Origin of the sequence: Sphingomonas hominis (genome assembly GCF_013328205.1) — a bacterium.
In the GTDB taxonomy this organism is placed as follows: domain Bacteria; phylum Pseudomonadota; class Alphaproteobacteria; order Sphingomonadales; family Sphingomonadaceae; genus Sphingomonas; species Sphingomonas hominis.
The window spans coordinates 1-57,671 of sequence record NZ_JABULH010000004.1 but is presented as its reverse complement, the minus strand read 5'-3'; the positions used below and the strand labels follow the sequence as shown (position 1 = coordinate 57,671).

General features: G+C 67.0%; 38 protein-coding genes and 1 pseudogene (1 of these 39 running past the window's edge). 27 read left to right on the top strand and 12 right to left on the bottom strand.

The window, feature by feature from the left end; all coding sequences use genetic code 11:
* The 3 genes from HRV97_RS10355 to HRV97_RS10345 all read right to left on the bottom strand — a co-directional run.
* A protein-coding gene (locus HRV97_RS10355; protein WP_174194448.1) for a cupin domain-containing protein crosses the window boundary here: on the bottom strand, positions 1-337 show its 5' portion. Its footprint begins 134 nt before the window's first position; the window shows 337 of its 471 coding nt (coding positions 1-337); its start codon is at positions 335-337; its stop codon lies off the left edge, out of view.
* Positions 338-492: 155 nt separating this feature from the next.
* Positions 493-1,530, bottom strand: a complete 1,038-nt coding sequence (locus HRV97_RS10350) for a cupin-like domain-containing protein (protein WP_174194206.1) — start codon at positions 1,528-1,530, stop codon at positions 493-495.
* Positions 1,527-2,198 carry a SapC family protein gene (locus HRV97_RS10345; protein WP_174194205.1) on the bottom strand — a complete coding sequence of 224 codons (672 nt, stop codon included), beginning with the start codon at positions 2,196-2,198 and terminating at the stop codon, positions 1,527-1,529. The genes HRV97_RS10350 and HRV97_RS10345 overlap by 4 nt, the downstream gene beginning before the upstream one ends.
* A 228-nt stretch (positions 2,199-2,426) precedes the next feature.
* On the opposite strand from HRV97_RS10345, the gene HRV97_RS10340 reads away from it, so the two are divergent.
* The 5 genes from HRV97_RS10340 to HRV97_RS10320 all read left to right on the top strand — a co-directional run bounded on the left by HRV97_RS10340 (position 2,427) and on the right by HRV97_RS10320 (position 13,688).
* The gene (locus tag HRV97_RS10340) at positions 2,427-5,462 is read left to right on the top strand and encodes a TonB-dependent receptor (protein ID WP_174194204.1); all 3,036 of its coding nucleotides are present in this window, start codon (positions 2,427-2,429) and stop codon (positions 5,460-5,462) included.
* A gap of 63 nt (positions 5,463-5,525) precedes the next feature.
* The gene (locus HRV97_RS10335) at positions 5,526-7,067 is read left to right on the top strand and encodes a tryptophan halogenase family protein (RefSeq protein ID WP_174194203.1); all 1,542 of its coding nucleotides are present in this window, start codon (positions 5,526-5,528) and stop codon (positions 7,065-7,067) included.
* Between the two features lie 20 nt (positions 7,068-7,087).
* The gene (locus HRV97_RS10330) at positions 7,088-9,040 is read left to right on the top strand and encodes a sialate O-acetylesterase (RefSeq protein WP_174194202.1); all 1,953 of its coding nucleotides are present in this window, start codon (positions 7,088-7,090) and stop codon (positions 9,038-9,040) included.
* 47 nt (positions 9,041-9,087) lie between these two features.
* A complete protein-coding gene (locus tag HRV97_RS10325) occupies positions 9,088-11,775 on the top strand; it encodes a glycoside hydrolase family 3 N-terminal domain-containing protein (protein ID WP_174194201.1) in 2,688 nt (895 codons plus the stop codon).
* Complete coding sequence (locus HRV97_RS10320; protein ID WP_174194200.1) at positions 11,772-13,688, top strand: NPCBM/NEW2 domain-containing protein; 1,917 nt, start codon at positions 11,772-11,774, stop codon at positions 13,686-13,688. Before HRV97_RS10325 ends, HRV97_RS10320 begins: the two co-directional genes overlap by 4 nt.
* Positions 13,689-13,812: 124 nt before the next feature.
* Here HRV97_RS10320 and HRV97_RS10315 read toward each other — a convergent pair whose 3' ends face one another.
* From HRV97_RS10315 to HRV97_RS10305, 3 genes are all read right to left on the bottom strand, one after another.
* The gene (locus tag HRV97_RS10315) at positions 13,813-15,414 is read right to left on the bottom strand and encodes an alpha-N-arabinofuranosidase (protein WP_174194199.1); all 1,602 of its coding nucleotides are present in this window, start codon (positions 15,412-15,414) and stop codon (positions 13,813-13,815) included.
* 95 nt (positions 15,415-15,509) lie between these two features.
* Complete coding sequence (locus HRV97_RS10310; protein ID WP_246248675.1) at positions 15,510-16,961, bottom strand: family 43 glycosylhydrolase; 1,452 nt, start codon at positions 16,959-16,961, stop codon at positions 15,510-15,512.
* Positions 16,948-17,679, bottom strand: a complete 732-nt coding sequence (locus HRV97_RS10305; protein ID WP_174194198.1) for an acetylxylan esterase — start codon at positions 17,677-17,679, stop codon at positions 16,948-16,950. The genes HRV97_RS10310 and HRV97_RS10305 overlap by 14 nt, the downstream gene beginning before the upstream one ends.
* 277 nt (positions 17,680-17,956) lie before the next feature.
* Between HRV97_RS10305 and HRV97_RS10300 the strand changes: the two genes are divergently transcribed.
* Together HRV97_RS10300 and HRV97_RS10295 are read left to right on the top strand one after the other, a co-directional pair.
* Complete coding sequence (locus HRV97_RS10300) at positions 17,957-20,500, top strand: glycoside hydrolase family 9 protein (protein WP_174194197.1); 2,544 nt, start codon at positions 17,957-17,959, stop codon at positions 20,498-20,500.
* Positions 20,497-22,143: a glycoside hydrolase family 43 protein gene (locus HRV97_RS10295; RefSeq protein ID WP_425505760.1), complete on the top strand. Its 1,647-nt coding sequence runs from the start codon at positions 20,497-20,499 to the stop codon at positions 22,141-22,143. Before HRV97_RS10300 ends, HRV97_RS10295 begins: the two co-directional genes overlap by 4 nt.
* Positions 22,144-22,198: 55 nt before the next feature.
* Here the strand turns inward: HRV97_RS10295 and HRV97_RS10290 are convergent, their stop codons facing one another.
* Positions 22,199-24,595: a glycoside hydrolase family 3 N-terminal domain-containing protein gene (locus tag HRV97_RS10290; protein ID WP_174194196.1), complete on the bottom strand. Its 2,397-nt coding sequence runs from the start codon at positions 24,593-24,595 to the stop codon at positions 22,199-22,201.
* A 115-nt stretch (positions 24,596-24,710) separates the two neighbouring features.
* Between HRV97_RS10290 and HRV97_RS10285 the strand changes: the two genes are divergently transcribed.
* The gene (locus HRV97_RS10285) at positions 24,711-26,837 is read left to right on the top strand and encodes an alpha-glucuronidase family glycosyl hydrolase (protein ID WP_246248690.1); all 2,127 of its coding nucleotides are present in this window, start codon (positions 24,711-24,713) and stop codon (positions 26,835-26,837) included.
* Between the two features lie 103 nt (positions 26,838-26,940).
* Positions 26,941-28,128 (top strand): endo-1,4-beta-xylanase, encoded by a 1,188-nt coding sequence (locus HRV97_RS10280; protein WP_343044487.1) that lies wholly within the window; start codon positions 26,941-26,943, stop codon positions 28,126-28,128.
* 226 nt (positions 28,129-28,354) lie between these two features.
* On the opposite strand, the gene HRV97_RS10275 is transcribed toward HRV97_RS10280, so the two are convergent.
* Positions 28,355-31,723 carry a TonB-dependent receptor gene (locus HRV97_RS10275; protein WP_174194194.1) on the bottom strand — a complete coding sequence of 1,123 codons (3,369 nt, stop codon included), beginning with the start codon at positions 31,721-31,723 and terminating at the stop codon, positions 28,355-28,357.
* A 181-nt stretch (positions 31,724-31,904) separates the two neighbouring features.
* On the opposite strand from HRV97_RS10275, the gene HRV97_RS10270 reads away from it, so the two are divergent.
* From HRV97_RS10270 to HRV97_RS10255, 4 genes are read left to right on the top strand one after another with little or no spacing between them, the layout of a single operon-like run.
* The gene (locus tag HRV97_RS10270; RefSeq protein ID WP_246248674.1) at positions 31,905-33,389 is read left to right on the top strand and encodes a tryptophan halogenase family protein; all 1,485 of its coding nucleotides are present in this window, start codon (positions 31,905-31,907) and stop codon (positions 33,387-33,389) included.
* Positions 33,386-34,804, top strand: a complete 1,419-nt coding sequence (locus HRV97_RS10265; protein ID WP_223176766.1) for a tryptophan 7-halogenase — start codon at positions 33,386-33,388, stop codon at positions 34,802-34,804. The genes HRV97_RS10270 and HRV97_RS10265 overlap by 4 nt, the downstream gene beginning before the upstream one ends.
* On the top strand, positions 34,801-36,318 hold the full coding sequence (locus tag HRV97_RS10260; RefSeq protein WP_174194191.1) for a tryptophan halogenase family protein: 1,518 nt from the start codon (positions 34,801-34,803) through the stop codon (positions 36,316-36,318). The genes HRV97_RS10265 and HRV97_RS10260 overlap by 4 nt, the downstream gene beginning before the upstream one ends.
* Positions 36,315-37,805, top strand: coding sequence for a tryptophan halogenase family protein (locus tag HRV97_RS10255; protein ID WP_174194190.1), 1,491 nt, complete (start codon positions 36,315-36,317; stop codon positions 37,803-37,805). Before HRV97_RS10260 ends, HRV97_RS10255 begins: the two co-directional genes overlap by 4 nt.
* A gap of 67 nt (positions 37,806-37,872) precedes the next feature.
* Here the strand turns inward: HRV97_RS10255 and HRV97_RS10250 are convergent, their stop codons facing one another.
* The gene (locus HRV97_RS10250) at positions 37,873-38,913 is read right to left on the bottom strand and encodes a cupin-like domain-containing protein (RefSeq protein WP_174194189.1); all 1,041 of its coding nucleotides are present in this window, start codon (positions 38,911-38,913) and stop codon (positions 37,873-37,875) included.
* A 131-nt stretch (positions 38,914-39,044) separates the two neighbouring features.
* Here HRV97_RS10250 and HRV97_RS10245 point away from each other — a divergent pair, with 131 nt between their 5' ends.
* From HRV97_RS10245 to HRV97_RS10230, 4 genes are read left to right on the top strand one after another with little or no spacing between them, the layout of a single operon-like run.
* Positions 39,045-40,430 carry an SGNH/GDSL hydrolase family protein gene (locus HRV97_RS10245; RefSeq protein ID WP_223176765.1) on the top strand — a complete coding sequence of 462 codons (1,386 nt, stop codon included), beginning with the start codon at positions 39,045-39,047 and terminating at the stop codon, positions 40,428-40,430.
* A 19-nt stretch (positions 40,431-40,449) separates the two neighbouring features.
* The gene (locus HRV97_RS10240) at positions 40,450-41,601 is read left to right on the top strand and encodes a fumarylacetoacetate hydrolase family protein (protein WP_343044486.1); all 1,152 of its coding nucleotides are present in this window, start codon (positions 40,450-40,452) and stop codon (positions 41,599-41,601) included.
* Positions 41,602-41,615: 14 nt separating this feature from the next.
* Positions 41,616-42,395 (top strand): D-xylose 1-dehydrogenase, encoded by a 780-nt coding sequence (gene xylB / locus HRV97_RS10235; protein WP_246248673.1) that lies wholly within the window; start codon positions 41,616-41,618, stop codon positions 42,393-42,395.
* On the top strand, positions 42,386-43,267 hold the full coding sequence (locus tag HRV97_RS10230; RefSeq protein ID WP_174194186.1) for an SMP-30/gluconolactonase/LRE family protein: 882 nt from the start codon (positions 42,386-42,388) through the stop codon (positions 43,265-43,267). The genes xylB (HRV97_RS10235) and HRV97_RS10230 overlap by 10 nt, the downstream gene beginning before the upstream one ends.
* Positions 43,268-43,364: 97 nt before the next feature.
* Here the strand turns inward: HRV97_RS10230 and HRV97_RS10225 are convergent, their stop codons facing one another.
* From HRV97_RS10225 to HRV97_RS10215, 3 genes are all read right to left on the bottom strand, one after another.
* A complete protein-coding gene (locus tag HRV97_RS10225) occupies positions 43,365-44,807 on the bottom strand; it encodes a sugar porter family MFS transporter (protein WP_425505759.1) in 1,443 nt (480 codons plus the stop codon).
* Positions 44,808-44,860: 53 nt separating this feature from the next.
* Complete coding sequence (locus tag HRV97_RS10220) at positions 44,861-46,639, bottom strand: dihydroxy-acid dehydratase (protein ID WP_174194185.1); 1,779 nt, start codon at positions 46,637-46,639, stop codon at positions 44,861-44,863.
* A 78-nt stretch (positions 46,640-46,717) separates the two neighbouring features.
* Positions 46,718-47,803, bottom strand: a complete 1,086-nt coding sequence (locus tag HRV97_RS10215) for a LacI family DNA-binding transcriptional regulator (RefSeq protein WP_174194184.1) — start codon at positions 47,801-47,803, stop codon at positions 46,718-46,720.
* Positions 47,804-48,010: 207 nt separating this feature from the next.
* Here HRV97_RS10215 and HRV97_RS10210 point away from each other — a divergent pair, with 207 nt between their 5' ends.
* The 10 genes and pseudogenes from HRV97_RS10210 to HRV97_RS17850 all read left to right on the top strand — a co-directional run bounded on the left by HRV97_RS10210 (position 48,011) and on the right by HRV97_RS17850 (position 57,519).
* Positions 48,011-49,150 carry a glycoside hydrolase family 43 protein gene (locus HRV97_RS10210; RefSeq protein WP_174194442.1) on the top strand — a complete coding sequence of 380 codons (1,140 nt, stop codon included), beginning with the start codon at positions 48,011-48,013 and terminating at the stop codon, positions 49,148-49,150.
* Positions 49,150-50,595 carry a xylulokinase gene (gene xylB, locus HRV97_RS10205; RefSeq protein ID WP_174194183.1) on the top strand — a complete coding sequence of 482 codons (1,446 nt, stop codon included), beginning with the start codon at positions 49,150-49,152 and terminating at the stop codon, positions 50,593-50,595. Before HRV97_RS10210 ends, xylB (HRV97_RS10205) begins: the two co-directional genes overlap by 1 nt.
* Positions 50,596-50,604: 9 nt before the next feature.
* A complete protein-coding gene (xylA, locus tag HRV97_RS10200; RefSeq protein ID WP_174194182.1) occupies positions 50,605-51,912 on the top strand; it encodes a xylose isomerase in 1,308 nt (435 codons plus the stop codon).
* A gap of 171 nt (positions 51,913-52,083) precedes the next feature.
* Positions 52,084-52,563 (top strand): hypothetical protein, encoded by a 480-nt coding sequence (locus HRV97_RS10195; protein ID WP_174194181.1) that lies wholly within the window; start codon positions 52,084-52,086, stop codon positions 52,561-52,563.
* Positions 52,560-53,084 (top strand): alpha/beta hydrolase, encoded by a 525-nt coding sequence (locus HRV97_RS10190; protein ID WP_174194180.1) that lies wholly within the window; start codon positions 52,560-52,562, stop codon positions 53,082-53,084. Before HRV97_RS10195 ends, HRV97_RS10190 begins: the two co-directional genes overlap by 4 nt.
* 165 nt (positions 53,085-53,249) lie before the next feature.
* The gene (locus HRV97_RS10185; protein ID WP_174194179.1) at positions 53,250-54,230 is read left to right on the top strand and encodes a glycoside hydrolase family 43 protein; all 981 of its coding nucleotides are present in this window, start codon (positions 53,250-53,252) and stop codon (positions 54,228-54,230) included.
* A gap of 13 nt (positions 54,231-54,243) precedes the next feature.
* Entirely contained in the window at positions 54,244-55,164 is a 921-nt protein-coding gene (locus HRV97_RS10180) for an alpha/beta hydrolase (RefSeq protein ID WP_174194178.1), read from the top strand.
* Positions 55,165-55,177: 13 nt separating this feature from the next.
* Positions 55,178-56,221, top strand: a complete 1,044-nt coding sequence (locus HRV97_RS10175) for a glycoside hydrolase family 95 protein (protein WP_174194177.1) — start codon at positions 55,178-55,180, stop codon at positions 56,219-56,221.
* Between the two features lie 39 nt (positions 56,222-56,260).
* Positions 56,261-57,182 (top strand): annotated as a pseudogene (locus tag HRV97_RS17855) (glycosyl hydrolase family 95 catalytic domain-containing protein); the annotation flags it as partial.
* Positions 57,172-57,519, top strand: coding sequence for a glycoside hydrolase family 95-like protein (locus HRV97_RS17850; protein ID WP_425505758.1), 348 nt, complete (start codon positions 57,172-57,174; stop codon positions 57,517-57,519). The pseudogene HRV97_RS17855 and the gene HRV97_RS17850, both read left to right, overlap by 11 nt.
* Positions 57,520-57,671: the final 152 nt, after the last annotated feature.

Below are 57,671 nucleotides of genomic sequence, written 5' to 3'. Positions count from 1 at the left end.
TCCCCTCAACCAATCCGGGCCGCGTTTCCTTGGCGTCCGCCATCGTGCCGCCTGACACGAGCATACCCGAGCCTTCGATCACCAGCGCATATTCGGCCTCATCCGGATGAACCGCGGGCTTGCCCGGCGCCTTCCAATATTCGAGCGCCGCGACCCGCCCACCGTCACTGACGAGCGGTTCGTACGCGAAGCTGCTTTTCCCCATACGCGCTGCCATCGCCCGAACCTTCGCGCGGATCTCCGCCGAACTCGCGAAATCCGAGGCGTCGGTCTGCGCGACAGCGGGACCAGCCCCGAGCAACGACGCAGCGAGCATCAGCACGAACAGTCTCGCCATGGTCATGGGCCTCCCTCCACCTATTTATCGGCAGTCAGGAGTGGCGCACTTGTCGGACAGGTTCAATCCGTCCGATGGTCGTAGCGCGCGGCTAGATGGACCCGCCAGATCACGATGTTGAATGAGTTAGTCGAACGCTAACCGCGGCTTCGACATCATCCGGTCGATCGCAACAATCGCATGACAATCGCGCGCAATCGACTGCGATTGGCGGGAGACGAGTCCTCCAGCACGCCATGCTGTTCGGGCGGCAGGAACCCGAGCGGATGGCCGTCGGGGCGAAAGACGTAATGGTCAAACCACGCGCGCCAGGCCTGCCGCTCGGCCGCGGGGCGCTCCGCGATCGCCAGCATCGCGAGCAGCATGGTGGTGTAAGGCTGATCGGGACCCGCTGCGAAGCCGTCCCACCAGTAATTGACCAGCACGTTGACGGGATCGAGCGCCTCTACCTGGTGCCACCACAGTTTGGGCACGTAGATCGCGTCCCCGGGGGATAGCTCGACGACGATGGCGCGCGCGCGCTCGAAACGCGGGTAGCGCGGATCGCCCGGCGCGCTGCTCGCCGCCAAGCTGATCGGCTGACCGGCCAGCGTGCGGTCGATCGGCCCGACGTAGAGATCCGCGATCGCGTCGGGTGGGTAGAGCGTGAAGCGGCGACGTCCGGCCCCGACGCAGGCGACATTGTCCATCACGTCATAGTGACAGGCGACCACAGAAGAGTGACCGATCCATACGCGCGGGCGCACCGCCGCGGGGACGAAGGGCAGAATCATCGCCTGCTCGATGCCGGGCAAATAGGTTTCCGTGGTCAGCGAGCCCATGTACATGCTGGGCCGACCGGGCACGTCAGCGGTCGCGACGATGCGGTCGAGCGCCTCGCCGAAACGCAGCGACACTCGCTCGAAATTGAAGCCGGTGAGCGTCGCGTCATAATGGTAGCGGGCGTCGATCGCGGGCGGTCCGACGAACACTTCGGCCTCGCGCCCGGCATCGAAGGCGCGCAGGACGTCGAGCACGCCTGCCAAGGCTGTGCTGCCCGCATCTTCGGCGGCGCGCCCGTCCGATGCATCGTGCAACATCGCCCAACCGCTCGCGGCACCGCGCAGCAGCGCGGGCTCGCCGCGCTCCATCACCTCGGTCCGGAAGCGCTGCGGATCACGCAGCGCGTCGCCGTCGGGCGCGCGGATTGTCACAGCCGCGCGTTCCTGATCCGGCCCAGCGTGCGCAAGTGCCGCACCGACCCGGTCTGCGCGTAGGCGAGTTGCAGGTCGCCGCTTCGGAACAGGTCCAGCGCGACCTCGTCGGGCAGCGCGTGCAACGCGTCGAGACTGATCGTGTAAAGCCCGTCGAGCCGCAGAGAGCGGCCATCGTCGAACTCCATCTTTACGTCGATGGGCTCGAGCAGCCGATGCGACAGCAACCGCGCAATCAGCGCGTCACTCTCGGACAGTCCGACCTCCAGCGTGTGCAATGCCTGCTGTACGCGCCGCAGCGCCAGCGCGGGCTCGCCGTCGATGCCGAACAATGTCTGCCCCGCAGGATCGGCGAACACGGGATCGTCGCGGTCGATCGCGATCCCGTCCGGCGTCGTGAAGAAGCCGCGACGCTCCAGATCGGCGGGTCGATAATCGGGCAAGGTATCGTCCACCACCAGCAGGTTCTCATCCGGCTCCAGCCCCATCACAACGCCGGCGTAGAAGGCACCGGTGTCGGGGTGTTTGGTGAACAGGATGGCGTAATATGGCGCGGCCTGCAGGAACTCGGCCGGGACGATCTGCGCGAAATGACGCTGCGCGTCGCTTTTGCGCGAAACGCGCAGGCTGCCATGATCCTGACGATTGAGCATTTCCCAAATCGGCATCGCGCGCCCTCCCCTCCAAGTGATTGATTATGGGCCGTGCCGAAACAAGCAGCGGCAAACAACGCCTATCACTCAGACAATTGATTGCAAACCATCATCGCGCTTGGTATGTGAGCGCTAACGCAGACGTTCCGGGGTGCTCACGCGGCCCGCGACCCTGCCGGATCGAAGACCTGCCAATAGCCGCAACAGAAGGCGAGACGCAGGTCGGTAAGAGGGGATGATGAAATGCAGCAATACGTTCGCGCGCGCTCCGGAACCGGTCTTCTGTCGAAGCGACTCGGCCTGCTGGCCGGCGCCACCAGCCTGGCTGCATTGGCCTGGGCGAGCCCGGCGTTGGCGCAGGATCAGTCCAGCCTTCAGAACAGCACCACCAGCCAGCCGAACGCGGCACAGCCGGCAGTGCCCGCGACTGCCAACACCACCTCGGCGCAGGAAGCCGGACAGCCTCAGGATACGGTAACCGCGCCCGATACCTCGCAGGGCAACAGCGTCACCGGCGAGGACATCATCGTCACCGGCCTGCGCGGCTCGCTCCAGCGCAACCTCGACCTGAAGCGATCATCCTCGGGTGTTGTCGACGTCATTTCGGCCGAGGATATCGGCAAGTTCCCCGATTCGAACGTCGCCGCGTCGCTGCAACGCCTGCCCGGCGTGTCGATCCAGCGCTCGGGTTCGCGTGGCGAGCCGACCGGCATCACTGTTCGCGGCTTCGGCAACGACTTCAACACCACCCTGTACGACGGGCGCCGCATCTCGACCGCGACAGGCAACCGGCAAATTGACTTCAGCACGGTCGGCGTCGACTTCATCGGACAGTTGAGCGTGCTCAAGACGCCCGACGTTTCGCTCGCGTCGAGCTCGATCGGTGCCACGGTCAACATCGGCTTTCCTAATCCGTTCGATCACCCCGGCTTCCGCCTGGCGGCGAGCGGTTCGGGATCGATCCAGGACCGTTCGGGCAAGGTTGTGCCGACCGCGGGATTGCTGATCAGCAGCACCAATGCCGACGAAACACTCGGCGTGCTGGCCGACGTGATCTACACGCGGCGTGATACCGATACCAACCGCGTCTACGTCTCGGGTACGCCCGGCGGTTTCTTCGCACCATGTCAGCTGACCGGCAGCACGGCGTCGACCTGTAATCCGCGCGATCCAGGCACCGGCGTACCCGCCAGCGACGCCCGCACCATCACCGGCTTCTTCCCCCAGCAATATGGCGCCGAACAGCAGCGGGTCGAGGACGAGCGCGTCGATGCGCGGATCTCGCTGCAATATCACCCGACCGACGCGCTGATGGTGACGCTCGACAACAATTTCTCGCGCCAGGAAATCACCTCGAACAATTACGCGTTCGGCGTCTGGTTCAACCAGGGCGACCTGCGCAACGTGACACTGGACGAGAATGGTGTTGCGGTCGACTTCACGCAGGCCGGAACGCCGACCGACTTCACCGCCGCGCTCAACAAGCAGTTGCTGCAGACCAACCAGACCGGCCTGAACGTCAAGTATGACGTTAATGACAATCTGACGCTCGAAGCCGACGGTGCTTACGCCAAGAGCTGGCTGAACCCCGGTCGTATTATCGGCAGCCAGAACGGTGATATCGGTTACGGCACGCGGCTCGGCAACAATCTGCGCTTCACGATCGACGGTGACAGCAGCGACGCCTTCCCCTCGATCAGCAATTTCGGACCGGCGGGTAATTCGGCTGCCTGGGCCGATCGCTCGGTGATCGGATCGCACGTCGCGGTCAACCAGACGCAGCACAATACCGACGAGCTGATCCAGTTCCGCGGCAATGCGACGTGGAAGCAGGACGACCTGACGCTGAAGGCCGGCGGCCAATATTATCAGGACACGTTCAATTTCCGCAACGAGAGCACGTTCACCAACAACTTCTGGCAGGCCTATGCCGGGTACGGCGCACCGTCTGGCGGCTCGGCGGGTATCGCACCGCTGCCGGACAGCTTGTATCGCGGATCGATTAGCCTCAACAAGTTCATTCCCGGCTTCGATGGCAGCCTGCCGCCGTCGGTGTTCGTGTTCCGTCCTAGCGACTATCAGAACTTCCTGAGCAGCCAGGGCAATCCGCAGGCGCAGAACGTGCCCGGGTTCAACTACGCCAACGTCAACGGTTTCACCGGCAGTTTCGACGAACAGGTCGATCCGGGCAGCGTGTTGCGCGTACGCGAGCGGACATGGTCGCTCTATCTGGCCGCGAACTTCCGCACCGAGCTTGGCGGGTTGCCGTTCACGCTGAACGCGGGCGTGCGGAACGAATATACCTCGCTGATAGCAACCGGACAGGGTCGTCTTCCGACCGCATTGGTGACCAGCACCGCCGATCGAACCTTGCTGAGCATTCCGACCTACACCGAGGTTCAGCCGGTGCGGAATGACAGCTCCTACTCCTATCTGCTGCCCAGCCTGGATGCGAAGCTGGAGCTGACCGACAATCTGATCGTGCGCTTCGATGCGTCGCGGACCCTGACGCGGCCGACGCTGAGCCTGCTCAATCCGGTTTTGAACGTCGGCAACGGGCAGCGGATCGGCGCGCTGAACGCCAGCGGCGGCAACCCGAACCTGAAACCCCATCTGGCCGACAATTTCGATATCGGCGCGGAATGGTATTACAAGCGCAACTCTTACCTGTCGGTCGGGTTGTTTCTGAAGAACGTCAGCAACTTCGTGGTCGCGGGCGTGACACGGCAGCCGATCAACGGGTTGATCGATCCGACCACGGGCCAGCTCGCCAGCTTCGCGGTGTCGCAGCAGGTGAATGGTCCAGACGCGACCGTGCGCGGCATCGAAGTGGCGTGGCAGCAGGTGTTCGGCGACACCGGTTTTGGCTTCCAGGCCAACGGCACGCTGGTGGACACGAATCGGCCGTATGATCCGACCAACATCAGCCAGTCGGGCTTCGCGGTCACCGGCCTCGCCAACTCAGCCAATTTCGTCGGCTTCTATGACAAGAACGGCTTCCAGTTCCGCACCGCGCTCAACTGGCGTGACGAGTATCTGCTCCAGTTCGGGCAGAACCAGAACACCGGTTCGTTCGGTGCCGAGCCGACCTTCGTCGATCAGAGCTTCCAGATCGACCTGACGTCGAGCTACGACATCAACAAGAACTTCAGCGTCTTCGCCGAAGCGTTGAACATCAACAACAACCAGCAGAGCACGCACGGCCGCTACGGCAACCAGTTGCTCGACGTGTTCGATTACGGTCGCCGTTACTCCGCGGGTGTCCGCTATCGTTTCTGAGGTCTCCTCCCTGGCGGGGCGCGACCTGGTTGCGCTCCGCCGTTTTTTCGAACACGTTTTGCCATGAACGAGATCAAGAACATCGTGATCGTGGGCGGCGGAACCGCCGGCTGGCTGACCGCGGGCATCATCGCCGCGCGGCACCAGGCACGCCGCCCACACGGCTTCACCGTGACGCTGGTGGAATCACCCAATGTGCCGATCATCGGGGTCGGCGAAGGGACCTGGCCGACGCTGCGCAGCACGTTGCGCCAGATGGGCGTATCCGAGACAGATTTCTTTCGTGAGTGCGATGCCGCGTTCAAGCAGGGCGCGCGCTTCAACCGTTGGACCACCGGCGCAGTCGACGACGGCTATTACCATCCGCTGATGCTGCCGCAGCAGTTCGGGCAGGTGAACCTCGCACCGCACTGGCTCGCCGACGACGGCGGCGACACGTTCTGCGACGCGGTAACCTCGCAAGGCCGCATCTGCGACCAGGGTCTGGCGCCAAAGACGATCACGACGCCGGAATATGAGGGGCAGGCGAATTACGCCTACCATCTCGACGCGGGCAAGTTCTCTCACTTCCTGCAACGCCATTGCTGCGAGAAGCTGGGCGTTCGCCACGTGCTGGCCGACGTGACCGAGATTCACCTTGACGAGCAAGGCGACATCGACCGCCTCGACACCGCGCAGGGGCAGACGATCGAGGGCGACCTGTTCGTCGACTGCACCGGCTTCGCCGCACTGTTGATCGGCGGGGCGATGAAGGTCCCGTTCCGCTCGTGCAGCGATACCTTGTTCTGCGACACCGCCCTCGCCGTCCAAGTGCCCTACGATCGCCCCGACGCGCCGATCGCGAGCCATACGATCTCGACCGCGCAAACGGCCGGGTGGATTTGGGACATCGGCCTGCCGACCCGGCGCGGGGTCGGGCACGTTTTCTCCAGCAGCCACGTCGACGTCGAGACCGCCGAGCGCGAGTTGCGCGACTATCTGGGTGCGGCGGCACGTGACTTGCCGATCCGGCGGCTGTCGATCCGCGCCGGCCACCGCGAGCGCTTCTGGGTGCGCAATTGCGTCGCGGTGGGGCTGGCGGCGGGCTTCCTGGAACCGCTCGAAGCGTCGGCGATCGTGCTGATCGAACTGTCGGCAAAGATCATCGCCGAGCAGATGCCGGCGTGCCGCGAGGTGATGGACGTGGTCGCGCGGCGGTTCAACGACACCACCGCCTATCGCTGGGGCCGGATCATCGACTTCCTCAAGCTGCATTATGCGTTGACGCAGCGCACCGACACCGATTTCTGGCGCGACAATGCGCGTGCCGAGACGATGCCCGACCGGCTGCGCGAGCTGATGGCGCTGTGGCGATATCAGTCGCCATGGCTGCACGAGGAGTTCGACCGCGCGGACGAGGTGTTCCCTTCCGCCAGCTACCAATATGTCCTCTACGGCATGGGCGCGCGAACCGCGTTGCCGCCCGGCACGATCGAGCGGGACGCCGCGACCGCGCGCCGCGCGCGGCGCGACAACCAGATCAGCACCGACCGCCTGTTGCGCAGCCTGCCGGCGCACCGCGCGCTGATCGACCGCATCGTCCAGCACGGCATGCAGCCGTTGTGACCCACCGAAAGCCCTTCGCCATGCCGACCACCCTCGCCCGCCTAAGCCTGTGCGCGATGCTGCTCGCGGGTGCGACACCGGTGCTGGCCGCGCCCCGCCTCGACGGCGTGTTGAGCGACCACGCGGTGGTCCAGCGCGGACGCCCGATCGTGCTGAGCGGACAAGCCGCGCCGAACGAGACGGTAATGATCGCGCTGGCGGGTCGAAGCGTCACCACGCGCACCGACAAGGCCGGCCGGTTCGACGCGCGCCTGCCCGCGATGGCGGCCGGCGGTCCCTACGACCTGACGATTGCGGCGCCGAGCGGGGCGGTGGCGCTGCACGACATCCTGATCGGCGACGTGTTCCTGTGCTCGGGCCAGAGCAACATGGAATTGCAGGTGTCGCAGGCGCAGGACCTGATCCCCGACGCGCATCCGGAACGCGACGAGCAGCTGCGGTTGCTGACGGTCGCCAAGGTTTCCGCCGCCACGCCGGCGGCACGGTTCGACACGCAACCCGCGTGGGTGGTCGCGGATGCAGCGAGCGTTCCAACGTTCTCCGCCGCATGCTTCTACATGGTGCAGTCGCTGCGGCGCACCGCCAAGGTGCCGATCGGCGCGATCCACTCGAGCTGGGGCGGTTCGCGGATCAGCGCGTGGATGAGCGATCCGGCATTGCGCCAGGCCGGCATGGGCGCGCCTGCCGACCTGCTGCGGCTCTACGCGCGCGATCCTGCGGCAGCGAACCGCCAGGCCTCGTCGATCTGGGAAGAATGGTGGCGCGCGGGCTCGGGCGACGCGGCGGGCCGCGAACCGTGGCAACCGGACGCGGCGCTCGACTGGCGCCCGGTGCCGGTCATGAGCAATGTCGAGACGTGGGGCGTGCCCGAACTTGCCGACTATAACGGCATGCTGTGGTATCAGCGCACGGTCGACGTGACGGCCGAGCAGGCGCGCGGCGCAGCCACGTTGGTGCTCGGCCGCGTCGACGATGCCGATCGGACCTGGGTCAACGGTGTCGGCGTCGGCGGCAGCAGCCTCGCCCCCGCCTCGCGCGTTTACGCGCTACTAGCGGGTACGTTGAAGGCCGGTCGCAACGTTATTACCGTCAACGACGACGACGTGTACGCGTACGGCGGGATGACCGGCCCGGCGGAGACGATGCGGCTGTCGTTCGCCGACGGCAGCAGCGTCGCGATCGGCGACGGCTGGCGCTATGCGATCGCAAAGCGACTGGCCGGTGCCGCGCCGCGGGTGCCGTGGGACGACATCAACGGCGCGGGCACGCTCTACAATGCGATGATCGCGCCGCTCGGCCCGACGCAGCTCGCGGGGGTCGCCTGGTATCAGGGCGAGTCGGATACCGGTATCCCGGGCTACGACCGGCGGATGACAGCGCTGATCGCCGACTGGCGGAAACGGTTCGGCACACCGGAGACGGGCTTCGCGATCGTTCAGCTCGCAAACTACGGCGCGCCTTCGACCCGGCCGGGCGAGAGCGGATGGGGCGACGTGCGCGACGCGCAGCGCCGCGTCGCCGCCGCGGACGCGCACGCGGGCATCGCGGTCGCGCTCGACTTGGGCGACGCGCTCGACATTCATCCGGGCGAGAAGCACGAGGTGGGGCAGCGGCTAGCCCGCGTGATGCGCGCCGCGGTGTACCGCGAGCCGATCGCGCCGTCCGGACCGGCGATCGCCGCCGCGAGCGCGAGTGGCGACAGCGGCGTCACGCTGCGCTTTTCCGGCGTTACCGGTGCGCTGCACGCGCGCAGTGCCGCGCGCGCGATCGGGTTCGAATTGTGCGGCGCGGGTGCCGGAACGTGCCGATACGCGATGGGTGTCGTGACCGGCAGTGAGGTGACGCTGCCGGGCGACGGACGGCCGGTGACCCGCGTCCGCTACGCCTGGGCCGACGCGCCGGTCACCAACCTCGCCGACGAGGCGGGGCTGCCTGTCGGTACATTCGAGGTGCCGGTGACGAGCGCGCCGTAACAGACATTGTCGGCGCACAAGGCGCACCAAAGGGGGAGAAGACGATCATGCGCGCAACCATCGGCGCGGTGCTGCTGACAACGGCAGCGGCGATCCCGGCCCTGACCGGAGCGGCACCGATCGCGGCTCCGACAGCGGGTAGCAAGGCCCCGCTCCCCGCCACGCAGGCCGCCGACGAGGCCGAGACGCTGGCCCGTGCGATGGTCGCGCGCATGACGCGCGAGGAGAAGCTGTCGCAGATGCTGAATGTCGCGCCGGCGATCCCGCGGCTCGGCGTGCCGGCACATAATTGGTGGACCGAGTCGCTTCACGGCGCGCTGGGGCCGCTCCCCGCCACGAACTTTCCCGAGCCGATCGGGCTTGCCGCGACGTTCGACGCGCCGCTGGTCCACGACGTCGCGGGCGCGATCGGCACGGAGGTGCGCGGCCTGCACACGCTGGGACGACAGACCGGCCGCAACGGGCGGATCGGCACCGGGCTCGACACCTGGTCACCCAACATCAACATCTTTCGCGATCCGCGCTGGGGGCGCGGCCAGGAAACCTACGGTGAGGACCCGTATCTGACCGCCGCGATGGGCGTCGCGTTCGTGACCGGCATGCAGGGACCGAACCCGGATCGACCGCAGGTGATCGCGACGCCCAAGCATTTCGCGGTGCACAGCGGTCCCGAAGGCACGCGGCATCAGGCCAACGTCTTCGTCTCCGCGCACGATCTGGAGGATACCTATTTGCCCGCGTTCCGCGCCGCGCTGATCGAGGCACGCGCGGGTTCGGTGATGTGCGCCTACAACCGGATCGACGGTCAGCCCGCCTGCGCGAGCGACCTGTTGCTCAAGGATCATCTGCGCGGCGCGTGGGGGTTCACCGGCTACGTCGTGTCCGACTGCGATGCGGTGAAGGACATCGCCGACAACCACAAATATGCGCCGGACGGCGCGACCGCTGTTGCTGCGGCATTACGCGCGGGCGTCGACAATGAGTGCAACACCGAGACGCTGAACGACACCGCCGGGCTGGAGGACCGCTACCGCGAGGCGCTGCGCCGCGGTCTGATTACCGAAGCGGATCTCGACCGCAGCCTCGTGCGCCTGTTCGCCGCGCGCTACCGCGTCGGCGACCTGCCCGGTCTGGCCGGCGCGCGCGCGGCGGTGCCCGTCAGCATGGTCGGCGTGCCCGAGCATCGGCGCCTGGCGCTGACGGCGGCCGAGCGGTCGATGGTGCTGCTTAAGAACGACGGCGTTCTCCCCTTCAAACCCGGTGTGAAGGTCGCGGTGATCGGGCCGCTGGGTGACGCGACGCGCGTGCTGCGCGGCATTTACTCGTCGCCTTTGTCCGGGCATCCGGTGTCGGTGCTGGAGGGATTGCAGGGCGCGATGGGCAGCGCGCAGGTGTCGCTGGTGCCGTTCGGGGAGTCGGTGACCGACGGTGACCGCGTGCCGACCGCCGCGCTGATGACCCCCGACGGCAAGCCCGGCCTGCTCGCGCGCTACTTCAACCCGGTCACGCCGATGCCGACGCGTTTCGCGCCCGGCACGCGCGAGAAGCTGATCGCCGCGGCCAAGTACCAGAGCACGCCCGTCGCCACGCGGATCGAGCCCGATGTCGGCGACCGCAATCTCGACCTTCCGAAGGTTGCCGACGTGCATCGCACCGAGTGGACCGGCTTTCTGGTGCCGCCCGAGAGCGGCACCTACCGCGTGGGTCTGTCGGGTGCGGGCGGAACGATGACGCTTGACGGCAAGCTGGTTTCGGATCGGCGCGAGGCGCGCTGGAACGACCTGCCCGGCATGACCACGCTCGATCTGCAAGGCGGTCGACGCTACGCGATCCGGGTCGAGGGAAGCGGCGTCGATCTGGTGTGGAAACGCGTGTCGCGCACGCCCGCCGCCGACCTGCGGCGGGCAGCCGCGGCGGCGGACGTACTGGTCGCGGTCGTCGGACTGACATCCGACCTGGAGGCGGAGGAAACGGGCGTGTCGGTGCCGGGCTTCGCAGGCGGCGACAAGACGACGCTCGACCTGCCGGCGGACCAGCTCGCGATGCTGGAGGTCGCGCGCGCCACCGGCAAGCCGATCGTCCTCGTCGCGATGAACGGCAGCCCGATCAATCTTAGCTGGGCGCAGGACCATGCCGCCGCCATCCTGGAGGCCTGGTATCCGGGCGAGACGGGCGGCACCGCGGCGGCCAACATCCTGACCGGGCGCACCAACCCGTCCGGGCGTCTGCCGCTCACCTTCTACCGCAGCGTTGCCGACCTGCCGCCGTTCGGCGATTATGCGATGACCGGACGAACCTATCGCTACTTTACCGGAACGCCCGTGTACCCGTTCGGTCATGGGCTCAGCTACACGCGGTTTGACTATGCGCCGCTCACTGTAACACCGGCGCGCGGTGGCGCGGAGGCAGGCGTGCGGGTGACCACGCGCGTGACCAACCGCGGCAGCCGCGCGGGCGAGGAAGTGGCGCAATTGTACCTCACCTTCCCCGATCGGCCGGGCGTGCCACGAATCGCCTTGCGCGGCTTCCAGCGCGTCGCGCTACGCCCCGGTGAGACGCGCGAGATCGCATTCGCGCTCTCGCCGCGCGACCTGAGTTCGGTGACGCCGGACGGTGTGCGCTCGGTCGCCGCCGGCGGCTACCACGTCACGGTGGGCGCAGGGCAGCCGGGTACCGGCGTGCCGTTCCAGTCGGCGCAGTTCACCGCGCGTCAATCGGCGGCGTTGCCCAAGTGAGCGCGCGCTCGACCCGCCGTGCGCTCGCGTCCCTGCTGCTGGCAGGGCTGTGCGCCTCATCCATCGCGACCGCGCAGGTCGCCGATCCGCTCGCCGCGACCGGTCGCTGGAGCGCGAACACCGACGGCAGCGCCCCCTTGCCGCCGATGGGTTGGAACTCGTGGAATGCGTTCAACAGCGACGTCGACGAGGAAAAGGTGCTCGCGTCCGCGCGCGCGCTGGTCGATACCAAGCTTGCGGCGCTCGGCTATCGCTACGTCGTGATCGACGACGGTTGGTGGCTCAAACGACGTCAGCCGGACGGGCGGATGCTGATCCGCACCAGTCACTTTCCCTCCGCCGCGACCGGCTCCGATACGAGCTTCCGCCCCCTCACCGATCGCCTGCACGCGATGGGGCTGAAGGCCGGCATTTACTCCGACATCGGCCGCAACAGCTGCGGACAAATCTACACGCCCGATTTCAAGAACCAGCCCGAAGGCAGCGTCGCGGAGCGCGAGGTCGGCTTGTACGGCCACGTCGACCAGGACATCCGCCTGTATTTCGCTGATTGGAACTTTGACTTCATCAAGGTCGACGGTTGCGGTGCACGCGGCCTGCCCGCCGACGCGCCGCGCGTGCGCTCCGGATTGTACCGCGCGCTGCCGCCGCTGGTCGACATGCAGTCGCTCGGCGGATCGGACGTGGCGGGCATCCGCGCGCTCTATGAGCAGGTGCACACGGCGCTGCGTACCCACGCGGCGGGGCGCGATTACGTCTATGCCTTGTGCCTGTGGGGTGCGGGCGACGTGCGTGCATGGGGCAAGGACGTCGGCAACATGTCGCGCACCAGCGACGACATCCAGCCGGTGTGGGCACGGATGCTGACCAACTTCGACACGGTCACGCACCGCGCGCTCTACGCGCATCCCGGCTCGTGGAACGATCCGGACATGCTGTTCGTCGGCACCGGCGATTTCGACGCGGCGCACCTCACCGAAGCGCGATCGCACTTCGCCTTATGGGCGATGGTCAACGCGCCGCTGATCATCGGCTACGACCTGCGCGCGCTGACCCCGAAATTGCAGGCGATCTTCGGCAATGCCGAGATCGTCGCGCTGAACCAGGACGCGGCGGGCAACCAGGCCGTGCTCGCCTACGATTCGGACGAGGTCCAGATCCTGGTCAAGACGCTGGCCGACGGCGAAAAGGCCGTGGCGGTGTTCAACCGCACGGCCGCGCCGGCCAAGGCGGTGATGACCGCCGCGCAGTTGAAGCTGAACCCGGCGGCGGACGTCCGGCTGCGCGACCTGTGGAGCAAGGCGACGCAGACGTTTCGCGGCGAACTGCTACTGGCGCTCGCGCCGCACGAGACCCGCATCTTCCGGGTGTCGGGCACGCGACGCATGCCGAACGGGCGCTACCTGTCGGAGCTGACCGGCCGCGTCAATGCCGCGGTGGACGGCGTCGTGGTGCCCGAACCCGATCCGACCATCCATCATTCGATCACGCCGTGGATTGGTACGCGCGGCGCGGGCGAGCATCCGCAATATGGCGGTTGGGGCGGCGCGGAGGTCGACAGGGCACCGTATGGCAAGCTGATGCGTGTCGCGGGCAAGGAGTATGATACCGGCATTGGCGTCTTGTCGAACTCGCGGCTGGAAGTGCGCAACGCCGGTTACGCGACGTTCACCGCGTCGGTCGGGGTCAACGACTCAGGGCAGCCCGGCTCTGGCACGACCACGTTCGAGGTGTGGGGCGACGGCCGGCTGCTCGCACGATCGCGCGCGATGGCGTTCGGCGATCCGGCCGCGCCGCTCACCGCCAACGTCCGCGGCGTCAGGATCGTGGAACTGGTAGCGCGCGCGAGCGGTGCACCGGTCGGCGCACGTCCCGCGCCCGCGATCTGGGCGGACGCCGCGCTGCTGCGGTAGTCCCGCCAGCGGGTGGGCGGTGATGCGACCCGCCTCACCCGGCTGCCGGGATGCGATCGTTAGCCGATGAGGCATCGAAAACTGGGCGGTACCCTTCGGCACCGCCCAGTCTCCGATAGCCAGATCAGCGCAAATCTAGCACCAGCACCGATTTTGCCGGCACCGTCGTGCTCAGCGTGCCGTTCGCCACCTGCGCGGCGTTGAACGGCTGCGGAGTCACGGTGTCGGGCGCGGCGAAGCTGTTGTGCGCGTCCATCGTGGTGCCGGTGACGATCCGGCCGCTCGCCTGCGTCGCCTGCAATCCGGCGAGCGACAGCGTGACCGGCATCGCGCGATTTGGATCGAGATTGACGAGGGCGACGTGAACTTGCCCGCTCGTGTCGCGCACCGCCGACGCGCTGACCGCGGGCAGTGCGAACTCATCCTTGTGGTAGTAAGGCGTGGTCAGCGTGACCGGCAGCGTCGTCGCGCCCTGCCATGGCTTGTACAGGTCGAATACCCAATAGGTCGGCGTCTTCACCATGCGCGCGCCGTCGGTCAGCAGCATCGCCTGCAGCACGTTCACCATCTGCGCGATCGCCGCCATCCGCACGCGGTCGGCATGATGCGCGAAAATGTTGAGGTTGAGCCCCGCCACCACCGCGTCGCGGATCGAGTTCTGCTGCTCCAGGAAACCGGGGTTGCTGCCCGGCGTCGGGTCGTACCACGTGCCCCATTCGTCGACGGCGAGCATCACGCGCTTGGCCGCGTCATACTTGTCCATGATCGCCGAATGCTTGGTGATGAACTCGTCCATCAGCAGTGTGTGCGCCATCGTCGAGGCCCACTCGCGCTCGGGAAAGCCGAGCGCCGCGCCCTTGTCGTTCCAGTCCTTATCGCGCGGACGGGTGTAATAATGCAGCGCCAGTCCGTCGATGTTCTTGCCCGCGATCCGCATCATCGCGTCGGTCCAGTCGTAGTTCGAGTCGCTCGGCCCGCTCGCGATCTTGAGCATCGGGCCGTTGGCGGATTTCGCGAACTGCGCATATTGGTTGGTCAGGTCGGCCGCGTACTCGGCGCGCATGTTGCCGCCGCAGCCCCACAATTCGTTGCCAATCCCGAGGTAGCGGACCTTCCACGGCGCGGCGTGGCCGTTGCGCTCGCGCTCCTTCGCCAACATCGTCGTGCCCTTGGGCGCCGTCATATACTCGACCCATTGCGAGGTCTCGGCCGGCGTGCCGCTGCCGACGTTCGCGGACACGTAGGTGCTGCCGCCCAGCCGGTCCATCAGCCCGAAATACTCGTGCGTGCCGAAGGCATTGTCTTCGTTGACGCCGCCCCAGTTGGTGTTGACCTTGGTCGGGCGCTTGCCCGCCTGCCCAATGCCGTCGCGCCAGTGATATTCGTCGGCGAAACAGCCGCCGGGCCAGCGTACCATCGGCACGTTGATCGCCTTCAACGCCGCCAGCACGTCGCTGCGATAGCCGGCGTCGTTGGGAATACGCGATCCGCGGCCGACCCAGATACCGCCGTAGATGCCATGGCCGAGATGCTCGGCGAACTGGCCGAACACGTCCGGGTGCATGACCGGGCCGGGCTTGTCCGCGTTGAGCGTCGCGGTCGTGATGGCGACCGGCTCCTGCGCCACTGCCGCGACTGGCACCGTGCCTGCTAACAGCAGCGCGAGCGATGCCAGTCGGCGGCTGGCGCGAGTGGACCGACCGGTGACGTGGTGATGCGAAGTCATACTCTCCCTTTCGGCCGCTTCGATCCGCATACGGGCACGACCCTCCTGATTTGTCCGACTAGTTTAACGCCTCGACCCACTTGGCGCGAGTATTATCACGGGCGCTGGAACGACCACCGACCTGCCGGGCTGGCGGGATCAAAGGGTACGAGGCTCGGCGTGCTGGCGCCGATAGCGACGAGCGCGAGCCTGGTGCGGCCGGGCGTTCCCTTGGGCATGATGCGGTAGCTACCGTCGGTCAGCTGATCCACCTGCCACAATTGCTCATCCGCGCCGGTGAAGGCGGGTATTGTCTTCACCTCGCCGCGCGCGTTTGCTGCCAGCGCGCGGTCGGTCTTAGCGATGGTGATCTTGTAGAACGGCGCGCCGAAATAGCCGCCTGCGCCGGCGACCGGCGTGATCGTCCAGCGCTGATGCGGGCGATTCATGTAATCCGCGAGATCGACGCGGATGCGACCCTTTGGCCATACGGCCGAGTCCTCGGCAAGCGTCTGGTCGGGCAAAGGCGCGACCGGGTCGGTCGGTTTCGCCATAAAGCTGCGCCGCGGATCGAACGGCACGCGCACCACGTCGGTGGCGAGCCCAAGCGCGTAGCCGCTGCGCTCGGACATGATTTCGTAAGTGCCGGGCACGACGTTCTCGCCCGCGGCCGGCCAGCCGTTCGTCCAGCGCAGCGGCGCGATCGCGAGCACGCTGCGTCCGCTACGATCGAGGTCGGCCTCATAATGCATCGAGAACTTCTCGACGCCGCCGTCCAGCTGGATCAGCCCGAAGTGACCGGGGCCGAAATTGCGGCCGCGCGCGCTCACCACCATCTTGCCACCGCCGCGCAGCAGCGGCGTACCCATGTGGTCGAGATAGGGCCCGAGCGGACTGCGCGCGCGGCCGACGCGGATGTGGTAAGTCGAGTTCGGCCCGTCGCAGCACGTGCCGTGCGTGCCGAGTAGATAGTACCAGCCGTCGCGGAACATCATCGCGGTGGCTTCCATGTCGATCGCGACATCGACCGGCTGGTTGCCTGCCACACGCAAGCCCGTTTTCGGATCGAGCTCGACGATGCGGATCGGCCCGAAATAGGTGCCGTACGTCAGCCAAAGCCGCCCATCCTGGTACAGGAATGCCGGGTCGATCGCGTCGACGGTTTCCACCCCGTCGCTCGACGCCACGACGCCGACGTCGTGGTACTTGAACTCGGGCGACTTGGGATCGAGCGACAGCGTCCACATGATCTTGACCAGGCTGGCATGCCCGCCCGACATCCCGCCACCGCCGATTGCATAGGCGACATAGTAGCGCTCGCCGATCTTGATCACGTCGGGCGCGACGCCGCCGCCGGGGCGTTCCGGTCCGCTACGCCATGTCCAGCCGTCACGCGACACCAGCCCGCCGCCACGCGTGCCGAACGTGTAGTAGCTGCCATCCGACTCGGTGACGGTCGACGGATCGTGGATGAAAACGTCGCCGGCGAGTTGCGCCGCGGCGGGAACCGCGCCCGCCGTCAGGCCGAGCGCGAGCGCGATGATGGTCGTGAGCTTAGCGGACATCATTCTTGATCCCGGTGATCGGTCGCCCTTGGGCGTCGAGGAAGCGGATGCAGAAGTCGCTGAGCCCGGGCCCGTTGATCACCGCGCCGCGAATGACGTTGCGACCCTTTTTCAGCGTGATGCGGTCGGACAGCACGTCGTCCATCACCATGCGGCGGTCGTTGAACAGTCCGACCGCTTCCTGACCGTTCAGCCACCACATCGATGCGGAATTCGACCCCACCGCCATGCGCACGTCGCGCATCTCACGCGGGGAGTCGACGATCGTGACCACCCAGAAGATGACGCCGTAGGTCGGCTTGCCGAGCGCCTTGGCGAAGTCGAACAAGCGGACGTTGAACGCGGTCGATTCGAGCGCGTGCCACGCGAGCGGCTGCGCACCGGCGCGCACCACCTGCCCGTCGCGCGGCATGGCCGTCAGCTGACCCGGAAAGTAAGGCGTGGTCAGCGCCTGGCGAACGTAGCTGCCGGTGAAGCCGGCGTTGCTGCGATTGGGCTTGTTGATCGGCTCCAGCAGCAGCCAGCGGCGCAGGAAGCCGTCACGGTCGGGCGTCGTCGCGCCCGGCGTGACCCGCTGAAAGCCGGGTGGCACGATCGACTGAGCACCACCAACCGCTTGCGCCCTGGCCTGCTGCCCCGATACGCCGGGTGCCGCGAGCGCCACCCCTGCCAGCAACACCAGTCCGGCGAGGCGGCGTGCACGTCGTTGCGGGTTCGTCATGCGCGTGACACGCCCGATTGATGAGAAGGTGAGCCGTATCGGTCGCTGTATCGCCTGGTCATCCCTGCTCCCTTGCCGATCGGGTCCGTCGTTCGCGAACCTACTGCCATCGCCGGCGTGTGGCTGGCACGATGATACCGCTACCCAGTTAGGTCAACGGTAAAACAAACCTCGTGGAGCTTTGCCCGACTTGCACTGGCGAGATACAATGGTAGCGCTATAGTGAAGCGAGATGAAGCGGTGGTGTACACGCCGCGCGAACACGAGGGGATCGCACATGAAGGCCACGAAACATGTCGCGCGGTTGATCACGGTGCTGCTGGCGGGCGCCTCCCCGGCACTCGCGCAGACCGGCACCGGGCGCGCCGCATCCGCGCCGGAACTGACGCTCAACGCACAAGGGTATTACGAAGCGCCCGCGGCCAACGTGCTCGTCTTCTCCAATTGGTACGATGGCCTGTTCGCCGATTCGAAGATCAGCGGTGTCGAGATCATCCAGCAGGGCGAGCGGATCGCCACGAACGGCGACGTGCGGCTGTCCGCGACGCCCGGGCAGTGGGACGCGATCGGCCGGCTGATCGATCGCCAGGTCGATGCCGCCACCGGCGCGATCACCGTGACCCTCGAATATCCCGATTATCAGTGGCGCTATCGTATTCGGTCGGAGAAGCGCGGCGGCGCGGTGGCGATCGCGGTGATCCTCGACCAGCCGGTGCCGGCGGCGCTCGCGGGCAAGGCGGGGTTCAACCTCGAACTCCTGCCCGCCGCTTATTTCCATCACAGCTTCATGGCGGACGGCGCGGGCGGCACCTTTCCGCTCTATCCCGCCGACGCGATGACGCGCACGCCCGAGCGCAACGCTGCTAGCGGACGCGCGGAAGGACTGGGTGCCGAGCCGATCGCGATCGCGCACGGCACGCGCTTCGTGCTGGCGCCGGAGGACCCCGCGCGGCGGGTGACGATCCGCTCCACCGCCGACGTGCAATTGTTCGATGGACGCAATCAGGCGCAGAACGGCTGGTTCGTGCTGCGCTCGCTATTGCCCGCGGGGAAGACCGGACGCGTGCTCGAATGGGTGGTGCAGCCGAACGCCGTGCCCGGCTGGCTGCGCGCGCCGGTGATCGCGCACTCGCAACTTGGCTACACGCCCCAGGCGCGCAAGATCGCGACGATCGAGCTCGACCGCGGTGACACGCGTGCCCTCCCCGCGCGGTTGCTGCGCGTCGGCGAGGATGGCGCGATGACGCCGGTCGCGACCGGGCCGACGACGCGCTGGGGCAATTACTTGCGCTACAGCTATCGCCAGCTCGATTTCAGCGCGGTGCGCACGCCGGGTACCTACGTGCTGGAATACGGCCAAACGCGGACCGCGCCGTTCCGCATCGCCGCGGACGTCTACGCCGGTGCGTGGCATCCGACGCTCGACGTCTATTTTCCGGTCGCGATGGACCATATGTTCGTCAACGAAGGCTACCGCGTCTGGCACGGCGACGCACACCGCGACGATGCTCGCCAAGCGCCGGTCAGCCACGAGCATATCGACCTCTACGCACAGGGGCCGACCACCGACACCCGGTTCAAGCCGGGCGAGCATATCCCCGGCCTCGCGGTCGGCGGCTGGTTCGACGCGGGCGATTTCGACATCCGCACCCAGTCGCAATATCAGGTGATCCGATCACTGGTGGATAGCTGGGAACGCTGGCACCCCACGCGCGACACCACCGCGATCGACTGGACCCGTCGCCGCACCGAGATCCACGTGCCCGACGGCACCCCCGATCTCCTTCAGCAGATCCGCCACGGCACGCTGCAACTGATCGCGCAGTTCGACGCGGTCGGCCACGCGATCCACGGCATCGTCGAGCCCGACGTGGCGCAATACACCCATCTGGGCGACGCTTCGACCAAGACCGACGGGCTGATCTACGATCCTGCGCTCAAACTGGGCGAAGAGCGCGGTGGGCGCAGCGGCACGCCCGACGATCGCTGGGCCTTTACCACCAAGGCATCTGCCCTGAACTACGGGTCGATCGCCGGCCTCGCCGCCGCATCGCGTGCGCTGGCCGAGGTCGATCCGGCGCTGTCGAAGAAAGCCCGCGATCTCGCGGTCAGGACCTGGGCCGAGGAGCAGTCGCACGCGCCCGATCTCTACCAGCACGGCAACACCACCGGCGGCCCGCTGGAGGCGGAGAAGTTCTCCGCCGCGGTGGAATTGCTGCGCACGACGCGCGATCCCGCCTACGCTGCGGCGGTGCAGGCGTCGTGGCCGGCGATGGAGAAGAGCTTCGCCTTCACGCTGCGCGACGCGGTGGCGGCGATCCCGCGGATGCCGGCGAGCTACCGCGCGGCGATGATCCCGGCGGTCAGGGCTTACGCGGCGAAGATGGAAGAAGCGACCAAGGCCAACCCGTTCGGCGTGACGATCACCACCGGCGGCTGGGCGGGCAGCGGCACCGTGCTGGGTCAGGCACTCAACGCCTACGTGCTGCACAAGGCTTTTCCCGAGATCGTGTCCACCGACGCGGTGTTCCGCGGCGCGGAGTTCCTGCTCGGCCATCATCCCGGATCGGACCTGTCGTTCGTGTCGGCGGTCGGCACCCGGTCGAAGGAGGTCGCCTACGGCAACAACCGCGCCGATTTCTCCTTCATCGCGGGCGGCGTCGTACCCGGCGTGCTGGTGATCAAGCCCGACTTTCCGGAGAACCACGAGGATTGGCCGTTCTTCTGGGGCGAGAACGAATATGTCATCCCCGAAGGCGCGATGTGGATCGAGCTGGCGCAGGCAATCAACGAACTCTCCGCCACGAAGGTCGCCAAGTGAGCGCCGCGATCCGGCCGCTGCTAGCACTGCTGCTCACCGGTACCGGCACGCTCGCCGCCGCGAGCGAAGCACCGCGGTTCAGCCGCTTCAGTTACGACGGCCGCGCGCAGCAGCGCGTGACAGTCGGGCCCGATCAGTACCGCAACCCGATCCTGTCCGGCTATTATCCCGATCCCTCGATCACCCGCGTCGGTGACGATTACTATCTGGTCCTCTCATCATTCGCGCACTTTCCCGGACTGCCGATCTTCCACTCAAAGGACCTCGTTGCCTGGACGCAGATCGGCAACGCGATCGACCGGCCGGACCAGCTCGACTTCACCAACATGCGCACGTCGCAGGCGGTATTCGCGCCCGACATCTCATTCCACGATGGGCTGTTCTACATCGTCAACACCTGCGTCGAGTGTGGCGGAAACTACGTCATCACGGCGAAGAGCCCGGCGGGGCCGTGGTCGAACCCGACGTGGCTGCCGTTCGAGGGGATCGATCCGTCGATCCTGTGGGAGGGTGACCGCGCCTATATCGTCAACAATCGCGCACCGAGCGAGCCGGCCCGCTACGACGGCCACCGCGCGATCTGGATACAGGAGTTCGACTGGCGCGCACGCAAGATGACGGGCCCCAGTACGCAATTGATCAATGGCGGCGTCGACTTGTCGAAGAAGCCGGTGTGGATCGAAGGGCCGCACATCCTGCGCAAGGATGGCTATTACTATCTGACTGCGGCCGAAGGCGGGACCAGCGTCAACCATTCGCAGGTCGTGTTCCGCTCCAAGACCCTGCTCGGGCCATATCTGCCTGGTCCCCGCAACCCGATTCTGACGCAGCGCGACCTTGATCCGGCGCGTCCCGATCCGATCACCTCGACGGGGCACGCCAAGTTCGTCCAGACGCCCAAGGGCGACTGGTACGCGACCTTTCTCGGCACGCGTCCGTACGCGGGCGATTACTATAACATCGGGCGAGAGACGTTCCTGCTGCCGGTGACGTGGACAGACGGGTGGCCGGTGATCCTGCCACACGGCACGCCGGTGCCGCTGGTCGCGCCGCGTCCAAACCTGCCGCGCAGCCCCGCCCCCGCGCTGCCGACCAGCGGTGCGTTCGCCTACGTCGATGAATTCGACGGTCGCACGCTCGCCTTACCCTGGATCGGCGTGCGGACGCCCAGGGCGCCGCTCTACACGCTCAGCGACGGCAATCTGGTGCTAGGGCGCGCGACCCGGATCGGCGACCGCTCGGGCGCACCCGCCTTCGTCGCGCGGCGACAGCAGCACCACCGCGCGACGATCTCTACCACCCTGCGCTTCGCACCCGATCGGGATGGCGAGCGCGCCGGCCTGGTCGCCATGCAGAGCGACGACAATTACCTGTTCTTCGGCGTGACGTGGCTGGCCGGCAAACGCGTGGTGGCGCTCTATACCGGCGATGCGGGCAAGGAACGGCTCGTCGCCTCCGCCCCGGTCCGAACCGGGCCGGTCACGCTGACGATGGAGGCGAACGGCGGGCAGATGTCCTTCACCGTTGCCACGGGCGCTGCCACGCGCAGCCTTGCGCGCGACGTGGATGTCCGCTTTCTCAGCACCAACGTCGCGGGCGGTTTCGTGGGAACGCTGATCGGGCCATACGCCTGGTACCGGTGACCGGGCGGCACCCGGGGAACCGCTCCCCGACGCACCGGCGCTACCCTCGCCCGCCTCAAACGATCTCGAGCACGGCCGTCTTCAACTGCGCGGAGCTGGGGCCGGCCATGATGTGGAATTGACCTGGCTCGACCACCTCGCGCATCGTGTCGTCCCACAGGGCGAACGCGTCCGGGCTTAGCGTGAAACGCACCATACGGCGTTCGCCCGGTGCGAGAGTCACGCGCTCGAACCCTTTCAGCTCCAGCACCGGCCGCGCGACCGACGCGACCAGGTCGTGGACGTAGAGCTGCACCACCTCGTCCCCGGCGCGCGTGCCGGTGTTGGCGACCTCGACCAATACGGTAACCGAGCCCGCCCGCGCGATACGCGCTGCCGACAGTTGCGGCGCGCCGACATCGAACGTCGTGTAGCTGAGCCCGTGTCCGAAGGGGAACAAGGGCGCGGTGTCGGCGAAGAGATAACCGCGCTGCGTCGACGGCTTGCGGTTATAGTAAAACGGCACCTGTCCGACCTCGCGAACGACCGTGACGGGCAGTTTGGCGCCGGGATTGATGCGCCCGAATAGCGCCTCGGCCATCGCGGTTCCGCCCTCCTGCCCCGGATACCAGCATTCGAGGATTGCGTTCGCGTGCGCCACGACGCCCGGCCAACTCGTCGGGCGTCCGTTGATCGCCGCGACGACGATCGGCTTGCCGAGCGCGTGCAGCGCGTCGAACAAGGCATTCTGCTCGCCCACCAGGTCGAGCGTCGTGCGGTCGCCCAGATGCGTGCTGGCAAACCCCTCACGGCTGGTCTGCTCGGTGTCGCCGATCGCGAGGACGATCGCGTCGGCGCCGCGCGCCAGCTCCACCGCTTCGGCGATCAGTGCGCGGTTCGCCGCCGGGTCGGCGAGCAGCACCGCGTCGGCGGAGCGGTCCTCGCTTCTGGTGATGAACACACCCTGCGCGTGGACCACCTCAGCCGCGTTGCCGACCAGCGCGCGAACGCCGTCGAGCAGCGACACGGCCTGGCGCGGCGGCGCGGAATAGCCGCCTAGCCGCGCGACCGCCGCGTTGGGTCCGATGACGGCAATCCGTCCCGCAGGGCGGAGCGGCAGCGTGCCGTCGTTGGTCAACAGGCACAGCGACTTGCGCGCGGCCTCCAGCGCCAGCGCGCGCGCCGGCGCATTGCCGGTCAGCCGCTCGGCCGCGCCTGCGTCGACGAACGGCTGCTCGAACAGACCGGCGTGAAACTTCATCGCCAGGATACGCGCGCACGCGGTGTCGACATCGGCGATCGCCACGGTTCCCGCCCGCACCTGCGCCGCCAGCGTGCGATAGGCGAGCCCATCGGGCAGCGCGCTGTCGACGCCCGCGCGCAGTGCGGCGCGTGCCGCCGCCTCGCGAGTTGGCGCCACGTGATGGATCGTTTCCAGCTCCTCGATCGCGCCATAATCGCTGACCACGGCACCCTTGAACCCCCATTCACCGCGCAGCACGTTGCCGAGCAACCAGCGGTTGGCGTGACTCGGGACGCCGTCGATCTCGTTGTATGACGGCATCACCGCGCCGATCCCGGTGCGCGTCACCACCGCGCGGAACGGCGGAAAGAAGCTCTCGCGCAGCTCGCGCTCACCCAGCGGCGCGGGGCCGATGTTATTGCCCGCCTGCGGCTGTCCGTGCCCGGTCATGTGCTTCAGCGTCGCGAACACCTTCCCCGGCGCGAGCGTCTCGCCTTCCCCTTGCAGGCCCTGAACCGCCGCGACACCCATCTCGCCGCACAGATACGGGTCCTCGCCGAACGTTTCCTCGATACGCCCCCAGCGCGGGTCGCGCGCGATGTCGACGACGGGCGACAGGGCCAGGTGGCTGCCGTGCGCGCGCACCTCGCCGCCGATCACGCCCTGCACGCGGCGCATCAAATCGCGATCGAACGTACCTGCCAGCGCAATCGCTTGCGGGAACATGGTCGCGCCCGCCGCCATGTAGCCGTGCAGCGCTTCCTCGTGGAAGATGACCGGGATGCCGAGACGCGTCTCCTCGCGTGCCCAGCGCTGCACCGCGTTGACGAAGGCGATCGTCGACGCCGATCCGCGGAAGCGTGCACCGGTGCCCCCCGCCACTGCCGCGATCTCCGGCCCGCCGCGCAGGTCGGACGGACGCGTCACCTGACCGAAGCCGGCCGGGTAGGCTGCGCTCGCGCGCGCAGGATCGAACGCCAGCCCGCCCGGCTGCATCACCTCCGACTTGGTTCCCCACAGCGCGATCAGCTGCGCGACCTTCTCCTCCAGCGTCATGCGCCCGAGCAGGTCACGCACGCGTAGATCGGTCGGCGCGCGAGGGTCGCGGTAGATCGCGCGCGGCTCGGCCGCGGCGAGCACGCCCGACGTGAGCGCGACGAGCGCCGTGGACCCAGTCCAGCGCAGCAGGCTACGCCGCGACAGCGTCGCTGAATTGTTGGTGCCCGACATGCGATCCTCCCGTGTGCGACGTGGGCGTCATTGCTAATGCGCCGGTCGCCGTGATAGCGATACCATGCTGAATCGGACCGAGCATTGCAATGCATCGGTGGTCGGCGGGAGGATGATGATCACGCTCGCTTCACGAATGCTGATGATCGCCGCGGCGTGCCTCTCTGCCGGCTACGCGCGCGCCGAGGACGGTTACGACCTGTGGCTGCGCTACCGAACATCTGTGTCCTCGTCCGGCGCGCCTCGCGTCTCACCCCGGATCGACACGCGATCGAGCTCCCGAATGATGGTCGCCGCCGCCGATGAGTTGCGTCGCGCACTGGCGGGGCTGAGTACCGCGCAGGTGGCGATGCTTGGTCCCATAGTCGTCGCCACCGCTGGCGACCCGGACGTGCGGGCCCTCGACCTGCCGCTCGCACTGCTGGGTGACGAGGGTTACCTGGTCCGAACCGTAACACTTGCCCGCGCGCGCGTCACCTTGGTCACCGCCAACACCGAGCGCGGGGCCTTGTACGGCAGCTTCGCGCTGTTGCGCCACCTGTACACCGGCGGCGATCCGCGTCGCATCGCGCTGTCGTCAGCCCCGCGCGTTCACCTGCGCATCCTTGACCATTGGGACAATCTCGATGGCAGCGTGGAGCGCGGCTACGCTGGTCAGTCGCTGTGGGACTGGTGGACGCTGCCCGACTATCGTGATCCGCGCTACACCGATTACGCGCGGGCCAATGCCTCGATCGGCATCAACGGCGTGGTGCTCAACAACGTCAACGCGAGCGCCGACACCCTCACCGCGCGCTACATCGCGAAGGCGGCGGCGCTCGCCGACATATTTCGCCCGTACGGCATCAAGGTTTATCTCTCCGCACGCTTCTCCGCGCCGATCGAGCTGGGCGGACTGGCGAGCGCCGACCCGCTCGACCCACGCGTCGCCGCCTGGTGGCGCGCCAAGGCGGACGAGATATACCGGGCCATTCCCGACTTCGGCGGCTTCCTGGTCAAGGCCAACAGCGAGGGACAGCCGGGTCCGCGCGACTATCACCGCAGCCACGCCGATGGCGCGAACATGTTGGCCGCCGCGGTCCGCCCACACGGTGGCGTCATCATGTGGCGCGCCTTCGTTTACGCCGACACCGACCCCGACGATCGCGCAAAGCAGGCGTGGACCGAATTCAAGCCGCTCGACGGGCAGTTCGCCGACAACGTGATCGTTCAGGTCAAGAACGGCGCGATCGATTTTCAGCCGCGTGAGCCCTTCCATCCCCTGTTCGGTGCGATGCCGCGCACCGCGCTGATGCCCGAATTTCAGATCACCAAGGAATATCTCGGGCAAGCGACGCATCTGGCGTATCTCGGCCCCTTGTTCGCCGAAACGTTGCGCGCGGACACGATGGCGCATGGCTCGGGATCGACCGTGGCCCGGATCATCGATGGATCGATCGAGCATCATCGGCTGACCGGGATCGCCGGGGTCGCCAACGTCGGACGCGATCGCGACTGGAGCGGATCGACCTTCAACCAGGCAAACTGGTACGCGTTCGGCCGGCTGGCGTGGGATCCCGCGCTCGATCCGCGCGCGATCGCGCGCGAGTGGGCGGCGATGACCTTCGCGCCCGCGATCGCCAAGCGGGTCGCCACGATGATGATGCCTTCGCGCGAGGCAGTGGTCGACTACATGACCCCGCTCGGGCTCGCGCACCTGATGGCGACCGGGCATCATTATGGGCCGGAGCCGTGGGTGTCCGGCCTGAAACGGCCCGAGTGGAACCCGGTCTATTATCACCGCGCCGACCGCAACGGCATCGGCTTCGACCGGACCGCGAGCGGCAGCAACGCGGTCGCGCAATATGCCCCGGCGCTCGCGCGACAGCTGTCCAACCCGGCGACGACACCGCCGAGCGAGCTGCTGTGGTTTCACCATCTGCGCTGGGATCATCCGATGCCCTCTGGCCGGACATTGTGGACCGAGCTCGTGCAGCGCTACGACGCCGGTGTCGCGCAGGTGGGCGACATGCGCCGACAATGGAACGGCTTGCGCCCGCAAGTCGACGCCGAACGCTGGGAAAAGACCGCGACGTTTCTGGACATCCAGGCGCGCGAAGCCGCGTGGTGGCGCGATGCCAGCATCGCTTACTGGTCGTCGATCAACGGCTTGCCCCTGCCCGCCGGTACGCGCCCGCCCGCGCACGATGTGCGCTGGTACGAGGCGCAGCGCTTTCCCCACGCACCTGGCAATCCGCAGTGACGGAGCGGCAGCGGCTCGCTCACCAGGCCGGCAGCGCGGCCACCTTACCCGATGGTCGCGGCACCGCGCGCGGTCTCACGCCAGCAATTACAGGAGCATGACCATGGCGATCACCCGACGCGAAGGATTGTACACGCTAGCCGGTCTGGCCGCCGCGGCGCAGCCAGGACCCCGGACGGAAGCGTTCGCGCGCGCGATGCTGGCTGACGACGCTTCGACCGGCTCCCCGCCGGCTGGCGGACTACAGGCACTCGCCGCCGCCCGCGGCCTGCGCATCGGGTCATGCTTCGCCTGGGGCCGACCGGGCGCGGACCGCGGATCGTTCGCCAACCCAGCTTACGCGGCGCTGCTCCGCCGCGACTGCGGCATCCTGGTGCCCGAGAATGAGATGAAGTGGCAGGCGATCCGGCCGAGCGCGACGCGGTTCGACTTCACCCGCCTCGATGCAATGATCGGCTGGGCGGAAAAGGTCGGGCTTCCGGTGCGTGGCCACAATCTGCTGTGGCATCAACCCAAATGGATGCCGGCGTGGGAGGAAGCGCACGATTTCGGCGCCAATCCGTCGCGGGCGGCGCACGATCTGCTCGTCGGCCACATCGACACGGTGTGCAAGCGCTACAATGCCCGCATCCGCAGCTACGATGTCGTCAACGAGGCGGTGAACCCCGCGGACGGCACGCTCTACGATACGGCATTGTCGCGCGCGCTGGGCAGCCCACAGGAAACGCTCGACCTGACGTTCCGCGCTGCGCGCGCCGCCGCGCCGAACGCGCAACTGGTCTACAACGATTACATGAGCTGGGAGCCGGGTAACGCCACGCACCGCGCCGGCGTGCTCAGGCTGCTCGAAGGCTTCAAGGCACGCGGCGTCCCCGTCGACGCGCTGGGCGTGCAATCGCATATCGTCACGCAGGGCGTCGATGCGCGTGTCAGCGTCGCTTCACTCGAGGGCGAGTGGCACCGCTTCCTCGATGCGGTGACGGCCATGGGTTACGACCTCGTCATTACCGAACTCGACGTGCGCGACAATGCGCTGCCCGCCGACATCGCCGTGCGCGACCACGCCGTTGCGGATTTCACGAGAGGCTATCTCGACGTCATGCTGTCCTATCCGTCGCTGCGCGACATTCTGCTGTGGGGCATGACCGATCGCTACAGCTGGATCGAAGGGTTCGAGCCGCGCAAGGACAAGGCCGCGCGCCGCCCTTGCCCCTACGACGCAAACTTCAAGGCCAAGCCGATGCGTTCCGCGATCGCGGCTGCGATCACCGCAGCGCCGCCGAGAGCCTGACGTACCCGCAACGACGGGGACTATGCGGACCACCGGTGTTGTGGATGGGAATTGGCTGACAGGTGCTGACGAGCTCTTCGATCGCTCGCGCCACGCCGGATCGGCGCTTCGGCGCTGGCTCGTACTAGCCCCGCAAATCTAGCAGGCTTCCGACAGCACGAACGCGGGGCATCCGGCATGCACCGAATACCCCGCGTCCGCTCACGGAGGCGCCCCCCGCTTCCGCTTACTTGAACGACGCGCGTACCGAGAAGGTGATGCGGCGATCAGCGATGAACCAGTTGCGTGGCCTGGTCAGAAGATCGTCGTTGATCACGTAGGACGTGCGCGTAATCGAGTTGGTCAAATTTACGCCTTGAATGCCCAGCCGCACTTCCGGCGTCACCGCGACGAAGGCCGACGCGTCGAACTGGCCGTAGGATTCGGCGTAGACCGGCGCGTTGGGCGTAATCACGTCGCGGATCGTCAGCAAATTGCGTGACCGCCAGTTATACGCCGCGCGTAGCTCCAGCCCGTTGCGCTGGTAGAACGGCCCGATGTTGAACTGGTGCTTGGACAAGCCCTGTAGCGGCAATCGGCTGGTATCGACGTTCGAGATGATCCCAGCGGCCACGTTCGGGTCATTCGGATCGAGCTGCTGCTGCGACACGCCCGATGAATGAACAAAGGTGTAGTTGGCCGATAAGCCCAGTCCACCAAGCACCGATGGCAGAAAGCCGTAGGTCTGCTGGTACCCAACTTCGAAGCCGCGCACCTTGCCGGTTTCCTCCGAGTTGAGCGGCGTCGTCACGATCGCGTCGAACGTCGCACCGTTGTTGGTGAAGCTTAATCGCTGCGTGCCGACCGACTGCACGCCGTACAGATTCTTGGCAAATGCGGAGAAGGTCAGCTGGCCGACGCTGGAGAAATACCATTCGGCGGTCAGGTCGTAATTATCACCGCGCACCGGCTTCAGGTTCGGGTTGCCGACATCGAAGATCGCGACCGGTGCACCGTTAAACAGGATCGTCTGGTCGCTGGTGTTCAACCCGATGTTGTAGAACGAGCGCGTGAGACCGAAGTCAGGCGGCGCGACGCTCTTGTTGAACGCGGCGCGGAACTGCAACCCGCCGCCCACCGCCAGCTTCACGTTGAAGCTCGGGAGGAAGTAATCGTAGGTGACGCGCGCGTTGTTGAGCACCAATGTACCGTTCTGGAACGCGGCGGCGGCGGCCCTTGTTGCGTCCGGCAGTGCGCAGAAGCGTGAGATCGCACTGCCGTCAGTCGGCGCGACACAGTTGAATGCCTGATTGTTGAACGAGAAGAACCCCGACGAGATACGCCGAGTTTTGGTATAGCGCACGCCGACGTTGCCGCTCAGGTTCCAGCCGTTCGACAGGTCGTTGCCGAACCGCACCAGGAAATAGGCCGCGTTGTTGCGCTCGCTGACGGGGTTGACCTCGCCCGGACGGAACGGCGTTCCCGCGATCACGCCCGAGCGCGCGGCGAGCGGTACCCAGCCGTCGGCACCCGAGTTGGTCGAGGTGAAGCCACGCCATTCCGACGCAATCTGGCTGACCTGCTGCACCGCGGAGCCATAGTCTTGCAGCAGCTGGCCCGGGTAGAACAGGCGTCCGCCGTTCGACGGATCATTCGCCTTGCCGCGGAAGAAATTGTCGTAGAGAAATGCCTCCTGCGGCGCGGTACTGCCCGCCGTTCGCGTCGCCGGATTGCCATCGACTGGTCGGTCGAACCATACCGGGCCGCCCGCGCCGACCGACGCGCCGCTCGCGTCGGTGCCGCCGCCCCAGATCTCGCTCAGCACGCCCCAATTGTACGCGGTCGAGCGCGCTTCGTTCTGGCGATCGGAGAAGCGGTAGCCGGCTCGAATCGAGTTGATCCAGCTCTCTTCCGGGAAGGAATAATCGAGGTCGATCCTAGCTGAATCCTCGTTGCCCGCGCTGTCCTCAATGTGGTCCATCGCCGAGCGGTAGAAGCTGTTGTACGGGTCGAGGTAGCTCGGATGCGCGGCGTTCTGGTAATTGTTCGGCTCGTTGGTGACGGGCACGAAGTTGACGAACGCCGGCTTCGTGCCGTCCAGGCGAATGTCCGCATTCTGATAGGTCGTGCCCCAGACCGTCAGGTCCGTGACCTTCACCTTTGACCAGACGTGCTGGTAGTCGACCGTCACGCCCAGCCGCTCGGTCGGCTGCCATTTGACGTTGAAGCTGGCATCGTTGGTCACGAAGCGCGACCGGTTGCCGCGTGCAATGTTGTTGCTCTGCAGGCCGTTCGTCGGCGTGCGCAGGTCGCCGCCGTTCGCCGGGTCCTGATCGGCGCGGTAGCCGTTCGGACCGGTGATCAGCCCGCTGGTGAACGCATTGTCGTCGTCGAAGGTGAAGCTGGTGCCGGGGAACGGCTGCGAATCGCCCGCCGCCAGCACGTTATCGGTCGCGACCTCGATCGAGTTCTCGGTCCATGCCTCGCGCGAGTCGGACCGCAGGAACTGCGCGGTCGCGGTCAGCCTTTCGTCGTTGCTGCGGAACTGCCCGGCGGCCGAGTAGCCGTAGCGGGTGCGGTTGAACTCCTGACTGCGCGTTGCGGCGCCGCGCGGCACGTACACGGTCGTGCCGAGGTTCGGATTGTTGTTGGCGTCGAGCGGCTGGAGCAACGCGCCGGTCGAAGTCAGGACCCGCTCACCCCAGTTGGAGATCTGCACACTGTCGGCGCGCGAGCGGATTTGCGACCGCACGAAGCTGCCCAGCAGGCCGAACTGACCAATCCCGGTCTGCCAGCGATCGCTCAGCAGGACCGACACCGTCGGCGCGGACTTCTTGACGAAATCGCCGTAGTTATTTTCCAGCGTGCCGCCGGCGGTGAAGCCGGTCGAATCGAATGGCAGCCGCGTACGCAGGTTGACCGTGCCGGCGATGCCGCCCTCGATCATGTCGGCGGACGGGCTCTTGAACACGTCGACGCCGCCCAGCAATTCGGCGGGCACATCCGCGAACGAGAGGCCGCGACCGTTGTTGGCGCTGAACGAATCGCGGCCGTTGATCTCCGAGCGGGTGTAGGTCAGGCCGCGCACCACCACGCCCGAGCCCTCAGTCGAGAAATGGTCCGGGTCAACGCCGGCGGAGAAGCGGCTGATCGACACGCCGGGGACGCGCTGCAACGCTTCGGTAACCGATCGGTCAGGCAGCGCGCCGATGTCCTCCGACGAGATCGAATCGACGACGACGTCCGAGTTCTTCTTGATCGCCTGCGCGCTCTGCAAGCTGCGGCGAATGCCGGTGACGACGACGTCCTCGTTCGCGGCCGCCTCCTGCGGGGTCGCGGTCGCTTCTTCGACCGGCGTCACCTCCGCGCCACCCGACGGCACCTGCGCGTTAGCGGACGGTTGCGACTGTAGCTGTCCCTGCCCCTGCATCGAGGCGGCCGCGTCAGAAGATACGGTACGGCTCGCGCTCTGCGCAGCAGCGTCTTCCTGCACGATGGCGGGTCGGGCAACCGCGACGACCGGCACGGCGGCGAGGCACAGCGCGGTGATCGACGCACCGCCTTTCAGCATCGCCATCCGACCGAATGTCCGCGACTTGATGGAATTAACCTGCATGCTCAAACATCCCCCCAAAGCCTGATAGCGCTATCATTACCGATTGCAGCGCCTTTAGCCCAACCTCGCTACTCACCAAGAGAGCTTTTTTCCAGCCCTAATTTGCATTAGATCGACAATGTATTCCGTTTGTTTGTAACGGTAACATCCTGGTGAGGAGAGGCAGATGGAGCCGGCGCGGATGCGCATCGTCGTCGTCGGCGGCGGAACCGCGGGATGGATGACCGCTGCCACGCTCGGCTGGAGCGTCGCCGGTCGTCTGGCCGACGTGGTCCTGATCGAGTCGGAAGAGATCGGTACGGTTGGCGTCGGCGAGGCGACGGTCCCACACATCCGCTTCTTCAATAAACGATTGGGTATCGACGAAGCCGACTTCATCCGGCGCACCCACGCGACCTTCAAACTCGGCATTGAGTTCCGCGACTGGGGTCGGATCGGCGACAGTTACATCCACCCGTTCGGTGACTTCGGGCACGACATCAACGGCCTGCCTTTCCATCATTATTGGCTGCACGCCGCTAGCGCGGGCGGCGGCGTTCCAGCGCTCGAGGAATGTTCGTTGCCGATCATCGCGGCGCGCGCCAACCGCTTCGCGCTGCCATCCGATGATCAGCGCGCGATCGGCTCGACCTTCTCTTACGCTTATCAGTTCGATGCATCGCTCTACGCGGCCTACCTCCGCCGCTACGCCGAGGCGCGGGCAGTTGAGCGCGTCGAGGGCCGCGTTGTTCGCGTCGAAGCGGATGCAGAGCGTATCGCGGCGGTGGAGCTGGCCGATGGCCGCCGCGTCAACGGCGACCTGTTCATCGACTGCTCCGGCTTCCGCGGCCTGTTAATCGAGGGCGCACTGGCGGCCGGATACGACGATTGGTCGCCCTGGTTGCCGTGCGATGCCGCCTGGGCGATGCCGTCGGAGAGCGTCGGCCCGCTCACCCCCTACACTCGTGCGACCGCGCGCGAGGCGGGGTGGCAGTGGCGTATCCCGCTTCAGCATCGCACCGGCAACGGGCACGTCTTCTCGACCCGCTTCACCGATATCGAGCGCGCGCGCGCACTGCTGCTGGCGAATGTGGAAGGCGAGATGCTCGCCGACCCGCGCCTGCTGCGCTTCCACACCGGGCGGCGTCGCCGCCAGTGGATCGGTAATTGTGTCGCGATCGGCTTGTCGGCTGGCTTCCTCGAACCGCTCGAATCCACGAGCATCCACCTGATTCAGCTCGCAATCGGCAAGCTGCTGGAGCTGTTCCCGACCAATGGCATCGTCGATCCTGCCGATGTCGCTGAGTTCAATCGGGCGATGGCGCTCGAATACGAACGCGTGCGCGACTTCCTCGTGCTTCATTATTGCGCCACCACGCGCGACGACACGCCCTTCTGGCGTCACATGCGCGCGCTGGAGCTGCCGCCGTCGCTGGTCGAGAAGATGGATGAGTTCCGCGATTGCGGCATCGTGGCGCAATACCGCGAGGGCATGTTTCTGCCTGCCAGCTGGCTTGCGGTCTATCACGGACAAGGGATCACGCCCGCGCGCGTCCACCCGCTGGTCGCCGACGCCTCCGCTGCCACTGCCCGCGGGCACGTCGCAGCAATTGCTGCCGCCTGTCGTCACGCGGCCGCAGCAATGCCGTTGCACGAAGATCACTTGGCGCGCTTGAAAGCGGCATGATGCAGACGATCGCCATCGTTGGTGAAACCCTGTGTGGCTGGTTAACCGCGGCGGCACTGGCGCATCGATTGCCGCGTGATCGCTACCGCATCCTCGTCGTCGCCACTGACACCGCCGAGAGTGAACACGTCCACGACGGCTTCGGCGATTTCGCGCCCGTGATCGCGATCCCGCCGCAGGCGGCGCGCTTTCACGCCGAGGTGGGGCTGGATGAGCACGCCTTGCTTCGCGCGACGGGCGGTGGCCAAGCGCTCGGCGTCGCATTCGGCGGTTGGCGAAACGATGGTGCGGCGGCGTTCCTGCCTTACGGCGAGACAGGTGCGCCGCGCGAAGGCATCGCCTTTCATCAACTCGTTGCGCGCGCGCGGGCGGCGAACCATCCAGTGCGCTTGGCCGATTACAGTGCCGCCGCGCTCGCCGCGCAGGCCGGACGGTGTGCGGACACGTCAATCCCGCACGCGCTGCATCTGCCGACGGCGCGCTACCTCGCACTGATCCGTGCCGCGGCGGTGAACGCGGGCGTGCAGCAACTACCCGCCCCGCTCGCAACCTCTGCGGTCGAGGCCGCCGGCATCGTGACGCAATTGCTGCTCAGCGACGGCAGCACCATCGCGCCGCTGCTGGTGCTCGACTGCTCAGGCGTCGCCGCGAGCGTCGCCGGGCAGTTCGAAGCGGCGTTCGAGGACTGGTCGCACTGGCTGCCGTGTGACCACCGGCACGTGGAGGTGATCGCGGCCGAAGGCGCGCCGCCGCCCTATTCGCAGGTCGACGCGCACAACGCTGGCTGGACCGCGACATGGCCGCTGAACGGCGTCGACGTCCGGCTGACGTGCAGCGTCCAAGGCAGTGGCGAGCGGTTCCGCTCCGGACGCCGCGTCGACACATGGCGAGGCAATTGCATCGCGCTCGGTGCCGCGGCGGGCATCCTTGAACCGCTGCATCCTACTGCGCTGACGCTGCTCCTGAGCTCGCTCGCGCGATTGATCCAGCTATGGCCCGCTGACCCTGTCGCCCCGATCGAGGCCGCCGCTTTCAACCGGGCGACTGCGGAGGCGTGGGAGGGCGCGCGCGACTTCGTCATCGCGCATTATGCCGTGGCGAGCCGTGCGGGAGCGTTCTGGGATCAGCGGCGACCCATGCCGGTGCCAGAACGATTGAGCGCGAAGCGTGATCTCTTCGCCGCGCGCGGACGCTTGCCGATGTTCGACGAGGAACCATTCGACGAGGCCGACTGGGCCGCGATGTTCGACGCCCTGGGCCTCATGCCACGCCGCTACGATGCCCGTGCCGACCTGATCCCGCTGACCGACATCGAGCAGCATTTGGTCGAGCAGCGCACCCGCGCCATCGCGCAGGTCCGTGCCCTGCCCCGATACGTCGACGCCATGGCACCGCTGTGGCGAGCGGCGGCATGACGATCGGCGCGCCGATCCGCCGCGTCGTCATCGTCGGCGGCGGCACCGCCGGCTGGATGGCCGCCGCCGCGCTCGCGCGGTTGATCCCGCTGGGCACGGACGTGACGCTGATCGAATCGGACGCGATCGGCACCGTTGGTGTCGGCGAAGCGACGATCCCGCCGATCCGTAGCTTCAACGCGATGCTCGGCATCGACGAGAACGCGTTCCTGGCGGCGACCGCCGGCAGCTTCAAACTCGGGATCGAGTTCGTCGACTGGGGTGCGCTAGGCGAGCGTTACCTGCACCCCTTCGGCGGCTTCGGCTTCGACATCGAAGGCGTGCGCTTTCACCATTACTGGCGACGTCGCATGGCGGCGGGAGTGGACGAGCCGATCGAGCGTTACTCCTTGTGCGCGGTGGCGGCGCGCGCCGGGCGCTTCCTGCCGCCCTCGCCCGACCCCGCCTCGGTGCTGTCGCAGATGGCGCATGCTTATCACTTCGATGCCGGCCTCTACGCCCGCTTTCTGCGCAGTCGGGCGGAGCGCGACGGCGTGTCGCGGGTCGAGGGTGAAGTGGTCGACGCCTCGCTCGATGGCGAGACCGGGCATGTGCAGCACGTGACGCTTGCCGGCGGGCATCGGATCGAGGGCGATCTGTTCATCGACTGCTCGGGCTTTCGCGGCCTGTTGATCGAGCAAGCGCTGCACGCAGGCTACGAGGATTGGTCGCGGTGGCTGCCGTGCGACCGCGCGGTGGCGATGCCGACCGCCAACATCGGCACCGCCATTCCACCCTTCACGCGTGCCACTGCTCGCGCGGCGGGATGGCAGTGGCGCATCCCGCTGCAGCACCGCACGGGGAACGGTTACGTCTACAGCAGCGCGCATTGTTCGGACGATGAGGCAGCCGCGACGCTCAACGCCGGGGTCGATGGCGCGCCGCTCGCCGACCCGCGCGTGCTTCGCTTCACCGCGGGTCGCCGTCGCAAGCAGTGGATCGGCAACGTCGTCGCGCTGGGTCTCGCGTCTGGCTTCGCCGAGCCGCTGGAATCGATCAGCATCCATCTGGTGCAGAGCGGTATATCCAAGCTGCTCGCGCTCTTCCCCGACCAGGGTTTCTCACCCGTCGAGATCGACGCCTACAACCGGCTAGCCGAGACGCAATTCGATCAAGTCCGCGACTTTCTTGTCCTGCACTATTACGCGACACGGCGCGACGACTCACCATTCTGGCGTGAGGCGCGCACGCGCGGCATCCCCGACAGCCTGCGCGAGAAGATCGCGTTGTGGCGGCGGCGCGGCCGGCTGTTCCGCTGGGAGGACGACCTGTTCGCCGAAGCGAGCTGGGTCGCGGTGCTGCTGGGGCAAGGTGTCGTCCCTGACGGATGGGACCGGCTGGCGGACACGGTCCCGAGCCGCGAGATAGACGCGAGGTTCGAGCGCCTGCGCGGCCTCTTCGCCGATGCCGCACGACGCATGCCGCGGCACGAGGAGTATCTCGCAAGCAACTGCCCCGCTCAAGTCCCACGATGACCGCGCCACGATCAATCGTCATCGTCGGCGGCGGCACCGCGGGCTGGATGGCGGCCGCCGCGCTCGGCCGGCTGTGCGTGCCGGCGGAGGGCAAAGTGACGTTGGTGGAGTCGGACGAGATCCCGACCGTCGGCGTCGGTGAGGCAACGATCCCGCCGATCCGCACCTTTCATGCGATGCTCGGCATCGACGAGGACGCGTTCCTGCGCGCGACCGGCGGCAGCTACAAGATGGGGATCCGGTTTGAAGGGTGGACGCGCGCAGGCGAAACCTACGTTCATCCTTTCGGACAGATCGGCACCGAAATCGCGGGCACGCCGTTCGCCGCGCAGTGGCTGCGCGCGCGCCTGCACGGCGGAGCCGAGCCGCTCGATCATTACTCGCTGGAGGCGCGCGCGGGCGAAGCCGGGCGCTTCTCGCGCCCGATCGCCAACGGCAACTCACCGCTGTCGCGCATCGCTTACGCGTATCACTTCGATGCCGCGCGCTACGCCGCCTTCCTGCGCGCCCATGCCGAGCAGCACGGGGTCGTTCGCCGTGAGGGAACGGTCGAGCATGTCGAGCCCGGCCCGCACGGCGTCGCCGCGATCCATCTGGCCGATGGCGCGCGGATTTCGGGTGACCTGTTCATCGACTGCTCGGGATTTCGCGCGCTGTTGATCGAAGGGGCGCTCGGTGCCGGATGGTACGATTGGTCGCGGTGGTTGCCGTGCGACCGCGCGGTCGCGGTGCCTTCGCCGCCCGATGCCGCGCCCCTGCCGCTCACCCGCGCGATCGCGCACGAGGCGGGCTGGCGCTGGCGTATTCCGCTCGCGCATCGCACCGGCAACGGCCTGGTTTATTCGAGCGCGCATCTCGACGACGATGCGGCGCAGCGCGCGCTACTCGACGCAATCGACGGCGAACCGCTCGCCGAGCCGCGCTTGATCCGGTTCGCGACCGGGCACCGCCGCCGCTTCTGGAGCGGCAATTGCATCGCGCTCGGGCTCGCCGCCGGCTTCATGGAACCGCTGGAATCGACCAGCATCCATCTGGTGCAGAGCGGCATTCAGCATCTCGTCCGCATGATGCCGCCCGCCACTCCGACCGCGCCCGCGATCGTTGAGCGCTACAATCGCATCATGGCGGGCGAGTTCGCGCGCATCCGCGACTTCCTGGTCGCGCATTATCACCTGAACGACCGCCCCGAACCGTTCTGGCGCGAGCGCGCGAACGCGCCGATCCCGGACGGGATGGCCGAGAAGCTGGCGCTGTTCCGCGCCGGTGGCCGTATCTTTCGCGAGCCCGACGAACTGTTCAACGAAACAAGCTGGCTCGCGCTGTTCGCGGGCCAGCGAGCACTCATCGACGCGCACGATCCCATCTGCGATGCGATTTCCGCCGATCTGGTGTCGCACCGACTGCAACAGATCGAGCGCGTGGTCAGCGCCTCGCTGGCGCACATGCCATACCATGTCGAGGCGCTGCGCCGGCTCGCGCCGGAATGAACGAACTGACCTCGGCGTCACCCGCGCTGATGGTCAAGAGCGTCGCATGGCCCCTGCCCGTCATCGCTCAGCGCCGTTGCAGCACCCGCAGCAGGTAGGCGCGGAGTCGCTCGGTCCGCTCCGGACTGGCCGCACCCAGCACCCCCCGCGCGGGGGCGGGCAGATGGTCGCCCGCCGCCGCGGCGTCTTCATTGAACACGAAGTGATCGAACCAGGCACGCCATCCCGCCTTCTCCGCCGCCGGGCGGTCGCGCACCGCCATCAACGCGTGCACCACCGCGTTGAATGCCGAGGCAGTGGGATCGAACGCCCACCAGTAATTGCACAACACGTTGAGCGTCCCGAACGCCTGCACGTGATGCCACCAGATCGCGGGCATGAACAACGCGTCGCCCGGTCCCAGATCGGCCACCATCGCGTGCTGAAGCGCGTCGGCGTAGCGCGGGTAACGCGCGAGATCGGGCGCGAGCGGATCGACCATGCTGGCGGGCGGCCCGGCGAGCGTACGGTCGAGCGGCCCGACATACAGATTGCCGACCTGATCGGGCGGAAACAGCGTAAAGCGACGCTGCCCCGCGACCACGCAGGCGAGATTAGTCGACCCGTCGTAATGCGTTGCGGTCTGCGAACCGTTGCCGATCCACAACCGCGGCTGCGCACCGCCCAGCGGCAGATCGAGCGGGTTCGCACTCGCCCATCCCGGCAGATGCTCGGGCGCGAGCGCCGCATTCGCGTACAGGATGTGCCGCTCGCGCTCGGGCACGGTTGCGAGCCGCAGCAATTCGCTAAGCAGCAGTTCCAGCGGCGCCTGCTCGCGGTGAAAGTTGAAGCCTTCCAGATTGTCGCCGCGATAGAAGAAGCGACCGCGGTATTCCGGCCCACCGACCAGCACGTCGAGCGGCCGGCCTCCGCTCCCCAGGCTCGCCAAATACGCGGCGATCGCGCGATCACCGCCGCTTGCTGCCTGCACGCTCGCCCAATGCGCCACCTGCCCGCGCAGGATGATCGGTGTCGCGCGCGGATCGATCTCGGCTGCGAAGGTCGCCGCGTCGACGGCCGCGCGCTCCTCGACACGAACGTCGGTGGCGGCAGGATGGTCGATCTTCATGGCCGGCACGTTACCGCAACCGCGCGCGCTGCGCCATACGACCAGACCGATCGCCCCGGCGCGCGTAAACGCTTGCGGAGCATGGATGCGCGGCGTTAATGGTAACGCTAACGGATGTAGACGGGGGTGGGATGATCGGTTGGCGGGCGGCGCTGCTGCTGGGCTCGGTGGCAACGGCGAGCATGGCCGGCGCGCGCGATGCCTCGCCGCAGGCCGACCACGCGCGGTGGATCGCCTCATGGGGTTCGGCGCAGATGGTGGCGGACGGCGACAACGCGCTGTCGCCGGAACGCGCGACGTCGTTCACGCTGCGCCAGGTCGTGCGCCTGTCGGCCGGCGGCGACCGCGTGCGCGTGCGCTTGTCGAACGCGCACGGATCGGAGCCGCTAAGGATCGAGGCGGCGCACCTGGCGCTCAGCGCGGCGCCGGGCAGTGCGCGCATCACGGGCGGACAGCGGCTGACCTTCACCGGCCGCGCCACCGCAATCATCCCGCCGGGCGCTGAAATATTCTCCGACCCCGTTGCGTTTACCGCCGCCGCCGGCGCCGATGTCGCCATCAGCCTGTTCATTCCCGCCATGGCCGGACCGCAAACTGGGCACCCCGGCGCGCGCGCGACGAGTTTCATCCTATCTGGGGATCACGTCGCCGATCCGGTGCTGGCAGGTGCGGAGCACGCGACGCACTGGTACGTGCTGTCCGACGTCGAGGTCGCGCGCGGCGCGGCGACGTTCGTCGCGATCGGCGATTCGATTACCGATGGTTACGGCGTGGCACCGGATCGCAACACGCGCTGGCCCGACATCCTGGCCGAACGGCTGCGTGCCCGACCGGCGCTGCGCGGCGTCGGTGTGATCAATGCCGGGATCGGAGGGAATCGCGTGCTGCTCGACGGGCTCGGTCCCAACCTGCTCGCGCGGTTCGACCGCGATGTGGTGGCGCGCAGTGGTGTGCGCTGGGCAATCGTGCTCGCAGGGATCAACGATTTGGGCGTCCTGACGCGCGACGCTCCCGCGACGCCGGCGCAGCACGCCGCGATCGTCGCGCAGGTGACCGCGGCCTACGCACAGGTCGTCCAGCGCGCGCACGCCCACGGCATCAAGGTGATCGGCGGCACGCTGATGCCGTTCGGCGGCAACGAATATTATCATCCCGGTGCCGAGACCGAGGTCGATCGCCAGGCGATCAACCAGTTCATTCGCCGCTCCGGCACGTTCGACGCAGTGGTGGATTTCGACCGCGCGATGCGCGATCCCGCGCGTGCCGACCGACTGGCGCCGGCGTACGACTCAAGCGATCACCTGCACCCGTCCGAGGCAGGCTATCGCGCGATGGGTGAAGCGGTGCCGCTCGCATTGTTCGACGACGCACGACCCGCCCGCGCGGTTCGGGTACGCGCTCGTCGTATCGACCGGATTGCCGCCCGCCGCCGCTTGAACGCTGCCGTGCCGCTGCGGCGCAGCGCCCCACTGTCGCCGATCAGAAGCCTGATCCTTGCTACCCCAGTTGATCGCTGATCCCACCTCGGAGATGCCCGTGAGCACCAACACCTTCATTTTCGACCCCGCCGACGCACTCGGCCCCGACTGGCGCGAGGGTCGATGGCTCGGCCGGATCGATCGCGGTGACGGGCCGACCCCCGTGATCGTCGCGGGCGGCATCGTCCACGATATGGCGATGGTCGCACCTACGGTCGCCGAGCTCGTCGCGCGCGGCGCGCTCGATCCAGCCGCGGGCGAGCCGATCGGCGCGCTCGACGCGCTCGGCCTGTCTGTCGATTCGACACCGCGCCTACTCAGCTCGATCGATCTGCAATGCGTCAAGGCAGCGGGCGTGACCTTCGCCGTGTCCGCACTGGAACGCGTGATCGAGGAGCGCGCGCGCGGTGACGCGGGCGCGGCGTCGGCGGTACGCGCGCGGATCGAGGAGCGGATCGGCGGCGGCATGGCGCAGGTGGTGCCCGGTACCGACGAGGCCGCTGCGCTCAAGGCCGCGCTGATCGAGGAAGATTTGTGGTCGCAATATCTCGAGGTCGCGATCGGCCCCGACGCGGAGATCTTCACCAAGGCGCCCACGCTGTCGACGGTCGGCTGGGGCGCCGAGATCGGCATCCGGTCGGACTCGACCTGGAACAACCCTGAGCCGGAGATCGTGCTGCTGGTCGCGCCGGACGGCCACGCGGTCGGCGCGACGATCGGCAACGACGTCAATCTGCGCGATTTCGAGGGCCGCTCGGCGCTGCTGCTGGGCAAGGCGAAGGACAATAATGCGTCGTGCTCGCTCGGCGCGTTCATTCGACTGTTCGACGACCGATATACGATGGATGACGTCCGCCGCGCCGAGGTGGCGTTGCGGATCGAGGGGCGCGACGGCTACGTGCTAGACGGCGCCAGCTCGATGAGCCAGATCAGCCGCGATCCACTGGAGCTGGTGCGCCAGGCATTGAGCGAGCATCAATATCCCGACGGCTTCGTGCTGTTCCTCGGCACGCTGTTCGCGCCGACCAAGGACCGCGACGAGCCCCAGCGCGGCTTCACCCACAAGGTCGGCGACACCGTCTCGATCAGCGCGCCCGGCCTCGGTCGGCTCGTCAACACGGTGACCACGTCGAAGGCCGCCGCGCCGTGGACGTTCGGTGTCATGGCCCTTTTCCGCAACCTCGCGCAACGCGGGCTGCTGTCCGCATGACTCAGGAGCTTTCCTTGCCCAGCACCGACGAACAAACCGGCGCGCGTTATCCCTCGTTGCGCGACCGGCGCATCATTGTCACCGGCGGCGGCTCCGGGATCGGTGCCGGGATCGTCGAAGCCTTTGTCGCGCAGGGCGCACGCGTCGCCTTCGTCGACGTGGCCGAGGCCGACAGCCGCGCGCTTGTCGATCGGCTGTCGCCCGATGCGGCGCACGCGCCGATCTTCCTGCCGCTCGACCTGACCGACCTCGACGCGTTGCGCAGCACCTTCGCGACGATGACCGACCGGCTGGGCGGGGTCGACGTGCTGATCAACAATGCCGCCAACGACGATCGGCACGAGATCGCCGAGGTCACGCCCGCTTACTGGGACGAGCGGATGAACGTGAACCTGCGTCACCTGTTCTTCGCCGCGCAGGCGGTCATCCCGGCGATGAAGGATGCAGGGCGCGGCGCGATCGTCAACTTCGGATCGATCAGCTGGCACCTCGCGCTGTCCGACCTGATCCTCTATCAGACCGCCAAGGCGGCCATCGAAGGGATGACCCGCAGCCTGGCGCGCGACCTCGGCCGCGACAACATCCGCGTCAACGCGATCATCCCGGGCAACGTGCAGACCCCGCGGCAGGAGAAATGGTACACACCCGAGGGCGAAGCGGAGATCGTTGCGGCGCAATGCCTGAACGGCCGCATCCAACCATCGGACATCGCCGCAATGGCGCTGTTCCTCGCTTCCGACGACGCGCGGATGTGCACCGGGCATAATTATTGGGTCGATGCCGGATGGCGCTGACCTACTCAGCCGAGCCGGTGCTGTGCATCGGCGCGACCTTGGGAGAAGGACCGATCTGGTTCGATGACGCCTTGTGGTTCGTCGACATCAAGCAGCACCGCGTCCACCGCTTCGATCCCGCGAGCAGCGACCACGTGGCGTGGAGCGCGCCGGGACAGGTCGGCTGGGTGCAGCCGCTCGCCGACGGTGGCATGCTGGCGGGGTTGCAGAGTGGGCTCCACCGCTTCGATCCCGAGAGCGGGGCGTTCACTTTTCTGGTCGCGCATGAGGCGCATCTGCCGGGCAATCGGTTGAACGACTCGACCGTCGACGCGCGCGGGCGGTTGTGGTTCGGCTCGATGGACGACGCCGAGCAGGCGCCGAGCGGCCGCATCTACCGCGCCGATGCTGCCGCAGTCGTGCCGGTAATTGACGGCATCGTCATCACCAACGGCCCGGCGGTCACGCCCGACGGACGCACGCTCTACCATTGCGACACGCTGGGCGGGGTCGTCCACGCCTGCGTGCTGGAAGACGACGGTCGTGTCGCGGCGACGCGGCCCTTCGTGCAAGTTGACGTCGAAAGCGATGGGTATCCAGACGGTCCCGTCGTCGACGCGGAAGGTTACGTCTGGGTGTCGTTCTTCGGCGGCTGGTGCGTGCGGCGCTACGCGCCCGACGGGCGTCTCGATGCCGAGGTGCGCCTGCCGGCGTCCAACGTCACCAAGATCGTGATCGGCGGTCCTGACGGGCGAACCGCCTACGCGACGACAGCTACCAAGGGCCTGTCGCCCGAGAAGCGCGCACGTCAGCCGCACGCGGGCGATATCTTCGCGTTCGACGCGCAGGTGGCGGGTCAACCGACGTACCGGATCGCCATCCTGCCCGCCTAACGCGCGAACGGAGCAGTGATTAAAAAAGGGGCGCCGCGACTATTCGCGGCGCCCCTTTTTTGCTTGCCAGCCGGGCAATCGCCCGGCCGGCGCGCGATCAGCCGGCCATATCCTCCAGTTCGCGCCCGCGGGTCTCGTTGACCAGCGCCCGCACGAAGAAGAACGACACCGCGGCGAAGAAGGCGTAGCCGGTGTAGGTCACCGCCAGCCCCGGCGATACGGCGAGCGCTGGGAAGCTGACCGAGATCGCGGCATTGGCGATCCACTGCGCGAAGCCCGACACCGCCAGCCCCGATCCGCGGATCTGGTTGGGGAACATCTCGCCCAGCATGACCCACATCACCGGGCCCCAGCTGGCGTTAAAGAAGATCACGTAGAGGTTCGCCGAGACCAGCGCGAGCAGCCCGTTGTTGCCCGGCAGCGACACTGCACCCGCGGCATCGGTCACCGCGGTCGAAAAAGCGTAGGCGACGATCGCCAGCGTCACCGCCATGCCGGCCGAGCCGACCAGCAGCAGCGGCTTGCGCCCGATCCGGTCAACGGTCGCGATCGTGAACAAGCACGCCGCGATCGACAGCACACCCGACAGGATGTTGATCTGCAACGCATTGTCCTCAGTGAAGCCCACTGCCTCCCACAGCACGGCACCGTAGTAGAAGACGACGTTGATGCCGACGAGCTGCTGGAACACCGCCAGACCGATGCCTGCCCATAGGATCGGGCGGATATTGCCCGTAGTCTTGTCGATCAGGTCGCTGAGCTTCGGCTTGTGGTGGTCGGCGGCGAGCGAGTTGCGGATGTCGACGACCTTGCGATCGGCCTCCGCCGCACCGAACAATCGCGTCAGCACCGCGTGCGCCTGCTGCTCGCGTCCCTTTGCCACCAGGAAGCGCGGGCTCTCGGGGATGACCAGCAGCGCGAGGAAATAGATTGCCGCCGGGATCGCCTGCAGCCAGAACATCCAACGCCACGCCGCATAGCCGAGCCAGAACGGCGCGGTCGAGCCACCGGCGTAGCGCGCGAGTACGAAATTGGCGACGAACGCGCCGGTCAGGCCGGAGATGATCATCACCTGCTGCACGCTCGACAACCGACCGCGGATCGAGGCGGGGGTCACTTCGGAGATGTAGACCGGCGAGATGACGCTCGCCGCGCCGACACCCAGTCCGCCGATGATGCGCGCGACGATAAAGATCGCCGATCCGGTCGCCGCACCCGCCAGCAACGCGCTGAACAGGAACAAGGCGGCTGACACCATCATCACGTTGCGCCGCCCGATCGCGTCGGCCATCCGCCCCGCGCCGAACGCACCCACCGCTGAGCCGACCAGGATCGCGCCGACGTTGACGCCGATTCCCAGCCGGCCAAGCCCGAAGGCTGCCTCAAGCCCCTTCTGCGTGCCGTTGATCACACCCGAATCGTAACCGAACATGAAGCCGCCGATCGTCGCCACCGCGACGATCGCGGCGATGAAGCCGTGATTGACCGTGGCCTCCCCTCCCCGCGGTGTATCCGCTCCCATCATGCGCGTGTCGGTCATTATCCCTCTCCCCAGTGGCATTGTTGTCGGCTGTATCGCCCGATTTTTAACCCTCAATGATTGTGCCGGGGCGTGCGCGCCGCGATCCCGCGGTACGGCACCGCGAACTCAAGCACCGCACCGTCGCCGAGCTGCCCGGTCTTCTCGCGGTACAATTCCTCCCACGGCGTGTTGCTCGACGGGATCGGCGGCGGCGGCCCGCCGCGGCGGGCTGCGATCTCCGCTTCGTCGACCAGCGCGTCGCAGCGGCCAGCCCTCAGGTCGATGCGGATCGTGTCGCCGGTTCGCAACCACGACAAACCGCCGCCGACTGCGCTCTCCGGGCTCGCATTGAGGATCGACGGGCTGTCCGATGTGCCCGACTGCCGCCCGTCGCCCAGAGTCGGCAGCGCGGTGATGCCGCGCTGGATCAGGTAATCGGGCGGCTGCATGTTGACCACCTCGGCCGAGCCGGGCCAGCCGATCGGTCCGGCGCCGCGGATCACCAGAATGCAGCCCTCGTCGATGGCGAGCGCGGGATCGTTGATGCGGCCGTGGTAGTCGTCCGACCCCTCGAACACGATCGCGCGCGCCTCGAACACGTCCTCCGACCCCGGTCGGCGCAGGTAGCGGTCGCGAAAGGCAGGCGAGATGACGCTGGTCTTCATGATCGCGACGTCGAACAGATTTCCCGACAGCACCAGAAAACCTGCCTGCTCCATCAACGGCGCATCGAAGGCGCGGATCACTTCGCGATCGCGCGCGGCACGGCCCGCAATATTCTGCGCGAGCGTCTGCCCAGTGACGGTCAGGCAATCGCCGTCGAGCTTGCCCGCGTCGAGCAATTCGGCGAGCACCGCCGGCACGCCGCCCGCGCGGTGGAACCGCTCGCCCAGAAACCGCCCGGCCGGCTGCACGTCCACCAGCAGCGGCAGGTCGTAGCCGACCTCCGACCAATCCGCCGCGGTGATCTCCACACCGGCGTGGCGCGCCATGGCGTGGATGTGCGGTTGCGCGTTCGACGATCCGCCGATCGCGGTGACTACGCGGATCGCGTTCAGGAAGCTCTCGCGCGTCAGAACCTTGGATGGACGCAGATCCTCATACGCCATGTCCACGATGCGCCGGCCGGTCTCGTACGCGTACTGCCCGCGCTCGCGGTACGGCGCGGGGATCGCGGCGCATCCGGTCAGCGACAGGCCCAGCGTTTCCGCCACCGCGTTCATCGTCGACGCGGTGCCCATGGTGTTGCAATGCCCCGCCGACGGCGCGCTGTCGGTCGCGCGTTGCAGGAACTCCTCCTCGTCGATCTCGCCCGACGCCAGCTTGCGCCGCGATCGCCAGATCACCGTGCCCGATCCGACCAGCTCGCCGTCGTGCCAGCCATCGAGCATCGGCCCGCCCGACAACACGATCGCGGGGATGTCGACGGTGGACGCAGCCATGATCCCCGACGGCGTCGTCTTGTCGCATCCGGTGGTCAGCACGACCGCGTCGATCGGGTAGCCGTACAGCGTCTCGACCAACCCCAGATATGCCAGGTTGCGGTCGAGCGCGGCGGTCGGGCGACGACAATTCTCGAAGATCGGGTGGACCGGAAACTCCATCGCGATCCCGCCCGAGTCGCGGATGCCGTCGCGCACGCGCCGGGCGAGGTCCAGGTGGATGCGGTTGCACGGTGACAGGTCGCTGCCGGTCTGCGCGATGCCGATGATCGGCCGTCCCGACCTGAGCTCCGCCGGCGTCAGCCCGTAGTTCATGAAGCGTTCGAGATAGAGTGCGGTCATGTCCGACCGCGACGGGTCGGCGAACCAGTCGCGAGAGCGGAAGGGACGAACCGGTTGGCGCTGCACGCGAGAACTCTCCTGCCGGGGTTGTCGCTGCTGGTCGCCTCCCCTAAGCTGTTATCGCTACCATCAAAAAACCGTTCGTCAAGCTCGATGGTGCCTGGGCCGCTGGCGCGGTGCCGCATCGGACTGGCGGCGGATCAGCGTGTAATCGAGCCAGCGATGACGCAGCGACGGGTCGAGCCCGCGAGCGCCTCGAATTTCGGATAACAGCAATTCAAGCGCGGCGCGCGACATGTCGGCGATCGGCTGGTGAACCGTCGTCAGCTCGGGCCAGATCGTCGTCGACAAGGTGGTGTCGTCGAACCCGCACACCGTCAGGTCACCGGGCACGTCGAGCCCGCGGCGATGCGCCACCGCGACCGTGGCCGCTGCCATGTCGTCGTTGGACGAGAAGATCGCCGATGGCGGCTCCGCCAGCCCGAGCAGCTCCTCCGCCGCATCGAGCCCGGATCGATAGGTATAAAGGCCGTGCGCGATCAGCGACTGATCGAGCTCGATCCCCGCCTCCTCCAGCGCGGCGGCATAACCCTCCAGACGACGCTCGCTGGCCGACAGATTGGGGTTGCCGGTGATGAAACCGATGCGACGATGCCCAAGCGCCATGATGTGCCGCGTCATCGTCAGCGCGGCCTCGCGGTCGTCGATCCGTACCGCCAGCACGTCGTCCGACGGCACGCCGCTCGCCACCGATACGGTCGGTATCTTCGCCTCGGCCAGCAGGTCCAGCACGGCGCGCGCCTCGCACAACGGTGGCGGCAGGACGATGCCGTCGATCCGACCCGCGATCAGATGCTTGGTCACCTCGATCTCGTGTTCGCCGAGCTCGCATTTCTCCACCACGATCTGCACGTCACTGCGCGCCGCCTGATCGAGACTGCCGAGCAGAAATTCGCTCAGGAACCCGGCGCTAGGATTGCTGTACAACAACCCAATCCTGATCTGTCCCGCGCCTGCCAAGCTACGCGCCGCGGAATTGGGCGCGTAGTTGAGCGTGGTAATCGCGGCGTTGACCTGATCGCGCGTCGTCGGGCGCACGTTGCTCTCACCATTGATGACACGCGACACGGTCATCGGCGACACGCCGGCGAGGCGGGCAACGTCGCTGATCGTGGGTGCACCACCTGCGCGCCGCGATATCTTGCCAGCAGGAGGTGAAGGAGGTTGCATCGGGTATCGGTAACGCAAACGCGATCGGTGGCAAAGGTTTGTTGCACATCCGCGGCTGGCCCTTTTCGGCACTCTCCGACTCTGCGCCGAGCCCAGTGGATTGTGCCTTGCGACGAGCGCGCGATCAGTTATGATAGCGCTATCTAACGCCCCGACGCGGACAGGTCTCGTCAGAAGATCGCTTCACCAGAGAGGATTCACAACTTGATGCGTTCCCGCTTGCTGCTCCTATGCGCGGCCACTGCCATCGTATCCGCTTCCGCCGCCGTGATCGCGCAGACGCCTGCCAAGCACGGGTCCAAAGAGGCAAAGCTCAACTACGGCCCCAACGCGCGCAGCCCCGAAGGCAAGCGGTACCGGTCACAACCGCTCGTCACCAGCATTTACACCGCCGATCCGTCCGCGCACGTGTTCAACGGCAATATCTACGTTTATCCCAGCCACGACATCGAGGTCGCGACGCCCGACGACGATCTCGGCAACCAATATGCGATGCGCGACTATCGCGTCCTGTCGATGGACCGCGTTGGTGGCCCTGTCACGGTCGGTCCGATCGCACTCGACGTAAAGGACGTACCCTGGGCGTCGCAGCAGATGTGGGCGCCTGATGCGGCCTACAAGAGCGGCACTTATTACCTATATTTCCCGGCGCGCGATAAGCAGCTCGACAAGAATGGCCTCGGAACGTTCCGCATCGGAGTCGCCACCTCCAAGAGCCCGACCGGCCCGTTCAAGGCCGATCCCAAGCCGATCGCCGGCAGCTACTCGATGGACCCGGCGGTGTTCACCGACGCCGACGGCAAGAGCTACATGTACTTCGGCGGCATCTGGGGCGGCCAGCTGCAACGGTGGAAGGACGGTACGTTCGACCCGAACGGGTCCGACACCGACCTGATGCAGGACGACAAGCCAGCGATATCGGGCAGGATCGCCCGGCTCAACGCGGACATGAAGAGCTTCGCCGAGACGCCGCGCGACGTGCAGATCCTGGACGAGAGCGGCAAGCCCGTGCTCGGCGGCGATCACGAGCGACGCTTCTTTGAAGCCTCATGGGTGTTCAAGCGCGGCAATACCTATTATTACACCTACTCGACCGGCGACACGCACTTCCTGAACTACGCCACCGGCAACAACCCGTACGGCCCGTTCACCTACCGCGGCCACATCCTCAAGCCGGTGCAGGGCTGGACCAGCCACCATTCGATCATCGAGCATGGCGGCAAGTGGTGGCTGTTCTACGCCGACACGCAGCTCAGCAACAAGAACCACCTGCGCAACGTTAAGGTCACCGAGCTCAAGTTCGCGCCCGACGGCTCGATCCCCACCATCGATCCGTTCCTGAACTGATGTTCCTCGGCATCGACATCGGCACCTCGGGCGTTAAGGCCGTGGTGCTCGACGAGGCGGGCAGCGTCGCGGCACAGGGCGTGGCGGCCCTGACCGTCCAGCGTCCGCATCCCTTGTGGTCCGAGCAGGATCCGGCTGCGTGGTGGAACGCGACCGAGGCGGCGGTGCGCGCGATCGACCCGGCGATCCGGCGTTCGGTGCGCGGCATCGGGCTTGCCGGACAGATGCACGGCGCGACGCTCCTGGGTGCCGACGACCAGCCGCTGCGCCCCGCGATCCTGTGGAACGACGGGCGCAGCGCCGATGAATGCATCGAACTGGAGCGCGCGGTGCCCGACCTGCGCCAGATCGCGGGCAACATCGCGATGCCCGGCTTCACCGCGCCCAAGCTCGCCTGGGTCCGCCGCCACGAGCCCGAGGTGTTCGCGCAGATCGCCACGGTGCTGCTGCCCAAGGACTACGTCCGGCTGCGGATGACCGGCGATAAGGCGTCCGACCTGTCCGACAGCGCGGGTACGCTGTGGCTCGACGTCGCGAAGCGCGCGTGGAGCGACGAGCTGCTCGCCGCCTGCGGACTGACGCGCGCGCAGATGCCCGCTTTGTTCGAGGGGTCGCAGATCACGGGCACGCTGCTGGCCGACGTGGCGGAACGCTGGGGCATGCCGTGCGTGCCGGTCGCGGCGGGCGGCGGCGACAATGCGGCGGGCGCGGTCGGCGTCGGCGTGGTGTCGCACGGCGACGCGCTGCTGTCGCTCGGCACCTCGGGCGTGATCTTCGTCGCGACCAACGATTTCCGACCCAATCCGGCGCGCGCCGTCCATGCCTTCTGCCACGCATTGCCGAACCTGTGGCACCAGATGTCAGTGCACCTGTCCGCCGCGTCGTGCATCGACTGGGTTGCGCGGATCACCGGTGTGGCGGGCGCGGCCGAACTGTTCGCGCGCGCCGAGGCGGCCGGGCCGGCGAGCGGACCCGAATTGTTCCTGCCCTACCTCTCGGGTGAGCGGACGCCGCACAACGATCCGGCGGTGCGCGGCGCCTTTCTGCGGCTCGACCACGACAGCGACGCCGGACGCCTGTCGCAGGCGGTGCTCGAAGGCGTCGCCTTCGCACTGGCCGACGGGCTCGCCGTGCTGCGCGAGGCAGGCACCGTCGTGGAGCGCTTGTCGGTCATCGGCGGCGGCGCCCGGTCGCGCTATTGGGGACAGGTGCTCGCCGCCGCGGTGGAGGTGGAGCTCGTCTACCTTCAAGGCGGCGAAGTCGGTCCCGCGCTCGGCGCCGCGCGGCTGGCGCAACTCGGCGTCGACGGCGGCGACCCCGCCACCGTCTGCGCCGCACCGCCCGTGTCGCACAGCATCATGCCCGACCCTGCTCTCGTCGCGGCACTGGCCGAGAAGAAGGCCGCGTTCCGCGACGCATATCCTCGCATCACATCCAAGTCCTAGGAAGATTCCATGTCCGATTTCTTCGCCGACATTCCGCAGATCACGTTCGAAGGTCCCGACAGCTCCAACGAACTCGCCTATCGTTACTACGACAAGAACCGCGTGGTCATGGGCAAGACGATGGAGCAGCACCTGCGCTTCGCCGCCTGCTTCTGGCACACCTTCTGCTGGCCGGGCTCCGACGTGTTCGGCGGCGGCACGTTCAACCGCCCGTGGCACGCCGGCGCCAACGACAGCGCGGCCGCAGCGTCTAAGCGCGAGGTGGCGTTCGACTTCTTTAAGAAGCTCGACATACCCTTCTACTGCTTCCACGATGTCGACGTGATGGCCGATGCGGCGAACGTCGCCGAGCACCGCCGGTTCTTCGCCGAGGCGGTCGACCACCTGGAGCAGTTACAGGCCTCGTCGGGCCGCAAGCTGTTGTGGGGCACCGCCAACGCGTTCAGCCACCCGCGCTACGCCGCCGGCGCGTCGACCAACCCCGATCCGGAGGTGTTCGCCTTCGCCGCGATGCAGGTGCGCGACGCGCTGGAAGCGACGCACCGGCTGGGCGGCGAGAATTACGTGCTGTGGGGCGGTCGCGAGGGTTACGAGACGCTGCTGAACACCGATCTGAAGCGCGAACTCGATAATTTCGGCCGCTTCCTCAACCTGGTGGTGGAGCACAAGCACAAGATTGGCTTCACCGGCACGATCCTGATCGAGCCGAAGCCGCATGAGCCGACCAAGCACCAATATGATTTCGACACCGCGACGGTGTACGGCTTCCTCAAGCGCTACGGGCTCGAGAACGAGGTGCGCGTCAACATCGAGGCCAACCACGCCACCTTGTCGGGCCACACGTTCGAGCATGAGATCGCGACCGCGGGCGCACTCGGCATCTTCGGCTCGATCGATGCCAATCGCGGCGATCCGCAGAACGGCTGGGACACCGACCAATTTCCGAATTCGGTCGAGGAGCTGACGCTCGCGATGGTGGAAATCATCCGCGCCGGCGGGTTCACGACCGGCGGGTTCAACTTCGACGCCAAGGTCCGCCGCCAGAGCGTCGACGCGGCTGACCTGTTCTACGGCCACATCGGCGGCATCGACGTGGTGGCGAGGGGTCTGCTCGCCGCCGCCGCGATCATTGAGGACGGGCGCGTGGACGCGATCAAGGCCAAGCGCTACGCCGGCTGGGACGGTGAGTTCGGCTCGGCGATCGGCGACCTCGACTTGGCCGGCATCGCCGACCTGGCAGTCGAGCGCGCGATCGATCCCAAGCCCGTATCGGGTCAGCAGGAGCGGTTGGAGAATTTGATCAATCGCTTCGTCTGATACGAGCAGGTGACCCGGCGGGCGGTTCGGTTATCCGGCTGCCCGGTTCGGATCGGCTTCACACGCGCTCGGCGGCTGTACGAGACGGCATCATAGCCTGAGTCGCAGCAAGGAGCCGTCGAGTAGCAGTAGCGAGCCGACCCGACCTGACCATCATCGCGAGGTGCATCCATGTCGCTGCTTGCTCCCTGTGTCCGTCTGGTGCCGATCGGTGTCGCAGCCGTCGTGGCGCTTTCTTCAGGAGCGCTGGCCTTGCAGGCCGACGCGGCGATGCAGTCGAGCGCCGCGCCGCAGAACCGCGAGGCGCTCGCCAGCGCCCTGCCCGACACGCCCGGCAGCGGACCGTTTTCTGCGCGAAAGGAGATGGACGCAACGCTGCCCGACCACGTGATCTACCGTCCAGCCGATTTGTCCGCCGCCGCAACCCGCAAGCTGCCGATCGTGGTGTGGGGCAACGGCGGCTGCGCGGGCGATGGTGCGGGACAGCGCTTCCACCTGCTGGAACTCGCGTCGCACGGTTATCTGGTGATCGCCAACGGCACGATCGCCAGCGGCCCCGGCTCGCACCGCCTGCCCCCGCGCCCGGTCTCGCCGCCCGGCCCCGCTGGCGCGTTCGTGCCCCGCCCCCGCAGACCTTCGCGACCCAATTGACCGCAGGAATCGATTGGGCGCTGCGCGAGAACAAGCGTCGCGGCAGTCGCTATTTTGGTCGGCTCGATCCTGACGCGATCGCCGTGTCGGGCTGGAGCTGCGGCGGGGTGCAGGCGCTCACCATCGGTAGCCGCGATCCGCGCGTGAAGACGATCGTGCTTCACAACAGCGGGCTATTTCCACCCGACGCGCCCAAGCGTCCCGAGATGACGCTCGAGAAGGCGGCACTCGCCCACGTTCGGGTACCGATCATCTACATCTTGGGCGGCGCGACGGACATCGCCTACGCGAACGGCAGCGACGATTACGCCCGGCTCAGGAACGTGCCGGCGGCCAAGGTCAGCCTGAACGTCGGACACCAGGGCACGTTCTTCGAGCCGAACGGCGGCTGCGCGGCCGTGATCGCCCGCACGTGGCTCGACTGGCGGCTGAAGAACAGCGCACGCGCACGTGCGATGTTCGCCGGTAGCAACTGCACATTTTGCGACGATCCCGCAGTCGAGTACCTGCACAAGGACTAAACAACTGAGCCGAGGTTCGGCGACTGTTCCGACGCGTGGCGCCACTCTGCGATCCTATTAAGATCGTCGCTGATAGCCGAGTCCGGTAAATCTGCGTTTCACCCTTGTTAGCGCTCCCACAACGATGCTAGCCTCGGTGAAACACCGGTATGCGGGGATGATGGGATGAGGATGTTGGGAGCGCTGCTGGCGCTGGGCCTGGCCGGGACGGCGATGGCGCGCGACACGGCCATGGACGTTCCGATCGCCAATCCGATCATCCGCGACAAGTTCACCGCCGATCCCGCGCCCTTGGTCGTCGGCGACACGCTCTACCTCTACGTCGGCCACGACGAGGCGCAGCGCGACGAGATGTTCAACATGCGCGAGTGGCTGGTCTACTCGACCAAGGACATGCGCACGTGGGCCGATCACGGCGCGATCATGCGCGTCGCGGACTTCAAATGGGCGCAGAAGGACGCCTGGGCATCGCAGACGATCGCCAAGAACGGCAAATACTGGTTCTACGCCGCGGTCGAACACGACCAGACCCATCCGGGCAAGGCGATCGCGGTGGCCGTCGCCGATACACCCACCGGGCCGTTCCGCGACGCTAAGGGCTCGGCGCTCATTACCAACCAGATGACGCCCAAGGGTACACACAGCTGGGAGGACATCGACCCGACCGTCTTCACCGACGATGACGGCACCACTTGGATCGCCTGGGGCAACCGGCAATGCTACATCGCCCGGCTGAAACCGAACATGATCGAGATCGACGGCCCGATCACCGAGATCACGCCGCCGCATTTCGAGGAAGGGCCGTGGCTGCACAAGCACGGCCGCACCTACTATCTGACCTACGCCTCGCTCGATCGCCGTACCCAGCGCGACGAGCACGTGTCCTACGCGACCGCGCCGTCGATCGAAGGGCCGTGGACGCCGCGCGGACTGCTGACCGGGTCGGGCAAGTACAGCTTCACCATCCACCCCGGCATCGCCGAGTTCCGCGGCCGATCATATTTGTTCCTGCACAATGCCGACCTGGCGGTCGGCGGTCAGAGCGGCGCGATCGGTCGCCGCGCGGTCACGGTCTATCCGCTTCACTACAACAAGGACGGCACCATGCAGCCGGTCGTGCAGACGACCCAAGCCGCCCGTCGATAAAGGAGAGTCGAGTATGAAGCGCCTGTTTAGAGCTGCCCTGTTGCCCCTGATGATCGCGTCCGCGACGCCTGCTGTGGCGCAGGACGATCGCATGACCCCGATCGCGACACCGGCGCAGCCGACCGCCATTCCGCTCGGGACCGGTGCGTTGCCGAACGCGCCGGTGGCCGAGAGCTGGCACAGCCAATATGGCAGCGTGTTCGCACGCAACGTGCGCGAGGCAACGCTCACCCCGTTTCTGCCCGACCCGGCCAAGGCGACGGGCACTGCCGTGGTGGTCGCGCCCGGCGGCGGCTTTCGTACCCTTTCGATGCAGAACGAGGGCTGGGAGGTGGCCAAGGCGCTGCAGGCGCGCGGCGTGGCGGCGTTCGTGCTCAAATACCGCCTGAACCAGACGCCCGCCGGCATGCCCGCGTTCGAGCGCTCGATGAGCGAGATGTTCTCCGCCACCGCGCGTCCGACCAGGCCGACCCCGGAGCAGCAGATCGCCGGCCTCGCGCCGCAGATCGCGGACGCGCGCGCCGCCTTCGCACTGATCCGGCGACGCGCGGGCGAGTGGAAGGTCGATCCCGCCCGCATCGGCATGATCGGCTTCTCCGCCGGCGCGATGCTGACCATGGCGACCACGCTGGCCGGCGGCGACGCAAATCCCACGTTCATCGCCAACATCTACGGCCCCCTCGCCCCCGTCACCCTGCCCGCGGACGCACCGCCGCTGTTCGTCGCGCTGGCCGCAGATGATCCCTTCTTCGCCAACGCAGGCTTCGGCCTGATCGAGCGCTGGCATGCCGCGAAGCGCCCGGTCGAGTTCCACTTCTACGAACAAGGCGGTCACGGGTTCGGCATGTATCCCAAGCCGACCACCAGCACCGGTTGGTTCGACGCCTTCGCGCGCTGGCTCGACATGCATGGCTGGACCAAGCGCACGAACTGAGCGCACGCAGAAGATGGCTAGCGACAGCAGCGGAACGATGGGCGACATGGATCGGCGCACCGCACTGTCGCTGGCCGCGATCACCGCGGTTCAGCTCGGCTCGCCGACGGCATTGATGGCGCAGTCCGTTCAGGCGGAAGACGCGGCGAAGTTGCCGAATGACCATCCCAGCCTCTGGTATCGTCAGCCGGCGCGTATGTGGCTGGAGGCACTGCCGATCGGCAATGGTCGGCTCGGAGCGATGATCTCGGGCAGGGTTCGCGACGAACTTATACAGCTGAACCTCGACAGCTGGTGGGCGGGGCAGCCCTATGATCCCATTAACCCTTCCGCGCGCGAGGCGCTGCCGCGGGTTCGCCAACTGATCTTCGACGAACGGATCGCAGAGGCGCATCGGCTCGCCGATGAGACTTTGGTCGGCCGCCCGGCGACGCAGATGCCCTATCAGACCGCGGGCGCGCTGCTGATCCAGCTGTCCAATGTCAACGACAATGACGCGGACGCTTACGAGCGCGAACTAGATCTAGACGCCGCCGTGGCGAGCACTCGGTTTACCGCCGGCGAACGACGCTACACGCGCGAAGTGTTCGCCTCCGCCATAGACGGCGTCATCGTGTACCGCCTCGCCTGCGACCGTCCCGGATCGATCGACGCGCAAATCGCATGGCGCGCCAACGACGGTGGCAAGTCCGCGGGTAAAGTTATGCCGCCCGATTCACTCGGCACCTCCGACGAGCTGCTGGCTGTCCAAATGGGCAAGGCAAGTGCCGACATGCCGGGCGGGTTGCGGCTGGCGGCGAACGTCAAGGTGCTACCGCGCGGCGGGCGGACCAACCGTGAAGGCGACGCCGTGATCGTGCGCGGCGCAGACGAGCTGCTCATATTGGTCGCACTCGCCAGCGACCATCGCGCATTCGACCTAATCGGCGGCGATCCTGTCGCTGCCACCCGCGATGTGCTGCGTGCTGCCGGGCGCAAGTCCTACGCGGCGCTGCTGAACGATCACCTCGCCGACCACCGTCGCCTGTTCCGTGCCGCCTCACTCTATCTCAGGTGATCGCCAGCGGCCGATCTACCGACTGACGCGCGTGTCGCGATCAGCCGACCGGCCGACGATCCCGCACTTGCGGCGCTCTACTTCGCCTATGCACGCTATCTGATGATCGCCTGCTCGCGCCCTGGCGGGCAGCCCGCCAACCTTCAAGGCACGTGGAACCACAGCGATACGCCCGCATGGGGTTCAAAATATACGATCAACATCAACACGCAGATGAACTACTGGATCGCCGAACCGGGCAATCTGGCTGAATGCGCCCTGCCCCTCGTGGCGATGGTTGAGGAACTCGCCCGCTCGGGCGCACGCACCGCGCGCGAGATGTACGGCGCGCGCGGCTGGGTCGCGCACCACAACACCGACCTTTGGCGCGCATCCGCACCGGTCGACGGCGCGTTTTGGGGTCTGTGGCCGATGGGCGGCACGTGGCTGTGTCTGCATCTTTGGGATCATTACGATTACGGTCGGGACCGGCGCTTTCTGGAGCGTGTTTGGCCGGTTATGCGCGACTGCGCTTTGTTCTTCCTCGACACGTTGGTGCCGGTGCCCGGCTCCGACCGGCTGGTGACCAACCCCTCGGTCTCGCCGGAGAACGATCATGGACATGCAGATCCTGCGCGACCTATTCGATCCCTGCGCCGACGAGAGTGCGATACTGAAACGTGACGCCAACCTATGTCGCCGCTTCATCGCCGCGCTCATGCGCCTGGTCCCCAACCGAATCGGACGGTCGAGACAGCTGATGAAATGGCAGGAAGATTGGGATGGCAACGCGCCCGATCAGCACCACCGCCACCTGTCGCACTTGTACGCGCTCCATCCCAGCCACCAGATCAACCGTGACAATACGCCCGCGCTGGCCGCGGCGGCGCGGCGGTCGTTGGAATGGCGCAGCGACGCATCGACCGGGTGGGGGCTGGCCTGGAGCACCAACCTGTGGGCGCGGCTGGGAGATGGTGACCGCGCGCATAAGGTTCTCGAGGCGCTGCTCTCCTCACCGCGTACCTACCCCAATCTCTTTCGGTGGTGCGAGCGCAATAATCGAAATGCTGGTGCCCAGTCGCGGCGATTTGATCGAAATCCTGCCCGCCCTGCCAAGCGCCTGGCGCTCCGGATCACTCCGCGGCATCCGAGTCCGCGGCGCAGCCGAGCTCGACATAGAGTGGAGCGAAGGGCGACTAAAGGCGTGCGTAATTCGCGCTCACTTGAACGGCAAACGCACGATTCGGTATGGTTCTCTTGTGAGAGAGATAACGCTCCTTCAAGGACGAACCCTGCGTTTCACCGATCGCGATCCTTAGACCGAGTTAATTGTCAAGAGCGCGTGACGATCTGAGCGACCATCCGGTGCTGCCGCTCCAACGAACGACGACGGCGCCTGTGAGGGCGGCGTGTATTGTCTCGTGGGGTTTTGGTTGCGGGGACAGGATTTGAACCTGTGACCTTCAGGTTA

Coding starts and splice junctions, on each gene's coding strand:
- HRV97_RS10345 (WP_174194205.1), bottom strand. CDS start 2,198: ATGCCGATTTGGGAAATGCTCAATCGTCAGGATCATGGCAGCCTGCGC.
- HRV97_RS10340 (WP_174194204.1), top strand. CDS start 2,427: ATGCAGCAATACGTTCGCGCGCGCTCCGGAACCGGTCTTCTGTCGAAG.
- HRV97_RS10335 (WP_174194203.1), top strand. CDS start 5,526: ATGAACGAGATCAAGAACATCGTGATCGTGGGCGGCGGAACCGCCGGC.
- HRV97_RS10330 (WP_174194202.1), top strand. CDS start 7,088: ATGCCGACCACCCTCGCCCGCCTAAGCCTGTGCGCGATGCTGCTCGCG.
- HRV97_RS10325 (WP_174194201.1), top strand. CDS start 9,088: ATGCGCGCAACCATCGGCGCGGTGCTGCTGACAACGGCAGCGGCGATC.
- HRV97_RS10315 (WP_174194199.1), bottom strand. CDS start 15,414: ATGACTTCGCATCACCACGTCACCGGTCGGTCCACTCGCGCCAGCCGC.
- HRV97_RS10310 (WP_246248675.1), bottom strand. CDS start 16,961: ATGATGTCCGCTAAGCTCACGACCATCATCGCGCTCGCGCTCGGCCTG.
- HRV97_RS10305 (WP_174194198.1), bottom strand. CDS start 17,679: ATGACGAACCCGCAACGACGTGCACGCCGCCTCGCCGGACTGGTGTTG.
- HRV97_RS10300 (WP_174194197.1), top strand. CDS start 17,957: ATGAAGGCCACGAAACATGTCGCGCGGTTGATCACGGTGCTGCTGGCG.
- HRV97_RS10290 (WP_174194196.1), bottom strand. CDS start 24,595: ATGTCGGGCACCAACAATTCAGCGACGCTGTCGCGGCGTAGCCTGCTG.
- HRV97_RS10285 (WP_246248690.1), top strand. CDS start 24,711: ATGATCACGCTCGCTTCACGAATGCTGATGATCGCCGCGGCGTGCCTC.
- HRV97_RS10280 (WP_343044487.1), top strand. CDS start 26,941: ATGGCGATCACCCGACGCGAAGGATTGTACACGCTAGCCGGTCTGGCC.
- HRV97_RS10275 (WP_174194194.1), bottom strand. CDS start 31,723: ATGCAGGTTAATTCCATCAAGTCGCGGACATTCGGTCGGATGGCGATG.
- HRV97_RS10270 (WP_246248674.1), top strand. CDS start 31,905: ATGCGCATCGTCGTCGTCGGCGGCGGAACCGCGGGATGGATGACCGCT.
- HRV97_RS10265 (WP_223176766.1), top strand. CDS start 33,386: ATGATGCAGACGATCGCCATCGTTGGTGAAACCCTGTGTGGCTGGTTA.
- HRV97_RS10260 (WP_174194191.1), top strand. CDS start 34,801: ATGACGATCGGCGCGCCGATCCGCCGCGTCGTCATCGTCGGCGGCGGC.
- HRV97_RS10255 (WP_174194190.1), top strand. CDS start 36,315: ATGACCGCGCCACGATCAATCGTCATCGTCGGCGGCGGCACCGCGGGC.
- HRV97_RS10250 (WP_174194189.1), bottom strand. CDS start 38,913: ATGAAGATCGACCATCCTGCCGCCACCGACGTTCGTGTCGAGGAGCGC.
- HRV97_RS10245 (WP_223176765.1), top strand. CDS start 39,045: ATGATCGGTTGGCGGGCGGCGCTGCTGCTGGGCTCGGTGGCAACGGCG.
- HRV97_RS10230 (WP_174194186.1), top strand. CDS start 42,386: ATGGCGCTGACCTACTCAGCCGAGCCGGTGCTGTGCATCGGCGCGACC.
- HRV97_RS10225 (WP_425505759.1), bottom strand. CDS start 44,807: ATGACCGACACGCGCATGATGGGAGCGGATACACCGCGGGGAGGGGAG.
- HRV97_RS10215 (WP_174194184.1), bottom strand. CDS start 47,803: ATGCAACCTCCTTCACCTCCTGCTGGCAAGATATCGCGGCGCGCAGGT.
- HRV97_RS10210 (WP_174194442.1), top strand. CDS start 48,011: ATGCGTTCCCGCTTGCTGCTCCTATGCGCGGCCACTGCCATCGTATCC.
- xylB (WP_174194183.1), top strand. CDS start 49,150: ATGTTCCTCGGCATCGACATCGGCACCTCGGGCGTTAAGGCCGTGGTG.
- xylA (WP_174194182.1), top strand. CDS start 50,605: ATGTCCGATTTCTTCGCCGACATTCCGCAGATCACGTTCGAAGGTCCC.
- HRV97_RS10195 (WP_174194181.1), top strand. CDS start 52,084: ATGTCGCTGCTTGCTCCCTGTGTCCGTCTGGTGCCGATCGGTGTCGCA.
- HRV97_RS10185 (WP_174194179.1), top strand. CDS start 53,250: ATGAGGATGTTGGGAGCGCTGCTGGCGCTGGGCCTGGCCGGGACGGCG.
- HRV97_RS10180 (WP_174194178.1), top strand. CDS start 54,244: ATGAAGCGCCTGTTTAGAGCTGCCCTGTTGCCCCTGATGATCGCGTCC.
- HRV97_RS10175 (WP_174194177.1), top strand. CDS start 55,178: ATGGCTAGCGACAGCAGCGGAACGATGGGCGACATGGATCGGCGCACC.
- HRV97_RS17850 (WP_425505758.1), top strand. CDS start 57,172: ATGGTGACCGCGCGCATAAGGTTCTCGAGGCGCTGCTCTCCTCACCGC.